Source organism: Sphingobacterium sp. UBA5789, from assembly GCF_002418355.1.
Taxonomy (GTDB): domain Bacteria; phylum Bacteroidota; class Bacteroidia; order Sphingobacteriales; family Sphingobacteriaceae; genus Sphingobacterium.
This window is the reverse complement of sequence record NZ_DIDX01000001.1, coordinates 1153429-1211099: the sequence shown is the minus strand read 5'-3', so window position 1 is coordinate 1211099 and position 57671 is coordinate 1153429. Positions and strand designations below refer to the sequence as shown.

The 57671-nt window shown below is 38.6% G+C and carries 55 protein-coding genes (2 of these 55 only partly in view); 27 read left to right on the top strand and 28 right to left on the bottom strand.

The genetic code is table 11. The features are described 5' to 3' along the window. Together B4B65_RS05220 and B4B65_RS05215 are read left to right on the top strand one after the other, a co-directional pair. A protein-coding gene (locus B4B65_RS05220) for a hypothetical protein (protein WP_293914011.1) crosses the window boundary here: on the top strand, nt 1–98 show its end. Its footprint begins 1876 nt before the window's first position; only the last 98 of its 1974 coding nucleotides appear in the window; its start codon lies beyond the left edge, outside the window; its stop codon occupies nt 96–98. Beyond that, nucleotides 98–2011: a DUF3857 domain-containing transglutaminase family protein gene (locus tag B4B65_RS05215; protein WP_293914009.1), complete on the top strand. Its 1914-nt coding sequence runs from the start codon at nt 98–100 to the stop codon at nt 2009–2011. The genes B4B65_RS05220 and B4B65_RS05215 overlap by 1 nt, the downstream gene beginning before the upstream one ends. Before the next feature lie 47 nt (nt 2012–2058). On the opposite strand, the gene B4B65_RS05210 is transcribed toward B4B65_RS05215, so the two are convergent. From B4B65_RS05210 to alaS, 3 genes are all read right to left on the bottom strand, one after another. Continuing rightward, nucleotides 2059–2751 carry a response regulator transcription factor gene (locus B4B65_RS05210; RefSeq protein WP_003012554.1) on the bottom strand — a complete coding sequence of 231 codons (693 nt, stop codon included), beginning with the start codon at nt 2749–2751 and terminating at the stop codon, nt 2059–2061. A gap of 101 nt (nt 2752–2852) precedes the next feature. Continuing rightward, complete coding sequence (locus B4B65_RS05205; RefSeq protein WP_293914006.1) at nt 2853–3947, bottom strand: TlpA disulfide reductase family protein; 1095 nt, start codon at nt 3945–3947, stop codon at nt 2853–2855. 16 nt (nt 3948–3963) lie between these two features. Then, nucleotides 3964–6579, bottom strand: a complete 2616-nt coding sequence (gene alaS / locus B4B65_RS05200; protein ID WP_293914004.1) for an alanine--tRNA ligase — start codon at nt 6577–6579, stop codon at nt 3964–3966. A gap of 363 nt (nt 6580–6942) precedes the next feature. On the opposite strand from alaS, the gene B4B65_RS05195 reads away from it, so the two are divergent. From B4B65_RS05195 to B4B65_RS05170, 6 genes are all read left to right on the top strand, one after another. Next, nucleotides 6943–7800: a universal stress protein gene (locus tag B4B65_RS05195; RefSeq protein WP_293914002.1), complete on the top strand. Its 858-nt coding sequence runs from the start codon at nt 6943–6945 to the stop codon at nt 7798–7800. Further along, on the top strand, nt 7797–8648 hold the full coding sequence (locus B4B65_RS05190; RefSeq protein WP_293914000.1) for a universal stress protein: 852 nt from the start codon (nt 7797–7799) through the stop codon (nt 8646–8648). Before B4B65_RS05195 ends, B4B65_RS05190 begins: the two co-directional genes overlap by 4 nt. A 252-nt stretch (nt 8649–8900) precedes the next feature. Then, nucleotides 8901–10223, top strand: a complete 1323-nt coding sequence (locus B4B65_RS05185) for an OmpA family protein (protein ID WP_201678140.1) — start codon at nt 8901–8903, stop codon at nt 10221–10223. A gap of 150 nt (nt 10224–10373) precedes the next feature. Beyond that, nucleotides 10374–11690, top strand: a complete 1317-nt coding sequence (locus tag B4B65_RS05180; protein WP_293913996.1) for an OmpA family protein — start codon at nt 10374–10376, stop codon at nt 11688–11690. A gap of 178 nt (nt 11691–11868) precedes the next feature. Next, entirely contained in the window at nt 11869–13680 is a 1812-nt protein-coding gene (locus tag B4B65_RS05175) for a DEAD/DEAH box helicase (protein WP_201678138.1), read from the top strand. 165 nt (nt 13681–13845) lie between these two features. Next, a complete protein-coding gene (locus tag B4B65_RS05170; RefSeq protein ID WP_293913994.1) occupies nt 13846–14547 on the top strand; it encodes a class I SAM-dependent methyltransferase in 702 nt (233 codons plus the stop codon). A gap of 40 nt (nt 14548–14587) precedes the next feature. Here B4B65_RS05170 and rlmB read toward each other — a convergent pair whose 3' ends face one another. The 4 genes from rlmB to B4B65_RS05150 form a co-directional block, all read right to left on the bottom strand. After that, the gene (gene rlmB / locus B4B65_RS05165; protein ID WP_293913992.1) at nt 14588–15367 is read right to left on the bottom strand and encodes a 23S rRNA (guanosine(2251)-2'-O)-methyltransferase RlmB; all 780 of its coding nucleotides are present in this window, start codon (nt 15365–15367) and stop codon (nt 14588–14590) included. A 46-nt stretch (nt 15368–15413) separates the two neighbouring features. Further along, a complete protein-coding gene (locus tag B4B65_RS05160) occupies nt 15414–17204 on the bottom strand; it encodes a DNA polymerase III subunit gamma/tau (RefSeq protein ID WP_293913990.1) in 1791 nt (596 codons plus the stop codon). Between the two features lie 103 nt (nt 17205–17307). Further along, nucleotides 17308–17754, bottom strand: a complete 447-nt coding sequence (locus B4B65_RS05155) for a lipocalin family protein (protein ID WP_293913988.1) — start codon at nt 17752–17754, stop codon at nt 17308–17310. A 115-nt stretch (nt 17755–17869) separates the two neighbouring features. After that, nucleotides 17870–18589, bottom strand: a complete 720-nt coding sequence (locus B4B65_RS05150) for an MIP family channel protein (RefSeq protein ID WP_201678134.1) — start codon at nt 18587–18589, stop codon at nt 17870–17872. Nucleotides 18590–18861: 272 nt separating this feature from the next. Between B4B65_RS05150 and B4B65_RS05145 the strand changes: the two genes are divergently transcribed. The 3 genes from B4B65_RS05145 to B4B65_RS05135 all read left to right on the top strand — a co-directional run bounded on the left by B4B65_RS05145 (nt 18862) and on the right by B4B65_RS05135 (nt 21315). After that, nucleotides 18862–19290, top strand: a complete 429-nt coding sequence (locus B4B65_RS05145; protein WP_293913986.1) for a hypothetical protein — start codon at nt 18862–18864, stop codon at nt 19288–19290. A 160-nt stretch (nt 19291–19450) separates the two neighbouring features. Continuing rightward, entirely contained in the window at nt 19451–19954 is a 504-nt protein-coding gene (locus B4B65_RS05140; protein WP_293913984.1) for a DinB family protein, read from the top strand. Between the two features lie 194 nt (nt 19955–20148). After that, the gene (locus tag B4B65_RS05135; protein ID WP_293913982.1) at nt 20149–21315 is read left to right on the top strand and encodes a hypothetical protein; all 1167 of its coding nucleotides are present in this window, start codon (nt 20149–20151) and stop codon (nt 21313–21315) included. A gap of 66 nt (nt 21316–21381) precedes the next feature. Here the strand turns inward: B4B65_RS05135 and B4B65_RS05130 are convergent, their stop codons facing one another. Beyond that, nucleotides 21382–22836: a hypothetical protein gene (locus B4B65_RS05130; protein ID WP_293913980.1), complete on the bottom strand. Its 1455-nt coding sequence runs from the start codon at nt 22834–22836 to the stop codon at nt 21382–21384. Between the two features lie 84 nt (nt 22837–22920). Further along, nucleotides 22921–25695, bottom strand: a complete 2775-nt coding sequence (locus B4B65_RS05125; RefSeq protein WP_293913978.1) for a TonB-dependent receptor — start codon at nt 25693–25695, stop codon at nt 22921–22923. Between the two features lie 291 nt (nt 25696–25986). Here B4B65_RS05125 and B4B65_RS05120 point away from each other — a divergent pair, with 291 nt between their 5' ends. Genes B4B65_RS05120 through B4B65_RS05110 form a run of 3 tightly spaced genes read left to right on the top strand, consistent with a single transcriptional unit; the run spans nt 25987 to nt 28477 of the window. Continuing rightward, the gene (locus B4B65_RS05120) at nt 25987–26625 is read left to right on the top strand and encodes an ABC transporter ATP-binding protein (RefSeq protein WP_293913976.1); all 639 of its coding nucleotides are present in this window, start codon (nt 25987–25989) and stop codon (nt 26623–26625) included. 48 nt (nt 26626–26673) lie between these two features. After that, nucleotides 26674–27996 (top strand): ABC transporter permease, encoded by a 1323-nt coding sequence (locus B4B65_RS05115; RefSeq protein WP_293913974.1) that lies wholly within the window; start codon nt 26674–26676, stop codon nt 27994–27996. Between the two features lies 1 nt (nt 27997). Then, the gene (locus tag B4B65_RS05110) at nt 27998–28477 is read left to right on the top strand and encodes a hypothetical protein (protein ID WP_293913972.1); all 480 of its coding nucleotides are present in this window, start codon (nt 27998–28000) and stop codon (nt 28475–28477) included. Nucleotides 28478–28482: 5 nt separating this feature from the next. On the opposite strand, the gene B4B65_RS05105 is transcribed toward B4B65_RS05110, so the two are convergent. The 6 genes from B4B65_RS05105 to B4B65_RS05080 form a co-directional block, all read right to left on the bottom strand. After that, the gene (locus tag B4B65_RS05105) at nt 28483–29196 is read right to left on the bottom strand and encodes a 16S rRNA (uracil(1498)-N(3))-methyltransferase (protein WP_293913970.1); all 714 of its coding nucleotides are present in this window, start codon (nt 29194–29196) and stop codon (nt 28483–28485) included. A gap of 20 nt (nt 29197–29216) precedes the next feature. Beyond that, nucleotides 29217–30530 carry a hemolysin family protein gene (locus B4B65_RS05100; RefSeq protein WP_201678126.1) on the bottom strand — a complete coding sequence of 438 codons (1314 nt, stop codon included), beginning with the start codon at nt 30528–30530 and terminating at the stop codon, nt 29217–29219. A gap of 8 nt (nt 30531–30538) precedes the next feature. Beyond that, a complete protein-coding gene (locus tag B4B65_RS05095; protein WP_003002176.1) occupies nt 30539–31081 on the bottom strand; it encodes an inorganic diphosphatase in 543 nt (180 codons plus the stop codon). Between the two features lie 7 nt (nt 31082–31088). Then, nucleotides 31089–31742 (bottom strand): DedA family protein, encoded by a 654-nt coding sequence (locus tag B4B65_RS05090; protein WP_201678125.1) that lies wholly within the window; start codon nt 31740–31742, stop codon nt 31089–31091. Nucleotides 31743–31877: 135 nt separating this feature from the next. Then, nucleotides 31878–32291 (bottom strand): HIT family protein, encoded by a 414-nt coding sequence (locus B4B65_RS05085; RefSeq protein WP_003012517.1) that lies wholly within the window; start codon nt 32289–32291, stop codon nt 31878–31880. Between the two features lie 167 nt (nt 32292–32458). After that, a complete protein-coding gene (locus B4B65_RS05080) occupies nt 32459–32779 on the bottom strand; it encodes a winged helix-turn-helix transcriptional regulator (RefSeq protein WP_293913964.1) in 321 nt (106 codons plus the stop codon). A 142-nt stretch (nt 32780–32921) separates the two neighbouring features. On the opposite strand from B4B65_RS05080, the gene B4B65_RS05075 reads away from it, so the two are divergent. Further along, nucleotides 32922–33977, top strand: coding sequence for a saccharopine dehydrogenase NADP-binding domain-containing protein (locus tag B4B65_RS05075; RefSeq protein ID WP_201678123.1), 1056 nt, complete (start codon nt 32922–32924; stop codon nt 33975–33977). A 92-nt stretch (nt 33978–34069) separates the two neighbouring features. Here B4B65_RS05075 and greA read toward each other — a convergent pair whose 3' ends face one another. The 4 genes from greA to B4B65_RS05055 form a co-directional block, all read right to left on the bottom strand. After that, complete coding sequence (greA, locus tag B4B65_RS05070; RefSeq protein ID WP_115388600.1) at nt 34070–34543, bottom strand: transcription elongation factor GreA; 474 nt, start codon at nt 34541–34543, stop codon at nt 34070–34072. 135 nt (nt 34544–34678) lie between these two features. Beyond that, the gene (locus B4B65_RS05065; RefSeq protein ID WP_172462532.1) at nt 34679–35374 is read right to left on the bottom strand and encodes a response regulator transcription factor; all 696 of its coding nucleotides are present in this window, start codon (nt 35372–35374) and stop codon (nt 34679–34681) included. A gap of 16 nt (nt 35375–35390) precedes the next feature. Next, nucleotides 35391–37052: a sensor histidine kinase gene (locus tag B4B65_RS05060; RefSeq protein WP_201678122.1), complete on the bottom strand. Its 1662-nt coding sequence runs from the start codon at nt 37050–37052 to the stop codon at nt 35391–35393. Between the two features lie 34 nt (nt 37053–37086). After that, nucleotides 37087–38976, bottom strand: coding sequence for a S9 family peptidase (locus B4B65_RS05055; RefSeq protein ID WP_293913953.1), 1890 nt, complete (start codon nt 38974–38976; stop codon nt 37087–37089). 124 nt (nt 38977–39100) lie between these two features. Here B4B65_RS05055 and B4B65_RS05050 point away from each other — a divergent pair, with 124 nt between their 5' ends. Next, nucleotides 39101–39385, top strand: a complete 285-nt coding sequence (locus tag B4B65_RS05050) for a DUF4286 family protein (RefSeq protein ID WP_293913951.1) — start codon at nt 39101–39103, stop codon at nt 39383–39385. Nucleotides 39386–39391: 6 nt separating this feature from the next. Here the strand turns inward: B4B65_RS05050 and B4B65_RS05045 are convergent, their stop codons facing one another. From B4B65_RS05045 to B4B65_RS05020, 6 genes are all read right to left on the bottom strand, one after another. Next, nucleotides 39392–39793: a DUF983 domain-containing protein gene (locus B4B65_RS05045; protein ID WP_293913949.1), complete on the bottom strand. Its 402-nt coding sequence runs from the start codon at nt 39791–39793 to the stop codon at nt 39392–39394. A 3-nt stretch (nt 39794–39796) separates the two neighbouring features. Continuing rightward, on the bottom strand, nt 39797–40057 hold the full coding sequence (locus B4B65_RS05040; RefSeq protein WP_293913947.1) for a hypothetical protein: 261 nt from the start codon (nt 40055–40057) through the stop codon (nt 39797–39799). 28 nt (nt 40058–40085) lie between these two features. After that, nucleotides 40086–40772 carry an RluA family pseudouridine synthase gene (locus B4B65_RS05035; RefSeq protein WP_293913945.1) on the bottom strand — a complete coding sequence of 229 codons (687 nt, stop codon included), beginning with the start codon at nt 40770–40772 and terminating at the stop codon, nt 40086–40088. 180 nt (nt 40773–40952) lie between these two features. Then, nucleotides 40953–41966, bottom strand: coding sequence for an MlaD family protein (locus tag B4B65_RS05030; protein ID WP_201678116.1), 1014 nt, complete (start codon nt 41964–41966; stop codon nt 40953–40955). Nucleotides 41967–41971: 5 nt separating this feature from the next. Next, a complete protein-coding gene (locus B4B65_RS05025) occupies nt 41972–42748 on the bottom strand; it encodes an ABC transporter ATP-binding protein (protein ID WP_201678115.1) in 777 nt (258 codons plus the stop codon). A 1-nt stretch (nt 42749) separates the two neighbouring features. Continuing rightward, nucleotides 42750–43508 (bottom strand): MlaE family ABC transporter permease, encoded by a 759-nt coding sequence (locus B4B65_RS05020; RefSeq protein ID WP_201678114.1) that lies wholly within the window; start codon nt 43506–43508, stop codon nt 42750–42752. A gap of 263 nt (nt 43509–43771) precedes the next feature. Here B4B65_RS05020 and B4B65_RS05015 point away from each other — a divergent pair, with 263 nt between their 5' ends. The 3 genes from B4B65_RS05015 (at nt 43772) to B4B65_RS05005 (ending at nt 47188) form a co-directional block, all read left to right on the top strand. Next, the gene (locus B4B65_RS05015; RefSeq protein ID WP_293913940.1) at nt 43772–45148 is read left to right on the top strand and encodes a DUF6600 domain-containing protein; all 1377 of its coding nucleotides are present in this window, start codon (nt 43772–43774) and stop codon (nt 45146–45148) included. A 163-nt stretch (nt 45149–45311) separates the two neighbouring features. Then, nucleotides 45312–46484: a nicotinate phosphoribosyltransferase gene (pncB, locus tag B4B65_RS05010; RefSeq protein ID WP_201678112.1), complete on the top strand. Its 1173-nt coding sequence runs from the start codon at nt 45312–45314 to the stop codon at nt 46482–46484. Then, complete coding sequence (locus tag B4B65_RS05005; RefSeq protein WP_293913938.1) at nt 46484–47188, top strand: class I SAM-dependent methyltransferase; 705 nt, start codon at nt 46484–46486, stop codon at nt 47186–47188. Before pncB ends, B4B65_RS05005 begins: the two co-directional genes overlap by 1 nt. A gap of 51 nt (nt 47189–47239) precedes the next feature. On the opposite strand, the gene serS is transcribed toward B4B65_RS05005, so the two are convergent. Further along, entirely contained in the window at nt 47240–48511 is a 1272-nt protein-coding gene (gene serS, locus B4B65_RS05000; protein ID WP_293913936.1) for a serine--tRNA ligase, read from the bottom strand. 177 nt (nt 48512–48688) lie between these two features. Between serS and rsmI the strand changes: the two genes are divergently transcribed. The 4 genes from rsmI to B4B65_RS04980 are packed head-to-tail and all read left to right on the top strand — an operon-like array spanning nt 48689 to nt 52893. Further along, a complete protein-coding gene (rsmI, locus tag B4B65_RS04995; RefSeq protein WP_293913934.1) occupies nt 48689–49354 on the top strand; it encodes a 16S rRNA (cytidine(1402)-2'-O)-methyltransferase in 666 nt (221 codons plus the stop codon). A 37-nt stretch (nt 49355–49391) separates the two neighbouring features. Then, entirely contained in the window at nt 49392–50102 is a 711-nt protein-coding gene (locus tag B4B65_RS04990) for a PH domain-containing protein (protein ID WP_293913932.1), read from the top strand. A 3-nt stretch (nt 50103–50105) separates the two neighbouring features. Continuing rightward, nucleotides 50106–51719 carry an apolipoprotein N-acyltransferase gene (lnt, locus tag B4B65_RS04985; protein WP_293913930.1) on the top strand — a complete coding sequence of 538 codons (1614 nt, stop codon included), beginning with the start codon at nt 50106–50108 and terminating at the stop codon, nt 51717–51719. A 31-nt stretch (nt 51720–51750) separates the two neighbouring features. Then, a complete protein-coding gene (locus B4B65_RS04980; protein ID WP_293913928.1) occupies nt 51751–52893 on the top strand; it encodes a cysteine desulfurase family protein in 1143 nt (380 codons plus the stop codon). 84 nt (nt 52894–52977) lie between these two features. Here B4B65_RS04980 and B4B65_RS04975 read toward each other — a convergent pair whose 3' ends face one another. Together B4B65_RS04975 and B4B65_RS04970 are read right to left on the bottom strand one after the other, a co-directional pair. Beyond that, nucleotides 52978–53421, bottom strand: a complete 444-nt coding sequence (locus B4B65_RS04975) for a copper resistance protein NlpE (RefSeq protein ID WP_201678105.1) — start codon at nt 53419–53421, stop codon at nt 52978–52980. 86 nt (nt 53422–53507) lie between these two features. Then, nucleotides 53508–53843, bottom strand: a complete 336-nt coding sequence (locus B4B65_RS04970) for a tetratricopeptide repeat protein (protein WP_293913925.1) — start codon at nt 53841–53843, stop codon at nt 53508–53510. Nucleotides 53844–54265: 422 nt separating this feature from the next. On the opposite strand from B4B65_RS04970, the gene B4B65_RS04965 reads away from it, so the two are divergent. The 4 genes from B4B65_RS04965 to B4B65_RS04950 form a co-directional block, all read left to right on the top strand. After that, a complete protein-coding gene (locus B4B65_RS04965) occupies nt 54266–55003 on the top strand; it encodes an electron transfer flavoprotein subunit beta/FixA family protein (protein WP_201678103.1) in 738 nt (245 codons plus the stop codon). A gap of 24 nt (nt 55004–55027) precedes the next feature. Then, complete coding sequence (locus tag B4B65_RS04960; protein ID WP_293913923.1) at nt 55028–56002, top strand: electron transfer flavoprotein subunit alpha/FixB family protein; 975 nt, start codon at nt 55028–55030, stop codon at nt 56000–56002. Nucleotides 56003–56107: 105 nt separating this feature from the next. Then, a complete protein-coding gene (locus B4B65_RS04955) occupies nt 56108–56737 on the top strand; it encodes a bifunctional nuclease family protein (RefSeq protein ID WP_003002238.1) in 630 nt (209 codons plus the stop codon). 26 nt (nt 56738–56763) lie between these two features. Further along, on the top strand, nt 56764–57671 hold the 5' portion of the coding sequence (locus B4B65_RS04950; RefSeq protein ID WP_293913920.1) for a nucleoside permease. The gene runs 469 nt beyond the window's last position; only the first 908 of its 1377 coding nucleotides appear in the window; its start codon is at nt 56764–56766; the stop codon falls past the right edge of the window.

Genomic DNA, 57671 nt, shown 5'->3' with positions numbered 1-57671 from the left:
AACCTGTATATAATGTAGAAGAATATTTTCACCTCAAGGAATTTATGTCACGCATTATTCAGCAACAAAAAATCGATTACAACTTCTCTAAAAACTAATGAAAAAATATATTCTGATATCCATATGTAGTGTGCTTTCCTCGCTTTCATTCGCGCAGAACTATGCAGTAGATCTTATTCCGGATGCACTCAAAAGCAGAGCTTCTGCCACTATCCGCGAGTATGAACTGAATGTAGAAATGAAAGCGGATAACAATGTTATTGTGAATGTTAATAAAGCCATAACTATATTTAACAAAGCGGGTGACGAATATGCACGCACTGTACTCTTTTATGACAAAAGTTCGGAAATCAAATCCATAAAAGGCAAAGTATATAATGCTTTTGGAATACCGGTTTCCGAATTTAACCAGAAAAATTTCGCAGATGAAAGCGCCAGTGACAACGTAAGCATGTATAACGATAGTCGTGTCAAGCATTACCTGCCTGCCGTACAAGATTATCCATATACAGTAGTTATATCTTATGAACTGAAAAACAAGCAGAACCTGGCTATTCCGACCTGGAATTACAACTATTCGGATGATGTTTCTGTGGAAAAAAGTAAGTTTACGTTCTCCTGTCCTGCAACAGAAAAGATAAGAATCAAAACGCAGCATTTCAATGGTAAATCCAATGAAGAGGAAATCAAAGGCATAAAAAAATGGACCTGGGAAGTTGCCGATATTGCTGCACGCAAAAAAGAAATCTACTCTCCACCAAAATATCTGATCACTTCGAATGTAAAGATAGTTCCCGAGAGATTCAATTATTATGACAAGAAAGGAACATTCACAAACTGGAAAGAATTCGGAGAATGGGTATCATCAGACCTACTGGCCGGGAAACAGCAGTTGAGCGAAGCCACAATCCAAAAGGTAAAAAGTATGACGGCAGATGCAAAAACGGATCAGGAAAAAGCCAGAATCCTCTATCAGTACATGCAAAACAAAACCCGTTATATCAGTATCCAGGTAGGTATAGGCGGACTGCAGCCCTTCTCTGCTCAGGAGGTGGATAAAACCGGATACGGCGATTGCAAAGCATTGGTCAACTACATGCAAAGCCTTTTGAATATTGTCAATATTCCCTCTTACTATTGTATAGTGGAAGCAGGCGACACCAAGAGCGATGTAGATATCGATTTTGCAAATGTATCTGACGGAAACCATATTATTCTGGCTCTGCCTTTTGCCAATGACACCACATGGCTGGAATGCACGAGTCAGAAAGTACCTTTCGGTTACTTAGGTGATTTTACAGATGACAGACTGGTACTCGCCGTCACACCGGAAGGAGGTAAAGTGCTACGTACCCCTAAATATCCTTATAATGATAATGTGCAGAAAAGAACGGCACAGCTTATTATAGATAAAGAAGGATCTATTACAGGTACAGTTTCAACCCAGTTTTCGGGCACGCAGTATTCCAATCACTTTGGAGCAATGTTTCTCGCCGGCAATGAGCAACTGAAAGAATTAAGTGAGTATTATGATATCGACAATATCTATTTTCAACAGATAAAGTACGATAAACTCGAACTCGACACCCCGGCTCTCAAGGAGAACCTAACCATCTTTGTAAAGAATTATGCAGTTCAATCAGGAGACAAGATGATACTGCATCCTAATATGTTTAATGTAAAAAATAATATTCCCGATTTAAAAAACAGAACCAATCCCCTGTATATAAACAGAGGTTATACAGATATCGACGAGATTACATTTGAACTACCGGAGGAATATAGTAGAAATCTGAAACCGGAAATTAAAAAGATAACCTGTGATATGGGGACTTTTGAATTTGAAACTTCCATTAAAGATGATAAACTTCACTTCTACAGAAAACTACAGCTCAGGGAGGGACTTTACCCGGCTGAGAAGTATACAGAATTCAGCAATTTTATCAAAGAAGTCAATCAGGCCGATAAAGGAAGATATACGATCTCTAAAAAATCTTTAGCAGCTAAATAGAGGCTAAAACAAAGAAACCATCTGAATCAGATGGTTTCTTTGTTTTGTTATGCAAGTTCGAATTTATAGCCTACTCCTTTGACGGTAGCTACATAATTCTCACCAATTTTTTCTCTTAACTTACGGATGTGAACATCAATAGTCCTGTTCGTTACAACTACTGAATCTTCCCAAATACTTTTAAGAATCTGCTCTCTTGTGAACACCTTATTAGGTTTAGATGCCAGGAGATACAACAATTCAAATTCTTTCTTAGCCAGTGTAATTTTATCTGTACCTCTGTAAGCAAGAAATGAATCTCGGTCAATCACAAGATCTGATACTTCTAGACGATTGCCTTCGTGAATTTCATCTTCCGCAGTATTTCTTCTCAGAATAGCATTGATTCTGCTCATCAAAGCGCGAGGTTTGATCGGTTTTGCGATATAATCATCTGCTCCGACATGAAATCCGGCAATTTCTGAATACTCTTCACTTCTTGCAGTCAGGAAAACCATAAAGGTATGCTTAAATTCAGGCATAGCCCGCATCAGACGACAAGCTTCTATACCATCCATCTGTGGCATCATAACATCCAGAATAATGAGATCCGGATTCACTTCCTTAGCCTGTGCGATAGCCTCTTTACCGTTTGAAGCTGTAAACACCTGATAGCCCTCCCGTTTAAGATTATATGCGATTAATTCGACAATGTCTTGTTCATCGTCCACCACCAGTATTTTTTGCTTTGCACTGCTCATACGTGTTTTTTTGCTAAATTATGTACTAAATGGCAATATAACGTTAATACAGTGTTATTAAATTGTTAAGTAACACAATATTAATTAACATAACACCAAATCTAATTTAATGTTTTCTTCAAAAAATCTTCAAGATCTTTGCCTCTCAGATTCTTAGCCGCAATGTTCCCTTCAGGATCGACAATATAAGAAGTAGGTATAGCTTTGATGCGATAGAGTCCTACAACCTCCGATCCCCAGGCCTGAAGATCAGAAATATTTGTCCATTCCAATTTGTCATCAGCAATAGCACGCATCCAGGGACCTGGATTATTATCCAGAGAAACACCTAATACATCGAATCCTTTACCTTTAAAGGCATGATATTGTTTCACAATATTCGGATTTTCCTGTCTGCACGGAGCACACCATGAAGCCCAGAAATCCACCAATGTATACTTACCTTTATAATCGCTTAATTTGACTAACTTATTTTGTGGAGTATAAGCTTCAAACAATGGAGCAGGCTGACCAATTGCCAGTACTTTTAGTTTTGCAGTTTCCTGTTTAAACTGTTCCACATAACCGTTGTCCTTAAACTCATCCTTAATCTCGTCGGCATAAGCAATAATCTCTCCTTCTGCAACCTCCGGATCCAGCGTACTCATCGCGTAGAAGCCTGCCAGATCCCGATGCTTATTCTTAAAAGCGATCGCCTGATCGTTATAATAATGTAATGCTGCCTTAAACTTGGTCATATATTCTCCGCGCAGACTTTCAATTTGCTCCGCATTGAGATTATCTGTACGTTTTGCAAATTCATTCTGCAGAGAGTCCTGAATTACATCCCTCCTGATTCTTACCGGTGCAAATTCCTTAATCGCAGCGGACAAATCAGAACCCGTTACTTCATATTCGTAAGGCTCCTTTTGAAGGTCAGCTTTAAGTATTACTTCTTCGCCGGGTTGAGCAATAATATAATAGCGTTTTTTACCAGCCTCCAGCGAAAGTAGTCTTGCCTGTGTAGACGGTCTTACAAAAGAGAACTTATGGTTCTCATTCAGATATACAGAATCCAGTTTCCGATCACCTTCATAAAGTGAAACAACCTTTACATTTCCGGGGTTTTCGATTTGTCCGGAAACAGTGTATTCTTCCTTATTAGAACATGCCATCATAATCAGGCTTATTACGGCTGCAAACAGTGATCTTTTCATGATATCTTATCTCTTATTATTGAATGTAATTTTTAGCTTTTGCGATTGCTGCAGGTAACCCTTCCGGATTTTTACCTCCTGCTGTAGCAAAAAACGGCTGACCGCCCCCGCCTCCATTAATCTCTTTAGCCAGTTCTCTGACAATTGTTCCGGCGTTCAATCCTCTTTCTTTTGCCAGCTGATCTGAAACGACAACAGTCAGATTAGGTTTCCCTTCAAAATCAGCACCTAACACCAGAAACAAATTATCCACTGCACCCTTCAGCGCATAAGCTAACGTTTTTAAAGCTTCCGCATTTGGTAATTCTACCTGTGTAGCCAGGAAATTTACGCCGTTAATCTGTTGAATCTTTTGTTCCAGATCTGATTTTAAGGCTAAAGATTTTTCAATAATACTTTTTTCAATCTCTTTCTTAAGCGCAGAATTCTCATCAATTACCTTAGAAAGTGTGGAGACAAAATCTTTAGGATTATGCAACAGCTCGCCCAATCTATGTACCAGATCAAAATGTTCACGGATTACAGCCGCACATTTAGTCCCTGTGATAGCTTCTATACGACGTACACCGGCAGCAACAGCCGATTCAGAAATAATTTTAAAAAATCCGATTTGCCCTGTTGCTTTCACGTGCGTACCTCCACACAATTCTTTTGAGAACTTATCGTCAAAAGTGATGACACGTACATAGTCTCCATACTTTTCTCCGAATAAAGCCGTAACACCAGAGTCCAGTGCCTGTTGGAATGGCACATGACGCTGTTCTTTCAATGGAATATTCTCCCGGATCTTAGCATTCACAATATCTTCCACCTGCTTCAGTTCCTCTTCTGTTACTTTCGCAAAATGAGAAATATCAAACCTGAGAATATCCGCATTTACCAGAGATCCCTTTTGATTTACATGCGTACCCAATACTTCTTTCAGCGCAGCGTGTAATAAGTGGGTGGCAGAATGGTTATTTTCAGTATCCAGTCTTTTCTGAACATCTACTTTCGCCTCAAAAGCACCTTCCATCTGTAAAGGAAGTGTATTTGTAAAATGAACGATCAGTCCATTTTCTTTTTTTGTATCTGTAATATAAATCTTTTCTCCTGTAGACTCGGAAACGAGCAGTCCTGAGTCACCGACCTGACCGCCACCTTCTGCATAAAATGGAGTCACGCTGAGTACAAGTTGATATTGCTCTTTCCCTTTAGCTGTGACTTTTCTGTACTTAACAATTTCAGTAGTAGCTTTCAGATTATCATACCCGACAAACTCAACCTGATCGTCTTCACTTACAGCAATCCAGTCTCCGGTATCTATTGCCGTAGCGGCCCGGGATCTGTCTTTCTGGATTTGAAGCGCTTCCTGAAAACCTGCCATATCAACTTCCAATCCCTTCTCTCTCGCAAGCAATTCAGTCAGATCTATCGGAAACCCATAAGTATCAAACAGTTCAAATGCAAACTCACCGCCTACTGCAGTATTGGATTCAGCATACGCTTCAAAACGTTGTACACCCGTTACCAAAGTCCTTAAAAAAGAAACCTCTTCTTCCAGAACAACTTTCTGAACAAAATCCTGCTGTTGGAAAAGCTCATCAAACACGCCCTCAAATTCTTTAGCTAACAATGGAACCAACTCGTTGATAAACGGGGTTTTGAAATTCAGGAAGGTGTAAGCATATCGTACAGCACGACGTAAAATCCGGCGGATAACATATCCCGCCTTATTATTAGATGGCAACTGTCCGTCTGCTATGGCAAAACTAACCGCACGTATGTGATCAGACAATACACGCATAGCGATATCTGTCTTTTCATCTGCACCGTATTGAATTCCTGCCTTTTGAGCAATAAAAGTGATCATAGGCTGAAAAACATCCGTATCATAATTTGATGATTTTCCCTGAATAGCTCTTACCAGACGCTCAAATCCCATCCCTGTATCCACATGTTTAGCAGGAAGAGATTCCAGATTACCGTTTTTCAGGCGGTTAAACTGCATAAATACTAAATTCCAGATTTCGATAACCTGTGGATGATCTGCATTCACCAGACTTTGCCCGGGAGTTGCTAAACGCTCCTCTTCTGTGCGCATATCATAATGGATCTCCGAACACGGACCGCAAGGGCCGGTCTCCCCCATTTCCCAGAAATTATCTTTTTTATTACCCAACAGAATACGGTCTTCAGATATCCATGATTTCCAGAAATCATAGGCTTCGGTATCTTTCACCAATCCCTCAGAATCATCTCCTTCAAAAATGGTAACATATAAACGATCCTTATCCAGTTTATAGACTACTGTCAGCAATTCCCAGGCCCATTCGATAGCTTCTTTTTTGAAATAATCACCAAAACTCCAGTTACCTAACATCTCGAATAAAGTATGGTGGTATGTATCTATCCCTACTTCTTCCAGATCATTATGCTTACCCGACACACGCAGACAACGTTGTGTATCTGCTATACGCGAATGTTTAGGTTGTGCTTCCCCCAGAAAAAAATCTTTAAACTGGTTCATTCCTGCATTTGTAAACATTAATGTAGGATCATTTTTAACTACAACAGGAGCTGAAGGGACAATCTGGTGATTTTTACTTTTGAAAAAATTCAAAAATGCTTCGCGAATTTCTCTATTAGTCATGGAAATTTCAATAATTATATCTGTAAATTTGGGTACAAAGTTACTCAAAATTGCTGCTTTATGCAATTGGAAGGCAAGATATTATCCGGTCATATTTTCGTCAAGTATAACAAATGTTATTGTTCGATCAAATGTAAATCAGCACCTTTAAAAACAAAGCTTTTGTGCTATAATCTTTAACTGAACGAAATAATGATGCTAATCATTTTGAGATACAGAAAACTTCATTATACTTACTTAAGTTTTCTGAAACGATTTGATCTGATATCTGTTATTAGTCCGTATAGTAAAAACTATATTACTGATTAAAAAGTAACCTCAGATAAAGATTAGCCTATCGAAAGAAATATTAAAAACTGTAAAATGAAAAAAACGCTTTTAGTTCCTACAGATTTCTCTAACAATTCCCTTTATGCCGCAAAATATGCGTCAAAGCTGGCTATTGAACGGGATTATTCTATACACCTTATTCATTATTATACAACAGCTTCATCATCTTTTCCAACAGAGGAATTGAGTAAAGAGTTTGAGAACAGTGCAATATTGAAAGCCGACATAACTATTCTGGAGTTTGAGAGAAAATTACAGGAAGAATTTCCTTCCGTGCATTATACTCACCGCACCTCCAGAGGATTACTGAAAGAAGATCTCCCGCTGGAAGCCAGAAAAGAAGGTTATGAAGCCATTGTAATGGGTACTAAAGGACTCGGAGACAATGATAGTGCGCTATGGGGTAGTAATACATCTGCTATCGCATCAAAATCACCAATTCCTTTGCTCGCAATTCCTGCTTATTATACTGTATTCAAAACAAATAGAATTGGATTGCTCACCAACTTTAAAGAAGATGAACTTCACACCCTGAATGAATTCACTGACACCTTTGGTGAAATTAACGCACTCGATCTTATCCATGTGTATCAGGAAAATGAACAGGAAACAACTGTCATACAAAAGATCGAAGCCTGGAAATCCAGGATTTTTCAGCAACTCGCTATAGAGAATATTAATTATTATATTGATAAAGAACAAAAAGATAAAGAGGATCTGGATACAGTGCCCGAAGTTATCCATAAACTGGTAGAACAACATGCTCCGGATATTGTACTGATCACCAAATCAAGAAAATCATTTTTCAAACGTCTGTTTTATCCATCAGTGTCTAAAGCAGTCGTTCTGGATATTAACAAACCCTCGTATTTCTCAAAATTATCATTATGAATAAACCACTTTTAGTTCCTGTAGATTTTTCAGAGAATGCACAGACAGCAGTTTCTTATGCAGCTCAGATAGCGGATATATCCAAACGTGATGTGCATGTGATACACATCATGACGGAACACACAAACAGATTTGCGAATGCCACATGGAACAAGGATCTTATGGAACCGCTTATCAAAGAAGCATTGGCACAGCTTGATACATTTTTACTACCTGTAAAAGACAACCATCCGGAAATTACATTTACAACAGCTATCCGAGACGGCGTGTTGACCGATCAGCTGCTGGATGAGGCCAAAGGAGAAAAATACGCTGCAATCGTAATGGGAACAAAAGGTTCCTCCGGATTAGATTCTGTATTTATAGGCAGTAATGCTTATGATGTGATCAAAACCACAGAAACACCAGTGTTAATTGTACCAAAGCATAGTGAAGCATTGCAACTCAATAATATTGCGTTGCTCTGTAATTTTAAAGACGGAGAGCTGGAAGTGTTAAAACAAGCAGTGAGTCTGTTTGGAAATAAGTTTCATCTGCAGCTTGTACACATTAATCGTACAGACGAAGATGTAGAGACCGTAGATCAGAAATTGAGAATGTGGATCGACAGAATTATTCAGGAAACAAAGATTGATGATATTTCTTATATTGTCAAATCACCGGCATATTTCTATCGGAATAAAGAAACTATTGCACACGCCATCCAGCAGATTCTTATTGACGAATCCGTAGATTTACTGTTAGTAACAAAAGGAAGAAAGAACTTTTTCCGTTATATTTTTTCTGAAAACATTACTAAAGAACTTGCTTTCCAGAGTAAAATCCCCAATCTTTTTGCCCGAATATAAGATTTTTATTTTCGAACAATCTGCTCAGAATTACAAAAAAATATACAGCCCAGCTGCTAAAATGTCCCGATTTCGGGACATTTTAAGTACAGGGATAACCTGTAGACATCTCTCTACAATTAAATACACAGAACACTGATAATAAATAAGTTAAAATAACAAAAGCGTATTATCTGATTATAGTTTGGCAAATGAATTGCACAATACATTCCAATAACAAACATTATTACAAATTCATTTAAAACGCACTATATGAAAATTAATTACAAAAAAGCAGCAATGTTCGCCGCAGCAGGATTATTAACAACTGCATCATTCGCTCAGGAACACAACACAAAAACTATTGAAGGTACTACCCCGTTTGGTTCTACTTCTCAATACCGTACGTGGTCAATTGGTGTGAATGCAGGTGTACTGAATCAAGGTAATATCTTTGGTTTCAACCGTAAAGGTTATGATGATTTAGATCATAATGTTGGATACAGTGCTTATATCAAGAAACAAATCTCTCCTTCTTTCGGTTTGAAAGCACAATATATGGGAGGTAAAGTTGGTGGTGCTTACAAAGATGGTACGCAGTCATTCGAAACAAAAACTCCTTGGTCAGCAGCTTTATCCGGAGAGTTCACATTAGCGAACACAAACTTCAGATTTTTCAACAGTATCATCAAACCTTACTTTGCGATTGGTTTAGGTGCATTGAATTTTGAACCAACTACTACAGTAGGAGGAACAGCAACTACTCAGGATTCACAAACTAAACTTTTTGTTCCTGCAGATTTCGGATTGAAATTCGCAATTGCTAAAGGAGTTAATCTGGATCTAGGTTACCAATTAAACTGGGCTAATCAGGATTTCGATGGCGGAACAGCAGGTACTTATAAAAACGATCTGTTCTCATATGCTCACGCAGGTTTGGAATTCTCATTGGGTAGTCCTTCAAAACCAGCATTAAGCAACAGTAACCCTGTAGCAACTCTGGTAAATGATTACACTGCTAAATACGATCAGCTGAAAGCAGAACGTGAAGCATTAGTAGCAGCTAACAATGCACTTAAATCTCAGGTAGATCAGTTAAATTCAGATCTTAAAGATGATGACGGTGACGGTGTAGCTAACAAATATGACAAATGTCCTAATACACCTTCAGGAACTAAAGTAGACGGATCAGGATGTCCTCTTCCAGTTGCTGAAACTAAAGTTGTAGAGAAAATTGTAGTTACAGAAGAAGATAGAAAAGTAGTAGACGAAGCTATTAAAAACCTTGAGTTTGATCTTGGTAAATCTACTATCCGCTCTACTTCATACCCAAGTCTTGATCGTGTAGCTGCTTTATTAATCGAGAAAAACTTCAGCCTGAAATTAGCTGGTCACACAGATAACACAGGTTCTATGAAAACAAATCTTAGATTATCTAAAGAACGTGCAGAAGCTGTAAAAGCATATTTATCAGGTAAAGGTGCTAATCCTTCCCGTATCGAAGCAACAGGTTATGGTCCAAACCAACCAATCGCTTCTAATGCTACAGCAGAAGGTCGTCAGCAAAACCGTCGTGTAGAATTTACATTATATTAGTAGATAAACTAATCTTTAAAAAAAGTTAAGGCTAGCGGAAATCCGCTAGCCTTTCTTTTTTAAATTTAAAATGTAAACAAAATACTACAACGTTGCAAGAAAAAATAAAGTTATTTTATTACATTTGCAGAAAATTTTAATACTCGTTTTATGAAATTAAATTTAAAATCAGCAGCAGTATTCACTATTGCCGGATTATTAACAAGTACTTCATTTGCACAGAGCGCAGCTACTGTTGAAGGAACAACACCATTCGGATCTACTTCTGAATACCGTACATGGTCTTTTGGTGTCAATGCAGGTGTATTAAACCTTAGCAATGTGTTTGGCGTAAATAGCAGAGGATACAATTCACTGGAAAACAACATCGGATACAGTGCTTATATCAAAAAACAAATTTCACCTTCATTTGGGTTAAAAGCACAGTATTTAGGCGGAAAAGTTGCCGGAAAAACGGAAGACGGATCACGCTCTTACGAAACGAAGACACCTTGGTCAGCAGCTTTATCAGGAGAATTCACACTTGCCAATACTAATTTCAGATTTTTAAACAGTATTATTAAACCTTATTTTGCTCTTGGTATCGGTGCCTTGAATTTTGAGCCAACTACAAAAGCTGGTAACACAGAAACGACACATGACTCCAAAACAAAATTATTTGTTCCTGCAGATTTCGGATTTAAATTCGCTATTTCTAAAGGTGTTAATCTGGATCTGGGATATCAGTTAAACTGGGCTAATCAGGACTTCGACGGAGCACGTGTAGGAACGATCAAACATGACCTGTTCTCATACGCACATGCAGGTGTTGAATTTGCATTAGGAAGTTCTTCAAAACCAGCATTGAGCAACAGCAATCCTGTAGCTACCTTAGTCAATGATTATACCGCTAAATACGATCAGTTAAAAGCTGAACGTGAAGCATTAGTAGCAGCTAACAATGCACTTAAATCTCAGGTAGATCAGTTAAATGCTGATTTGAAAGATGATGATGGTGATGGTGTAGCTAACAAATACGACAAATGTCCTAATACACCTTCAGGAACTAAAGTAGACGGAGCAGGATGTCCTCTTCCTGTTGCGGAAACTAAAGTGGTAGAAAAAATCGTTGTTACGGAAGCAGACAAAAAAGTAGTTGATGAAGCCATTAAAGATCTGGAATTCGATCTTGGTAAATCTACGATCCGTCCTACTTCTTACCCAAGTCTTGACCGCGTAGCTTCCTTATTAATCGAGAAAAACTTCAGCCTGAAATTAGCGGGTCACACCGACAATACAGGATCTATGCAAACGAATCTTAGATTATCTAAAGAACGTGCGGAAGCTGTAAAAGCATACTTAACAAGCAAAGGTGCTAATCCTTCCCGTATCGAGGCAACAGGTTATGGTCCAAACCAACCTATCGCTACTAACGCTACTGCAGAAGGTCGTCAGCAAAACCGTCGTGTAGAATTCACATTATATTAACAGACGATTTAAGTCTCAGGAATACCTATTACAGGCCCTATGCAGCAGCATAGGGCCTGTTTAGTTTTTAAGTACTTCATTTCAAAATAATTAACATTTAATAATAATTGTTTTTATCAATTATTATTTCTATCTTTGCACCGCCTTAGGCAATTGAGCCTATTGTATAAATTATTTCATGAACCCATTTTTAGAACTGGGAATCCGTCATGAAGTTGTTAATGCCATCTCTGAGTTAGGTTTCGAAAAACCTTCTCCTATTCAGGAAAAAGCCATTCCTGTTTTACTGACTGGTAACGACGATTTTGTCGGATTAGCCCAAACTGGCACAGGAAAGACCGCGGCATTTGGTCTTCCATTATTAGAACAATTAGACTTTTCTCAAAAACATCCTCAAGCGTTGGTATTATGTCCAACACGTGAACTTTGTTTGCAAATTGCGAAAGATTTAGAAAAATTTGCGAAATACATCGATGATGTACATGTAGTAGCGGTATACGGAGGTGCAAATATCTCTGACCAACTACGTCAGATCCGTCGTGGTGTACAAATCGTAGTAGCGACTCCTGGTCGTATGCTTGATATCATTGGCCGTAATGCCATTGATTTCTCCAATGTAAAATATGTTGTATTAGATGAAGCGGATGAAATGCTTAATATGGGCTTTCAGGAAGACATCAACAATATATTGTCAGAAACTCCGGAAGAGAAAAAAACCTGGTTATTTTCTGCAACAATGCCTAGAGAGGTACGTCGTATAGCTCAAAATTATATGACTGATCCTGTGGAATTGACTGTTGGTACCAAAAATACAGGTAATGCCAATATCGAGCACCACTATTACCTGATCAGAGCAAAAGATAAGTATGCAGCATTCAAACGTATCGTTGATTCCAATCCTGAAATCTTCGGTATTGTATTCTGCCGTACTAAGATCGAAACGCAAGAAATTGCTGAAGCGCTTATCAAAGATGGTTATAATGCAGATTCATTGCATGGTGACCTTTCACAACAACAACGTGATAAAGTTATGAAACGTTACCGTGACCGTAGCTTACAATTGTTGATCGCAACAGACGTAGCTGCCCGTGGTATTGACGTTAATGACGTAACACACGTTATCAACTTCTCCCTGCCGGATGAAGTAGAGAATTACACTCACCGTTCAGGCCGTACAGCCCGTGCAGGTAAAACAGGTATCTCTCTTTCATTGGTAAATGTGAAAGAATTAAGCAAAATTCGTCACATTGAGAAAATCATTGGTAAATCTTTCGAAAGAAAGCAAGTTCCTCAAGGAGCTGAAGTTTGTGAAAAACAATTATTCTCAATCGTAAGCAAAATTGAGAATGTAGAAGTCAATGATGATCAGATTACTCCATTCCTTCCTACTATCATGGAAAACCTGGAGGCTCTTTCAAAAGAAGACATCATCAAAAGATTTGCTTCATTAGAATTCAACAGATTCCTGGATTATTATAAAAATGCTCCGGATCTAAACATAGAAGCACGTGACAACGAACGCGGAGAACGTGGCGACAGACGTGATGATCGTTCACGTGGTGGTTCTAAAGGATATACACGCCTTTTCATGAACTTAGGTTCAGTAGACGAATTCACACGTGGAGATATGTTAGGATTTATCTGTAACAACGCTAAAATTTCCGGCAAATCGATCGGTAAAATCGATCTTAAAGGAGTGTTCACATTCTTTGAAGTACAGGATGAAGAAGTAGAGAAAGTATTCTCTGGATTCCAGAATGTAGATTTCAACGGACGTAATGTACGCATTGAAGTTTCAGGCGAAGGCAGAAGCGAAAGTCGTGGTGGCGGAAGAAGTCGTGGTGGAGACCGTGGCGGAAGACGTGAAGGCGGATATCGTGGTGGCGAGCGCAGAAGCGGTGGTGAAAGACGTGATCGTCGTGATGGAGGAAATGGCGGTGGCTTCCGTGATTTTTCCGGAAAACGCAAAGAATCCAAAAGTAAATATTAACTAGTATAGTTATTCCATTTTCTAAGGCTGAGTAAATTACTCAGCCTTTTTTATTTGCCTTCCACCCTCCCGGAAAATTATTTTACCGATCGAAAGAAAAAATATACTAAGCAGGTACTTTTTCAAGTTTATTTTATAAATTGAATTCGAATTAGAACCACAACCATGTATAGACTTGATGTAATCAACAAGATCATTCAAAAACATAATGCAAAGATATATTTAGAAATTGGCGTACAGACCGGAGCTGTTATCTCAAAGGTAAACTGTAACCGTAAAATAGGGGTTGACCCCGAGTTTTTATTTCGCCCTTCAATGAAAGCCAAACGCCTATTAGGCATTTATAAATTTGAAACATATGAAATGCCGAGTGATCAGTTCTTTGAGACAAAAGCCCAAAGTGTACTTAAACATGGTGTAGATGTTGTCCTTGTAGATGGACTTCATACTTATCAGCAGGCAAAAAAAGATGTAGAAAATAGTCTGAAGTACCTCAATGAAGGCGGAGTTATCATTATGCATGATTGTAACCCACTCAATGCTGCCGCAGGATATGCCATCCGTGAACACTTCAGTGAAGTAACAGATAAAGTCAAAAACTGGGACTTGCCTGGCTGGCAGGGACAATGGAATGGCGATGTATGGAAGACCGTAGCAGACCTGATCGTTACACGCCCTGATCTGAATGTATTCACTTTAGATATGGATTATGGACTCGGAGTAGTGACCAGAGGTAAACAGCAGATCTCGCATTCCTTTACAATAGCGGATATTGAGACTGGAGATTTTGATTTCTTTGACCACAACAGAGAACAACTGATCAATCTGAAGCACCCTAAATACTTTTTTGATTTTTTCAACCTGTAAATAAAAAACGGGGCCTTTTCAATAAAGACCCCGTTTTTATTTATTTTGTTATCTGTCGTTGACGAATGGCTTCATACAGAACCACTCCTGCAGATACAGACACATTCAATGACCCTATCTCGCCAAACATTGGAATCTTTGCCAAATGATCTGAAATACGTATCAGGTCATCTGAGACGCCTACATCTTCTGCTCCCATAATGATACAGGTCGGAGCAGTATAATCTACACTATAGATACTTTCTTCTGTTTTTTCGGTACTGACAACCAGCTGTATACCGGAGTCAATCAAAAATTTACCGACTTTTCCCAGGTTATCATGACGACATACCGGAATCTTATATAAAGCGCCTGCAGAAGTTTTAATAGCATCCGAATTGATTTCCGCAGATCCTTTTTTAGGTACAATAATCGCATGTACTCCTGAACATTCAGCTGTCCGCGCAATAGCACCCAGATTACGTACGTCCGTTACGCCATCCAGCATCAATATCAGTGGAGTTTCTCCTTTTTCATATATCTCAGGAATAAGATCTTCTATCTTCTGATAAGTGATTGGTGAAATAACAGCGATTACACCCTGATGATTTTTACGGGTAATACGGTTCAGTTTTTCGATAGGTACTTGTTGAAAACCAATCTCATGTTCCTTGATCAGGGATTTCAATTCTAAAAATAAACTTCCCCCCAACCCTCGCTGCACAAACAAAGACTCGATCTCTTTGCCGCTATCAATGGCTTCTATAACTGCACGAATACCGAAAACCATTTGATTGGTCTCCCGCTTTTCATTTCTGTCGTGTCTTTGAAAATTTTGCATATGATGAAGAATATTTCTGTTTTAAAATGTATGTAGATATTGCTACCTAACTCAATCCGAGATTAAACGTTTGGCGCAATGTTTCCAGATTTGGGTTCTTGGCGACCATAGCCTGATATTTTTCCTGTGATGTGTAAGGTTTGCGAGAAACCTGATGCTCAATCATGACTCCTTTAACATCAAGTGAGAAATTCTGAAGTTCCACACGTAAAAAGTTAAGCATATCAATTTTAGCTGAGGTCAGTACATCCATCTGAATTGCATTCTCCACCTCTACTTCGATCAGATTATTAGGCTGAAGCTTTGGAGGAGCTGATGTCATCAGCGTATACAGGTTGATTTTATTTTCAGCTTTCAAACGCTCCGCAAATTCATTCCATTTTTGTAAAAACTCATTAAGCGTAACCTCCCGGTATGCCTCGCCTTTGACCAGAGAAGGACCTTCATTTTCTTCGGCCGGCTTCTCTTCAAAGATAGTATTCAGATTAGGAATCGAGACCCCGACCTTAACAGCTCCCCAGCCTTTTTTACCGGAGTCTGCAAGCTTTGGAGGATGGTTTTCTACGGGTTTTGCAGGGGAAGGAGCAGCTTTTACTTCTGCAGGTGCGGGTACAGCTACAGGAGTAACAACGGGAGCAGGTGCACTTGCCGGTTCTGAAACCGGAGCAGCTACCGCTGAATCAAGTCGTTTTTTTTTTACTTCAGCAGATCCTGAAAGCGCACCGTTTTGGCTCATTTGAATAGCAGTCGCTATATGGCACATTTTGAGCAAGGCCAGCTCGACCTGTAAACGCTGGTTCTTACTGGTTTTATAATTTATCTCACACTGATTGGAGATATTTAATGCGGATAATAATAATCCTGAAGAAACTTTCTGCGACTGCTCAAGATATCTTTTTTTGATATTATCACTTACATCAAGCAGCTTTAATGTAGCCGGCTCTTTTGTGACCAGCAGATTACGCAGATGCGAGGAAAGTCCGCCAATAAAGTGGTTTCCGTCAAACCCTCTGTTAAGTACCTGATCAAAAATAAGCAAGGACTCAGCAGCTTCCTCCTGCAGGATAGCGTCCGTCAGTTTAAAATAATAATCGTAGTCTAATATATTCAGATTGTCGATGACAGATTGATAAGAAATCTGTTTGTTCGAAAAACTAACAATCTGATCAAACATCGAAAGTGCATCTCTAAGTCCTCCATCTGCCTTTTGAGCAATAATATGAAGACCATCCAGATCATATGTCACCGCTTCCTTCTCGGCAATACCTGCCAGATGCTGAGCCATATCTTCTACACGGATTCTGTTAAAATCAAAAATCTGACAACGTGATAAAATAGTGGGAAGAATCTTATGCTTCTCTGTAGTTGCAAGGATAAAAATTGCGTAAGAAGGTGGCTCTTCCAATGTTTTCAGAAAAGCATTGAATGCCTGCTGAGACAACATGTGCACCTCATCAATAATATAGATTTTATATTTTCCGGACTGTGGAGGAATCCGAACCTGATCAATCAGATTACGAATATCATCTACTGAATTATTAGAGGCAGCATCCAGTTCATGAATACTGAAAGAATTACCGTTCTGGAAAGATTTACAACTGTCACATACACCACAGGCTTCTACTTCACTGGTGATATGCTCACAATTTATTGTCTTTGCCAAAATACGCGCACAAGTCGTCTTTCCCACACCCCTGGGACCACAAAACAAAAATGCCTGCGCCAACTGATTGTTGTGAATAGCATTCTTTAAGGTACCTGTGATGTGTTGCTGACCGACTACCGAATCAAAGGTGACCGGGCGATATTTACGAGCAGAAACAATAAAATTATCCATTGCACGAAGATACGCATTTTGCAAGTTTGCCGCAATACAAAAAAGTAATCCGGATTTTGTATTCTACAATTCCGTTTTGGCGAATTCTCAAAACATCTCCCTCTTATTCTATACGTTTATAACGTTCTCCGCAGCCTTCAAAGCAGAGATAAGAAATAGTAAGTATGTCTCCTTTTATTTCAAAGGTCAATTCGCTGGGTGCATTTTCCATCACAGCGCATGAAAAGATCACCAGTCTGTTTTTATTTCCTGAGGTCTCCGATTTATCCAATATCTTATAAGTGGAGGTTGCGTTATTGTCCGAATTTATAGAGACCGTGCAAAGATCACCATTCTGCACTTCTACAGTACCGTTAGCTTTAAATGTAAGTTGCTTTTTACTGTCTACCGCTCCGTATTTTCCGGATCCGTCACCAGGATCAGCATACACTTCGACTAACTTCCAGCGTCCTGTGATGCCAATATTTTCAGAACCCTTGGATGAATCTTTTTTACAGGCCATTAATAGCAGAGCAATCGTGGCAAAAAAAGCAAATTTCACTGTTTTCATAATTTAGCAGATTATCTTAATACACAACGTTATAGATCAAAAAAAAGCTACAGAATATTCAAAAAAATAGCCCTATCTTACAGGACAGGGCTACTTATAAAGTAAAAATAATAGCTTACTTAGGTTCGCTGTATAAAGCTCTCCATACGACAGCAGCCACTATTGCTCCAACTACCGGTGCCAGAATAAACAACCATAGTTGCTGTAATGCTACTCCCCCGGCTAAAAGAGCGGGTCCAAAACTTCGTGCAGGATTCACTGATGTACCCGTGATCGGAATAGCTACCAAATGGATCAACACCAAAGTAAGACCTATAGCGAGTCCGGCCATGGTACTGTTTCCAACTTTAGAAGTTGTGGCCAGAATAACAAATAAGAATAAAAAGGTCAATACAGCTTCTGTTAAAAAAGCCGCTGTTGTTCCATATTCATTCTGATAGCCTTTTCCCCATCCGTTAGAGCCATAAGCCCACTCTCCTGCCGAAAATCCGGCCAACTGACCGCTTAAAATCTGCTGCAGAACAAAAGCTCCTAATAATGCTCCGATCAGCTGAGCAATTATATAGACTACCGCATCTTTTGCAGAAATCTTACCCGCGACTAAAACACCTATTGTGACTGCCGGATTAATATGACAGCCGCTTATCCCCCCAATTGCATATGCAAACACGACCACAGAAAGGCCAAATGCAAATGAAATACCCAAAAGTCCCAATCCTGACAATCCTGCTATGGTACTGGCACCTGCTACCGCTGCTGCGCCACATCCAAATAGTACTAAGCCAAATGTACCGATTAATTCAGCTACAAATTTTGTTGAGGTTTTAATTTCCATAAATATTAATATTGGTTAACACACTGGTTCACAGCAAAAATCACACCTAAACCTATTCATAATTTCAGATTTTTAACTGTTGTCATTTTTTATCTACAAGCACGATTCTGAACAGAGATAATTTATGTAAATCTTTCGCCGCTTTTCACCGACAAAACCACCTGTTTTACCGAGTTATTTACCACATTGATCTAATGTCTGTTTCACAAAACAGCAAAGGCACCTACCTTTGAATCAAACAATTAACAATGACAACTAAAAATATTAATCATATGAAAACAATTATCAAAACCTTCGCAACCGCATTACTTCTGATCACGTCATTCAGCTCTTTTGCTAACGTAAATCCGGATCCGTTAAAAAACATGAACTCCATGGCAATTATCAAGACATTTCTGGAAGCCTCTGCTCTGGGACAAGCAACACTGAATGAAGAGCTGCTAGCCAAAGACTTTCAGTATTATAATGCTTCCTCTCCGGATCTTACGTACAATAAAAAACAATACAGTGAATTTCTTAAATCCACAAAAGGACTAAAATACAATTGTAAAACATCCTATCAGATTCTGGATGAAAGCGGCAACCACTGTGTAGCAAAAGTTATTATGAAATTTGAAAATTTTACAAGGGTAGATTATATTACCTTAAACCACAGCACAGATAGCTGGAAAGTTAGCAAAGTGGTATCTACCTTTCCATAATTATAATACGACTACTTTTTAGATTTTTTACTATAGGGCCTGCGTGAATTGCGCAGGCTTTTTTGTGGCAGACAATTTTCCTGTATTATTTATTGTCTTATGGCAAGTAAAAATATTAAGGTTATTCCCGACCTTTAACAGGTATTAAAAACCATATGTTATGAATTTAAATGATCAGGTAACTAAAAGTATAGAGTATATTTTTGGACAATTCCATCAATCTTTGCAGACAACAGAAGAAACTCAACTAAACAGTATTCCTTTTGAAGACAGCTGGACTATCGGACAGACTGCAGATCATATTATTATATGTAGCAGTGGTATCCCGGATGAACATACTCAGGTATCGGAACGCTCCTTTGATCAGTATATAGCTGTGTTGAAAGGAATGTTTCTAAACATGGATCTCAAATTTAAAGCAGATCCTTCTCTCCTCCCCCGTAAAAAACTATATACTAAAAATGAGCTTCTAACAGAAATAGATGTCAATAGATCAAACTTATTAAAAAGTATTGAATCCACGGATCTTACTGTAATATGCACAGACATGGCATTTCCGCAAGTGGGTTATTTAACACGCTATGAATGGCTTAGCTTTATAGGTTATCACACACAAAGACATCTTATACAGATCGAAAACATAAAAGACAAGTTAAATAGCTAACCATTTATAATTCACTACTTGTCAGCCAGATGAGAATATGCTAATTTCAAAAAGAAGATTTACCTCTGATTTGTAATTATGACAAAAAAATCATCTTTATTTTAAAATTTAGTATTAAATTTATATTAACACATTGTTACCAAAGTGTTAATAGAATGAAGGGGAGTTTTATACATATCAGATTTTTGTTCAGCATGGCATTAAGCATCTATTTTGGTGTTCACACCGGTTATGCTCAAAATAAAAGTTTCGATTTTTATGAAAGTACTTTTAGTTACCATGCGGATCCTACAACTAATATTCCATTTACAGACAGTTTATCTGACACCTCAATTAAGGCCTTCTACGTCAGTTTATCTGCCGGTAGCTATCAGCCATTAATAAATGACTTATTAAAATACAAAGAACAATATGACCTCAATGATTGGTTATATTATCAGTTAATACGTAAGACCGCCCAGAGCCTGAGCGCCAAATCGGATAATTATGCCAGATATACGCTATATAAATGGTTTTTAATGACTAAATCCGGTTATGATGCCAGACTGGCCATTTACAAGGATCAGATTATATTTTATATCCGTAATGATGAGGATATTTCAGACATTCCGTTTTTTACGATAGATAAAAAGAAATATATGTGTCTCAACTATCATGACTATGGCAAGATGTTTAATGGTAACGGCGCGTATAAGCCTGTAGAGATTACGGTACCGGAGGGTAAAAAAGATTTCAGCTATAAAGTGACACGTATGCCGGATTTCAGACCGGAACGTTATGTAGAAAAACAATTAGCATTTAAATACAAGAGCAAAGCATACCACTTTAAAGTAAAGCTCAATACAGATGTCAGTGATATCTTTGCAAACTATCCTGGGGTGGATTTCGAAACATATTTCAACATTCCATTGAGCAAGGAAACTTATGAATCACTTATACCTGTTCTCAAAGAGAATCTAAAAGGCATGAATCAAAAAAAAGGAGTAGACTATCTGATGCAGTTTACCCGCTACGCATTTTTATATGAAAATGATGAAGAAAACTTTGGTAAAGAAAAAAGATTATCTCCTGAACAAACACTGTTAAATCAATACAGTGACTGTGATGACAGAGCTGCATTATTCTTCTATCTGGTCAAAGAAATATATGACCTGCCGATGATTACACTATTGTACCCTACCCATATTACAATGGCTGTACAATTTGACAAACCCATTGGAGAGGCGATTCTGTACAATGGCAAGTATTACTCTATCTGTGAGCCTACCCCTCAAAAACAGAATCTGGCAATAGGTCAACTGGCTGATAATTTAAAGAATCAACGATTTGAGATCGTTTACCACTATGATCCCAAGCGATAAACATACATAAAACAAGAAAGGGGATGCTAAAAACATCCCCTTTGCTATTGTATACTGTGATCTTAATTATTTTACTGCTCCCGGAGTAGTGTAAGGTAATGTCTGAGGATCATAATGTGCCCAACCTTTAGTCCAGTCTTCCGTTCCGAAAGCACCTTTGTAAGCCACTTTTTCAAAATAGCTACCCGAAACTTTAGCATGTGTAAATACTGCGCCTGTAGCAAGCACAGAACCTGTTGCCAGCGTAAAGTCAGGATTTGCAGGAGTCTTACCAAAATCAGTTCCGTAGTTATATGGTGCTTTGTACATCGCTGTAGTGGCAAAAATTGCATTATCAAATGTATTAGTACTTCTTAACAATGTGCTTAAAGCAGCGGAGTTTGTTGTAGAACTAATTTTCAAAGCATCAGTCTTCGATCCGATAAACAGATTGTTATTATATACTGCGGCTCCTGTAAGGAAATTATTAGATGTTGAATTTGCTGTAGTAACTTTTGTATCATCCACATATAATCCGATCGGGAAACCAGATACTACGGAGTTGAATAAGCTGATAGATGAATTTCTACGAACCTGATTTCCGTGCTGATAACTTGCATTTGCAGATCCGGAAGCTGTCTGAAGAGGCCCCAGAATAGTTACGTTAGAAAATACAGCTGATGTTTTTGGTGTAGCATCTGTACCGTCACCATTGTTGTCAGATTCAAAACCGTTAGATCCTGACTGATCCGCTACTGTAGCAACACGTTGTGCTAAAGCAAACTGAATATTTCCGGAATAACCAAAATCTGTATCGAAATCGTCATCCCATGTACCGATAGCCAATAAGTGCTTTGCGTTAACTGTACCTCCAAACCATTCGAAAGCATCATCTCCTGATCTGTAAACCTGAATATAATCCAGTGTAGTACCACTACCAACACCACCCATTGTCAATCCGTTGATCTCATTATCTACAGAATATGCAATACCGGCAAATTCAATACGTACATATTTAAGAACACCTGAATTATCTGCTGCATCTGTACCTCCGTAGAAGATGTAGTTTTTCTCATCTTTTCCTTTTGGAGCTTCCAGACCACCTTCGATCTTCACATCAGTTCCCATATTTACAGGAGCTTTACCCAACAAAATGATACCACCCCAGTCACCATGACTTCTGGCTCCGGAACCTAATGCTGAAGTAAATACAATAGGTTTATCAGCAGTCCCTGTTGCATTGATTTTACTTCCTCTCGTTACAGTTAAAGTTGCTTTAGTAGCTTTATCACCTTTAATAATAGTTCCCGGCTCGATAGTTAATGTTGCTCCGTTAGAAACAAACACAAAGCCTTTTAACAAATAAATCTTATCAGCAGTCCAGGTTGTATTTGAAGTGATCTCTCCTGAAATCTCAACTACATTACCCTTATTGGTTCCTGGGTTTTCAGTATCAGGACCATTGTCTGAAATTGTTGTTTTTTTACATGCTCCAGCCAATAGTAAAGCTGATAAGGAGAATAATAAGAATCTCTTTTTCATTATTTTGTTTGTTAATTTATGATTACTAAGTAATACTTTTAAAATAAAACTGTCATTAACAGCGTGTTAAAAAATTATTATGCTTTAGAAAGTATAATTGAATGACAGCGAATAGTTTGAACCCGGTTTGTATTTATAATTTATCTCATTAGGCGTACCCAATGCTTTATTATCATAGTATGCGTGAACCGAACTATTGATAATATCACTTGCATTGAACTTGATCTCAGCTTTGTTGTTAATGATCTTATAACCGATCTGTAAATCCAGCACATCACGAGGAGCTTCCCATGTACTTGCAAAACGAATTCCGCTTGCCTGTGCAATTCTCTTTCCGATACGGTTATACAGAATGTTAAAGTTTAGTTTATTATCCATTGTGGAGTGTTGCAAACCTGCATTGATCACATAAGGAGACTGTCCTACCATAGGGCGGGTTTTGTCAATGTAGTTTTGATCTGTAGGGTTTTCAACTTTTGAGTGTACATAAGAGAAGTTGATATAACCTGTTGTATTCTCAAAAAATCTTTGTTCACTGATAAAATTTAACTTCTTACGGGCTTCCACCTCAAATCCGTATAATTCAGCTTTAGGCGTATTGAAGAACGTGATATCAGGAGTAGAATTCACATCATAACGATAAGGCTCTATTGCATCTGTAAATTGCTTGTAAAAAACAGAGAAAGAGAAAATCTCTCCGGCAGTAGGATACATTTCAAAGCGCAGGTCGGCATTATTGATAGAACTGCGTTTTAAGTTTGTATTACCGGATATCATACCTAACTGCTCATAATCATAGAAGGAGAACGGAGCTAACTCACGAAATTCAGGACGTGCTACTGTACGGTAGTAAGAAGCACGAAGATTCGTTCTGTCGTCGATATTATAAGTAAAGTTAAGGGATGGCAAAAAGTCGATTTGTGTATCGTCAACTACTTTAGAAACTGTATTTAACTGTACATTATAGTTCTCTACACGAAGTCCGTATACAAAACGGAACTTATCCGCAAATTTCTGATCAAGCATTGCATATCCGAAAGCAGTCAGTGAATTTGCATCATACTTGTCACCGCTTCCTGAAATCTCACTGTATTTGAAGTAATTTTTGTTAATGAAATCTTCATTGAATATTTTGTCAGGAGACAACTGACGGATTTGATTCTGCAGCTCTACATCCATCTGATTTACATTCAACTCGAAACCTATAAAACGAGCGTCAAAATTACGTTTTCTGTATTGCGTTCCGGCACCAACTTTCAGTGTTGAAGGTGCATCCAGAAATTTCATCGGTCTGGAGTATCCTACTTCTCCGGAATAAATGTTTTCATTCAAATCAGAGAAAAGTCTTGTATTTTCTTTACCAATCGTAGTGATATTTGCCAGATAAGGAACTGTAGGATCATCCAGGTCATTCAGATTTTTACCGTAGTTGATCTTCATCTGATTAGGTTGCTGATTCAGAATATTACTCCAGGAAAGTGTCCACTTCAATTTGTCATTACGCTCTGTTAAAGCGTGTTCTCCTTCAAGTGTACTCTTGAACAAAGATTTTTGTAGAAGATCATAAGCGAAGAAACGATTGTCTGAAGAAGAACTGTTATTTATACCTGTTCTTTCGGTATAGATATTATCATAAGCTCTGTTGTAAAGATTCTTAAATGTAATTTTACTTCTTCCGAAGGAATAACCCAGATTTAATAAACCACCCAGATTGGAACTGAATCTGTACTGATTATCATTGTAATCATACTCATACCAGTCTCTCTTGATATCAGCAAATATATTCTGAGAGTTACGGTAACTTAAAGAGAATAAAGCTCCGAATCTATTGTTATTTTCAAATTGCTTTACTTTTCCTATACCAAACTGGTAGCTTTGAGAAGGCAGTGCAGATGTATTATTGATCGCAAAATCATTTGGCAAAGACTTCAACACGAGTCTGTTCCATTTCTCCGAAAGTCCTGCATTAACAGTTTCTCTTGATGGGAAATTAGTAGCCAGTTTACTGGAACCATCATCAAAACCCATGTAATTCGCAAAATTTCTTTTTGTTCCTAAGAAATCCTTAAATGTGGAAGCTGTATTGTATCCGTATCCAAGACCGAATGATATAAAATCCTTTGTAGGGATATCAATAGTAGCTACCTGAACTGCTCCTCCGGCAAAATCTGCAGGTAAGTCAGGAGTAGCTGTTTTTGAAATTGTAATCTTATCAATCAGGTTTGAAGGTATGATATCAAATGAAAAAGCTCTTCTGTTTGCTTCAGTACTGGGAAGAACAGAACCATCTAACATTGCGACGTTATAACGATCACTTAAACCGCGAATAACAACAAATTTGTTATCTTGTATAGTAGTACCACTCACGCGACGTAAGGCCTCAGACGTATTTTTATCCGGAGAACGTTTGATCTGTTCACTGGAAATACCATCCGATATAAGTGCGCTATTCTTTTGCTGTGCATATAAAGCACTAACAGATTCTTTTTTAAATGATCCGGTGATTACGACCTGATCTAATACTGTTCCCTCCGAATTGTCCATCAATACATCCAGATTAGTGACATCTTTATCTTTGATTTCTACTTCTGTAATTTGCTTAGTAGCATATCCGACATAAGAAAATTCTAATGTATACTTACCAACAGGAAGTGCCGGAATATTGTAGATACCGGATACATCAGAACTTCCACCTCTGGATGTCCCTAATACTTTGACAGTGACACCGACAATGGTTTCGCTTGTTTTACTGTTAATAACTTTTCCTGTTACTTTTCCACTTTGAGCAAAAGCGTTGGCTGTAAACATCAACAGAAGTAATGTAATGGTTAAGCCCTGGAGTTTTAATTGCGATTTCAATTCTTTGAGATTTTTGTTTCCGCAAAACTATTATGGTAGTATTAGCATTGTGTTAACAGCGGATTACTATTACATCAATTGAATGTTAAAAAATTATTAATACCCATACTGAAATCCAGATAATTCATTAAATCACATTATATTACCATATCATTTTAAGCATTATGTTAAGCATCATTCCGTTAACATATCCCCAACATAGAATGTAATAATATAATAAAGGATTCGCTTTATTAATGGATTTACGGTATTTTTATGCAATTAAATTGCATTATCAAATTTCTTAGCCCTATGGTTCACCACATTCTGACAGCTAAAGACTTATCTTTCCGGTATAAAAATGGCACTGCCTTAACATTTCCGGAGATAGAGATCAATAAAGGTCAACACACCTTATTATTGGGAGATTCCGGAAGCGGAAAGACAACCTTACTTCAGTTGTTAGGTGGACTCTCACTTCCATCTACCGGATCTGTCGTACTGAACGGACAATCATTATATGATCTTAAAGGGTCTAAACTGGATGCTTTCCGGGCTCAACATATAGGATTTATTTTTCAGGAGGCACATTTACTCCGGAACCTGACTTTGCTGGACAATATAAAAATAGCACAAAGTCTGGCCAAATTACCTGTAGATGAAAAAGCAATACTTACTATGCTTGAACAGTTGCAGCTTATTGACAAAACAAAATCTTACCCCAACCAGCTTAGCCGTGGACAACTTCAGCGGGCAGCGATAGCACGTGCGTTGATAAATACACCTTCTCTACTTATTGCAGACGAACCAACTGCAGCATTAGATGATACAAATACCGCCCGGGTAATGGAATTACTGTTAAGTATTGCCGATCAATACGGATCGACATTGCTGATCGCTACACATGACAAACGCATAAAAGACAGATTCCATCACACGTATAATCTTTAATGAGTTATACGATTGGTATTTGATTTATTAACTTTGACAACGACACCCATGAATATATTAAAAATCGTTTGGAAAAACATCAGTAAACAACTTGGTTCCACCATTTTGAGCATCATTCTGACTGCGTTCGGAGCAGCCATACTATGCGTACTTTATGTGACAGGAGATAGTTTCGAAAAACAACTGGACAGTAACAGCAAAAACATCGATCTGGTTGTAGGTGCAAAAGGAAGTCCGTTGCAACTTATACTCAGTGCAGTCTATCATGTGGATAACCCCACAGGTAATATCTCGCTGGCAGAAGCCAATCAGCTTAAGCAAAATCCTTTTGTTAAACTTGCTGTCCCGCTATCCCTTGGAGATAATTATAGAGGACACCGTATCGTCGGCACAAATGATGACTTTCTGAAGTTGTATGAGACGAAAGTTGCCGAAGGCAAATATTTTCACAAACCGTTTGAAGTTGTCGTCGGTCATGCTGTGGCCCAAAAACACCAGTTAAAAATAGGAAGTAAAATAAACAGTTCGCATGGACTCTCTGCCTCTGGTGACGATCACCATGACCACCCTTTTGTAGTGGTGGGTATATTAAAGAAAAATGACAATATCACCGACAACCTTATTCTATGCAGCCTTGAAAGTGTATGGGATGTACATGGTCTGGCACACGGACATGAATCGGACGATCATCATCATGCGGAAGAAGATCTGGAAGAACAGGTAGAAGCACATCTTCATCACCACGGTGAAGCGGAAGAAGAAGAATCTCACGACCATCCGCATGAAGAGTATGTTAAAAATATCGGCCAGGATCTGATCAAAGATCAAGGCGAGGAAATCACAGCTATGCTTATTCAGTATCAGTCACCCGCAGCTATCGCAATGCTGCCTAAACTGATCAATCAAAGTACAGCAATGCAGGCAGCATCACCTGCAATAGAAAGCGCCCGTTTATTTTCACTTTTGGGTGTAGGGATAGATTCGCTCACCATCCTGGCATACATCATTATGCTGATGGCAGGCCTCAGCGTATTCCTAAGCCTTTATAACGCTTTAAAACAACGTAAGTATGACCTGGCTGTTATGCGGACATTGGGTGCATCCAAAGTACGTTTGTTCAGTATGGTCTTATTAGAAGGACTTATCATTACATTGCTTGGAGGACTGGCAGGCTTGCTATTAGGACATGTCGCCTTATTCTATATCAGTACGCAGACAAGCCAGAGTGTTGACCTGATCGAAGTATTCAACATCAATCCGGATGAATGGTGGATTCTACTGATTGCCTGTGTGATTGGTGTTCTTTCCGCCCTTATACCGTCTGTCAAAGCTTATAATACAACAATTTCAAACACGTTATCAAATAATTAAAATGAGAAAACAGTTCTTATCCCTTATATTCTTACTGACTTTATCTACTTACACGCTTGCACAGATAGGAAACAGAGATCCTAATGTTCCGGATCATACACCTATGATGAACAGCACCTGGGAAGCAATAGACAAAATGATGTATAAAGTTACTTATGAAGGGAGTAAAAAAATCTATACACCGACCTATCCGCCTGCACTGAAAGCGCTAGAGAATAAGATTGTAACCTTACCTGGATATTTAGTCCCGCTGAATAGCGGTCGTAATCATAAAACGTTTATGTTATCGGTGTTACCTGTCATGCAGTGTCAGTTTTGCGGATCTAACGGAATTCCTCCTATGGTAGAAATTTTTATGAAAGGAGAATCTGTCAAATTCACAGATGAGCCTATCAAAATAAAAGGAAAAATGAAATTTAATCCGGAACCGCTAAAGGGTAATGCTGAAATTCAGATTATTGATGCTGTTTTGATTAAGTAACAGCTTTATCGGTTTAACAATGCCACTTCAACACAGGAGGTCAATGCAGCCGTTTCCGTACGTAATCGTGCCTCTCCAAGTGAGATAGGTGCAAAACCGGAAGAAATAGTCTTGCTGATCTCCTCTGTAGAAAAATCTCCTTCCGGACCGATCAGTATCACATAATCCTGCTGAGGTTTAAAAACCTGACCAAGATATTGCTTTTCGCTATCTACGCAATGTGCAATTGCCTTTTGCGCCGACACCTGCTCCTGTTGTTTCAGAAAATTAGTTAAAGTTATCGCTGGATTAAGCTTAGGCATATAAGCTTTGTATGACTGTTTCATTGCAGCTACGATCACTTTATTCAAACGATCTGGTTTAACCTCTTTTCTTTCTGAATGCTCACTGATAACAGGTGTGATTTCCTGCACGCCCACCTCTGTAGCCTTTTCCAGAAACCACTCAAAACGTTCTATATTTTTTGTTGGCGCTACAGCCATGTGCAGATGATAAGAAGGCTTTTGAAAGGCTTCCTGAATTTCTATTATCTGCAGGGTTGTACGTTTAGGGTGCGCATCTATAATCTCCGCCCGATAGAATCCTCCTCTTCCATCTATAAGATGCACCTGATCCCTGTTTACCAGTCTGAGTACCCGTATAGCATGTTTACTTTCCTCTTCGGTCAGTATAAAATTAGCGAAATGGGGTTCTATTTCCGGTGTATAAAACAGATGCATATTAACTAAAAAAGGGATATTTACTCTTCATCCTCATCGTGAGGTGTCTCGATCAGTTCCAGCTTAACAAATTCAATATTCTGCTGTGTCTTTTTCATTATGGTAAAGGTATATCCATACAATTCTTTGTACTCCCCTACTTCAGGAATTTTATCAAACAGATCACTTACCAAACCAGCCATAGTATCATAATCGGAACTTTCAGGCAGCTCCAAAGGCAAGTATTCATTTACATCATGAACACTTGCGCCGGCATCGATCATGTATTCCGTTTCCGAAATACGCTCTACAACCGGAGTTTCCTCATCATACTCATCCTGGATCTCACCGACCAGTTCTTCTACAATATCTTCCAGTGTAACCATACCTGCAGTACCTCCGAATTCATCCAGTACGATCGCAATCTGAATACGCTTCAGCTGAAATTCAGCCATCAGATCATTGATTTTTTTCGTTTCAGGAATGAAGTAAGGCTTACGCATGATGTTTTTCAATACCACTTCTTTCCCCTTCACGATGATAGGAAGAATATCTTTTGTGTGAACAATACCTACGATCTGATCAATATTATCATCATAAATCGGAATACGGGAGTATCCTTCTTCTGTGACTGTATTAATAAATTCGTCCGCAGTTGCATCCTTATCTATTGCGATGATCTTGGTACGCGGTACCATTATATTCTTTACAATACGTTCGTTAAAATCGAACACATTTTTGATAAGCTCATGTTCAGAAAAATCCAAAGCACCACTTTCCTTACCTTTGTCCAGTAAATACTGCAGTTCCTCAGAAGAGTGATGAGATTCACTTGAATGTGGCTGAATACCGATCAGTTTTAATAAGAAATTGGCAAATCCGTTCAATACCCATATAAAAGGGATGAACAGATAATAAAAAACACGAAGAGGAATGGCTAATCTCATCGTCGTGGCCACCGGTTTTTGAATGGCAATTGACTTGGGCGCCAATTCACCAAGGACCACATGGAGAATAGTTATAATGGCAAATGCTAGCACATGACCACCTGTCTTAGCCCAACCTGCAGAGATATCTACACCTACAAATTGGAAAAAGTTGCCCACAATGTCAGTCATTACACGTTCTCCAATCCAACCTAAGGCAAGAGAGGCAAGTGTAATACCTAGCTGTGTGGCAGCCAGGTATCCATCTAAATGCTCTGTAATATTTTTAGCAACTTTTGCTACTTTACTTCCGGATTTGGCTTGTAGTTCTATTTGAGAAGCCCGAACTTTTACAATGGCAAATTCGGCAGCCACAAAAAAACCATTAGCAAGTACTAACAAGAGTGTCCAAAAAACATCGAGAGCCATTATTTAAGTTATTTGTTAACAAATGTTTGCTTGTACAATTCAAGACTTTCCAACAAGATTTCCTGCGCTTTCTCACGACCTTGCACACCTTCTACCACTACTTGTTTATTTTCCAAAGCCTTGTATGTTTCAAAGAACTGTACAATTTCCTTCATCGTATGAGGAGGAAGTTCTTCAATATTATTAATGTAATTCATTACAGGATCATTTTTGGCAACAGCGATGATTTTGTCATCCTGTTCACCTCCATCGACCATATTCATTACACCGATTATCTTGGCTTCAACCAGACTCATTGGCATAATATCTACTGAACAGATGACCAGGATATCCAAAGGATCCTTATCATCACAATATGTCTGAGGAATAAAGCCGTAGTTAGCAGGATAGGTAACTGCAGAACTCATTACACGATCCAAAATTAGCAGACCACTTTCTTTATCAAGCTCATATTTTCCTTTTGATCCGTTAGAGATCTCAATAATTGCATTGACTGATTCCGGCATATTACTTCCAGGAGAGACCTGATGCCAAGGGTTTTGTGTACTCATTTAATTATTACTGTTTATCTGTTGTTTTATTTTTTCTGTTTTTGATTGCCCTTTTCAGGAGTGCAATCACAATAGGAAGGAAAGCAATAGCAATCATCCCTACGATAATGTACTCGACATAATTAATGATTCCCGGAAATTTGACACCCAGAAAGTATCCGGATAATGTCAATAAGGTAACCCATAAAAAGGCTCCAAATACATTATAAATAACAAATTTCTTAAAATCGAGCTTAACTACACCCGCAAATATGGGTGCAAATGTACGAATAATCGGAACAAACCTTCCTATAATTAAAGCGGTTCCACCATATTTTTGGTAAAACTCTTCCGCCATTATAATGTACTTACGCTTGAAAATCCACGAATCCTTTCGTTTAAAGAGCATAGGCCCCGTTCGGTAACCAAACCAATATCCGGCAAAATTACCGGCTATACCTGCCAGCAAAATTCCAAAATACATGGTTTCAATACTGACATCAACTTTATTCAAAGCACAGAAAAGACCGGCTAAAAACAATAAATAATCTCCCGGAAGGAAAAAACCAAAGAACAATCCTGTCTCGGCAAAAACGATCAATACAACTAAATAGAAACCTCCTGAACTCAGTAAATGTTCAGCGTCCATTAATTGTTGAAATGACAACAAAAACTCTTGCATATATCTAATTTAGTATACCGCTAACCGTTACCTGAAAAACAACTCAGGTAAGTACTGACATATTCAATATTTCCGAAAAACGAAAATGATGCCATGGTTATAAAATATACATGTTTGATGAAATAAAAACTACCGTTAGTTACTGTTTGTAACACTCGCAATTGCTTCTCTTATGTCCTCTGCTATTTTTGCCAGTTCCTCATCAGGCAGGCTTAGTTTTGGCTTTTCAAAATTCATATCATGAACGGCATTTAGCGGAATCAGATGAATGTGTGCGTGGTTTACTTCCAGACCAACAACAGCAATTCCAACTTTACGGCAAGGAAAAACTTTTTTTATACCCTGTGCAACAATCTTAGCAAAGATCCACAGGCCCATATACTCATCATCAGAAATATCAAAGATGTAATCGGTTTCGCGTTTTGGAATCACCAATACATGACCTCGGGTCAAAGGCTGAATATCCAAAAAAGCCAGGTAATCAATACTCTCCGCAACCTTGTGTGCAGGGATTTCACCTGCAACAATCTTCGAAAATAGAGTTGACATGTTCTAATTTATTAAAGTGCAACAGCAAATATATGAAAAACGGGCGCAAATGTATGGAGACCTCTCAAAAATATGTGATTGAAAAGACGCAACAGACCACTATGCAAGCTGTTTTTTTTCCACACATCCTCACTTCCCTTATCTATTCCAGATACAATACGATTTTGCTAAGCCTGTTCTGCAGTCCACGTGATAATTCCGTCAATTAATTTTCGTAAAGACTTTCCTTTTTCAGAAAGAGAATACAGTACAACCATAGGTGCTTTAACGACCAACACCTCTCGTCTAAGCAGTCCGTCCTCTTCAAGCTCTCGCAACTGTTCTGTCAATACCTTTTTACTGATGCCAGGCATGGCTTCCAGCAGCAGGCTAAATCTGTTTCTGTCCTGCTCGACAAGATAAAGGATCACAGCTTTCCACTTCCCTCCTATCATCCCGAAAAAACCTGTCATTATACATGAATTGGCATCGTATATCTTTTTCTCCATAATACTGCATGAGAAATTATTCCGGCACAAACTTACAAACTAATCTGTACAATACTTTCCCTGTTTTTTTCTTATAGTTCCCATTTGGTAACTACTTGTCGGATCTTTTTGTTTGAAATACATTTGTCCAAAACACAAGAAAATGATTGGAAAAATACTGATTATAGGAGGATATGGTGCCGTAGGCCGTATTATAAGTGAGCATCTGTCTGAACGATATCCCGAACAAGTCATCGTTGCCGGCAGGAGCTTTGCAAAAGCAGAGCGACTTTCTGTGGAATTACAGAATCGCGTTATTCCTTCTCAACTGGATCTGAAAACAGACTTTGACAGTAGTATATTAGAAGATATCGTGCTGGTCATCATGTGCATAGATCAGGCAGACAGCATAATCATAGAGGAGTGTCTGAAAAGAGATATTCATTATATAGACATCACGGCAGACCAAAAAATGATCCGGAAAGCAGAAGCTCTGCAAAATAAGATAAAGGATAGTAAATCAACCGTTATATTAAGTGTAGGTCTGGCTCCCGGTTTGACTAACCTGCTGGCACAACATACGCTAAACACACTGGGGCAGGTTCAGGAGACAGATATTTTTATTCTATTGGGTTTAGGTGAAAAACATGGGGACTCCGCGTACAAATGGACTTTTGACAATCTTAATAAAGCCTATCCTATTGTTGTCAACGGGGAGACCCGGATTATTAAAAGCTTTACGTCACCAAAAAAAACTTTACTAAAAGGGTTAAGAAACTTCTATCTGTTCAATTTCTCTGATCAGCATACTTTTCTTAACACCACTCCTGTCAGAAAAGTATTTACGCGCATGGCTTTCGACAGTAAGCTGTTTACAAAAATAATGGCATTGATGACTAGCCTGAGACTCACATCTATTTTTAGTTATTCCGGATTGCAACGTCTATTGATCAGACTCTTTCATAACCTGACCATCGGAAGTGATATTTTTGGGATAAAGGTTGTCAGCAGAACCCCTGATCAAACAGAAATGTGTTGTACTATATCCGGAAATGGAGAAGGAAAAATCACTGCATACATGGCGACAGAAGTTGCTCATATGGTTCTTAAGAAAGCACTTCCCGCAGGAATACAGCATAGTCATCAGGTAATAACAGACATCCCTGCTTTTATCAGCAGTCTGAAGAAATACAATAACTCTCTGGAAGTTAACCTATAAAAAAAGCGGTTACAATATCTGTAACCGCTTTTTTATATGTTTATTTGAGATTATTGCGGTTATGGCAAAACCGCCTATAACCTACAATATTATTATCTCGAAATTTCCATGATCTCGAATTCGATTTTACCAGCCGGAACTTCAATAGTTGCCGTATCTCCTTTTGATTTTCCAAGCAGACCTTGTGCAATTGGTGATTTAACCGATATTTTACCTGATTTAAGATCAGCTTCTGTTTCAGAAACAAGCTGATATGTCATTTCCGAACCGTTCTTTTTGTTTTTGATACGTACAATAGATAATGCTAATACCTTTGATGTATCTAATTTGGACTCATCAATAAGTCTTGCACTGGAAAGAACATCTTCCAGCTTAGCAATTTTTGCTTCATGTAAACCTTGAGCTTCCTTTGCCGCATCGTATTCAGCATTCTCTGACAAATCACCTTTGTCTCTAGCTTCAGCGATAGCCTTTGCGATGTTAGCTCTTCCCTCTGTCTTCAGTTGATGCAACTCTTCTTTGAGTTTATCTAATCCCTCCTGGTTGTAATAAGTTACTTCTGCCATAATTATTTAACTTTTTTAACTTTTCAAAACATAAAAAGACAAGACCATCCTGTCCTGTTCGGACAACATGGTCTTGCTATATTTACGAAGATAACAATTGTTTTGAAATAAACAAAAACTATCTTGTTATATATTTTACTCGTCTTCGTCAATAAATTTATACCCCAATCCTCTCACTGTCTGCAGATAATGTGGCTTATCCGGGTTCTTTTCGATCTTTTTACGAAGTCTCACCACATGCATATCCAACGTTCTTGTATTGACATTGGAGCTATATCCCCAAACGACTTCCATCAGCTCCTCACGGGTAATTTCTTTACCCACATTTTGAAGAAAATGCAACAAGATCCTGTTTTCCAGAATTGTCAACTCGATCTTCTTTCCATCTCTCACTAAAGAGTGTACATTGGGATGATGTTCTGTACTGCCAAAGTGATACACCTCCGCTCCGCTCTTAGGAACAAAGAATCTCACTTTATTCTCGATCATCGCAACTAAAACATCCATATTGAAGGGTTTAGTTATATAATCTGTCACTCCAAAACTATAGGCATCGATTTTATCTATATCCTGAGATTTGGCAGTCATCATAATAATAATGTTCTCAAACCCTGCTTTACGCACATCTTCACAAACGATGTTACCTTCCTTACCGGGAAGCATCCAATCTAATAAAACAATATCAGGTCTTTCATCTAAAATCATTTTTTCAGCATCCAGTCCATTTCCGGACTGAATTACTTTGTAATTCTCAGACTGTAACCGATGACTTACCAAGAAACGTAGATTCTCATCATCTTCTACTACAGCAATTGTAATATCCTTTTGCATATCTTTTATCATTATTTTAGACCGGGAACGTCAAAGTAAAGGTAGTCCCCTTACCAAGTTGGCTATCTACACGGATATCACCTCCCATAAATTCAGTAATCTCCTTGCAAAATGCCAACCCAAGACCTATACTTCCCTGTTGATTATATTGATTCTTTACTCTATAAAACTTCTTAAATATATTCTGGTATTCTTGTTTATTAATGCCTATTCCTTCATCCCTGAATATGATAACAAAATTTTTTTTATTTTGTTGTATATCAACATCTAAAACTTTGTTTGAAGGATTAGAATATTTATACGCATTATCAATCAGATTTTGAAAAACACTTGATAACAATACCGGATCAGTTATCATATCATTTTTGACTGTAATCCGGTAAGATAGTTTAAGGTCCGGATAGCTGATCTTAGTAGCTGAAAATATCGTTTCACATAATTCTTTTAAATCTACCCGTTCTCTTTTGAATTTTATGGATTTATTTTCAATTTGTGTAAATGACAATAATTTATTCATCAGGCTATTGAGCTTGTCGGCTTCCTGATCCAGAATCTTACCATACATAGTCCGCTCTTCATCACTGATCTTCTCCGCACTTTTTATGTTGTTACCGGCAATTTTGATAACACTTACGGGTGTTTTAAACTCATGTGTGAGGTTGTTAATAAAGTCATACTGTAAGCGGTACAGCCTGCTATTGATCATCACATTCCTATAGATAAGATATGCAATCAGTAGCAGAATAATATATAATAATGATATACCCAGTACAACAGGAGCAAAACGACGATTAGTCTCCTTTTTAATAAAGGATTCTGATGTACTGAAGGTAATCTTATAGTCTGAAAGGGCTCCCGGAAGCGAAACTTCTGTATACAGATACGGCTTCTCACCGGTCAGATTGACACTTACCAGGGGTACGATTTCTATATTTTCATATAAATTAGGATAGACATTGGTAATTCTGATCTTACGTGGATCTATATAGAAAACAAAAAGATCCTGATCATAACTGACAGGCTGTTTGATAGCTCCTCTTAACAATTCACGATAGGAAACCAGATCGCCGATACGTGGAATATTCATATATGCGATCTTTCCGGGCGTCATATCGTAAAAGATCTTAAAGATCAAATTATCAGTAAGCTTTGTGGAATCATTTACCCGGTCCAGAAAACTGACCAGCTTGACGGTCATATTATTAAAGTCGTCCGAATAATTTTTGAGATTGTTATCTTCCAGACGCTTTGATATCAGATGATGATTTTCATTTAGCGAATAAGAAAATACAGATCTGGACTGTATAAGCAGATTATTGTATTTGATCTCATATCCTTCTTCTTCATCATTTGTAATAGCGATATCATAAAACATTGTTTCTCTGACGAAAGGATATTTGCGCAGAATATTATCGATCATACCCTTCGCTTCATTTGTATCAAGAAACCCCTGATAATAGGAAATTTCAGGAATTCTGTTTTGGAAGAAGTCATTAAAAGGCACTAAAGATTTATCATACACCTCTACCTTGCGGTTCGCAAATTCGCTATCCACAAAATTGGAGATCATCGTTCGTGCAAAGAATACAGACACCACATAAAGTATGGTTACAAATACCACAAAGGCAATAAGTAAACCAATATTTTTACGGTATGTATACTTTGTTGAAGTACTCATATGATATAAGTCTCGTGCATATTAAGATTCAGGATTATTTTAAATATTTGTTCAGAAAGACTTCCATCTCCTGGTAATAAGAGACAATGTTCTCTTCATTTTTAAATCGTCTTCCTTCATCATCCTTAACAATATACTGCACAGGCACATTGTTATTTTTAAGACGTTGCACAAATTGATTTGCATCATTTACAGAACTGAACTTGTCACGTCCGCCCTGAACCATAAAAATAGGTATTTTTACTTTATCCGAATGAAAAACAGGTGAAATAGCTTTAAAGAGATCTGATTCGGTCTCCGGATTGCCAACAACCTGATAATAGAATTGGACATAAGGTTTGAAATAAGGAGGCACTTGTTTAAAATAGGTAAACAGATTAGTATAACCTGAATTTGAAATAGCACAAGCGTACAAAGAAGAGTTAAAACAGGCCGCATATAATGCCGAATAGCCTCCAAAGCCGTTCCCCATAATTGCGATCTTATTACGATCTGCAATACCCTCATGGATAAGCAGCATGACACCATCTGTAATATCATTCTGGATCTTTCCTCCCCACTCTTTGAAACCTGAAACCCAGAATTTCTTACCGTACCCTACAGAACCGCGGTAATTCATCTGAAATACAACATAACCCCGGCTCGCCAGAAATTGCACTTCAGGCTGAAATCCCCAATCGACACGTCCATTAGGACCATCGTGTGGAATGACTACGACAGGAAGATTCTTCCTGTCCTTATTTAACGGATAAGTGATATATCCCTGAATGGTCAGTCCGTCCCGTGTCTGATAAGTCATAGGTTCCATCGCTGACATCTGACGATTAGCAATCTTAGGGTTCAGATCTGCCAGTTTCATTAATTTATCCTCTGCGACATTATAGTAATAGATCGCTCCCGGATTTTGATCTGTGTAGCTTTTAAAAATAAAATGATTCAATGAAGAGTCACGGTCTATAAACTCAATCTCAGCCTGATCTACTTTCGCCCTTATCCGGTCATTTACCTGTTTGACCTTCTCGTTAAAAAACACACGTGTTTCTTTCTTAAGCGCAAATCCGGCGTATACCATCTCATTCAATTCATTGGAATAGCCGGTGGAATTGAGATCGACATCAGGATGACCAAATATTTCTTTTATTTCTGTTCCGCTTGAGGCGTCATATTCTACCAGAGTCAGCTTATCACGACCAACATTCGAAAGCGCATAAATCTTAGAGGAAGATCCCTTTACAAATCCTAATGGCAGAATATTAGTCTCAAAATCATTAGTTACAATCTCTTTAAAAGGAGTTTTCTGGTTCGGACGGTACAGAATAGATTCTTCTACACTATCGCTGGTCAACGCCAGACGAACTTCACCGTCAGGCGAACCATACCAGGAAATAACGTTACCAGGGTTTTTATCCAACAGCTGTTTAGGTCGGCCATCCAGAAACACCCTGTAAACATCAAAAACAGATGAATCACGCTCATTAATTACTGCCAGCAGACTGTTATCTTTTAACACAATGGGATTAACCCATCTGAGCTTTCTTTTTAAGGGTTTAAAAAGCGGGACAGATGCTTCCGTATGCACATCAATGGCAAATAACCTCAAACTGTCTTCAGGAGACTGTGTATTGGAATAAACGATTTTATCTTTATTTGCCCAGAAGAAATACTGAACATTCATATCAGCCTGATAAGTAAGCTGTTTTGATTTGGATTTATCCTCCAGATTAAGGATAAAAATATTTTTACAATGATTCTCCAACCCCAGATATGCAATCTGTTTTCCGTCTGGAGAGATTTTAAAGTTAGTTTTTTCGGGTATGGCAAAAAAATCCTGCACCGGGATTAATTTGCTGTCACTTTTGTTTGTGCAACCTATCCCGATCAACAATAACAGACCCGCAATTGCATTTAAAACTATTTTACCCATATATTAGAAGTCCCTGTTTCAAATATTCAAATTATTAACGACAACTCAAGGATATGCAACCTTATTTTTACATAAAAACGGATACAGAATCAGAGCTATCAACATTTGTTGGTACATTTGCATTATGTATTTATATAACATCTCCATCATCACAGAAGATTCAGTTCATGCCGAAATAATGGATTGGGTAAAAGCAGGAATTCTGAGTCAAAACGAATATCCGACCAAATTCTTAGCGCTATTGAATTCACCACATGAGGGCCAAACACATTGTATTCAACTGGTAGTAGAAAGTGAGCAGGATATTGAGACCTTTAATGCGAAATACCTGGCACCGTTTCAGCAACTCATCGCAACCTCCTACCACGGAAAAGCTTTTATATTCGACAGTGTTATGAAATACTTGTAGTACGTATTAATTTTCTATATTCGCCGCTTCTTCCTCATACCTTGGGTTGTACGTAATCTTGGGAGTCATATAATGTAACAATACTAATCTGGAATATCTGAAATTAAATGGGGCAAAAATCAGCGTAGTAAAGAACAGAACTCCCAAATACAACCAAGGAGATTCACTCTTGGTAATAATATAGGTCGCCACGGCCAGACTCACTATCTGAGCTACAGAAAATGCATAGCTGACATACATCGCTGCATAGAAATAACCCGGTTCTACCTCAAATTTGACTCCACAGACAGGACAAAAATCGTTCATCTTTTGTTTACGGAATCCGTAAGCCTTACCTTCAAAAACTTTACCTACGCGACAACGCGGACATTTAGAATGTGTAAGAGCAGAAAATCTGGATGTAGCCATTCGTTAAAAATAAACTTTCTCGTCATTCTGTTTACGGAACTTCTTGTACCACAGAAACCCCACTCCTGCAACAATGATAAGGGGTACACCCAACAGGAATAATACACCATCATTCAGTCCGTTACCTTGTGTATTACCATTTTTTGTACCGTTCTCCGCATTAAGAGAACACATTGCACATTGTGCCTGTGCTGTAGAATGTGGGGTTCCGATCCATAACAGCACACAAGAAATAAGAACAAAAAAGTGCTTAACTATTTTCATATCACAAAGTTAATTATTTTTAAACCGATTACAGTAATACATTAAATTTTTCCCAGAAACCATCTACCGGCAGGCCTGCTACAAGTTTCATGGGTTCATCTTTGACAGGATGAACAAAAGATAAACTTCGGGAATGTAAGCAGATACTTCTGCGCAGACTTCCCCGTGGATAGCCATATTTATTATCTCCGACAATAGGACATCCCATCGTTGACAACTGCACCCTGATCTGATGCGTACGCCCAGTTTTGGGTTTCACATGAAGCAGATAATATCCATCCAGTTCGCCGATAACCTCATAATCTAATTCAGCATAACTGCTTCCTTTTATTTCTCTGTTATACGCCTTTGTAATCATTTTCTTGCGGTCCCGGACTAACCAATTCTGTAGGTTGGCTGACATCTGCTCAGGTTTATTTCGTACCACTGCCAGATAAGATTTTTCTACATCGCGGTCATGAAACAACTTGTTCATACGATCCAGGCCTTTACTGGTCTTCGCAAAAACAATCAACCCGCTGACCGGTCTGTCCAGACGATGTATCACACCTATAAATGCATTTGGCTTTTCATATTTACGCTCCAGGTATTCTTTGACCATCATATCCAAAGATTTATCGCCCGAATCATCCACCTGCACTATATCACCGGCACGCTTATTAATTGCTATGAGGTGATTGTCCTCATAGATAACATCTTTATCCGTAATCTGCATAATAATATAAATCGAGTACAAAAATAGCTCAAATAAACCAAAAAGAGCATACGGAATAGATTTCTATATGCAAATAGGCTTTTCTTACCTCAAATAAAAATCCCGAAACTTGTCTGTTAATATAAAGACAGGTTTCGGGATTGACTTAGAATTTTTCTATTTTCTAACCTAAAGAAAGGCTTATTTTGAACTTCCTGATAAGGCTTTTAAACTATCGGCTTTGGCCTTTTCTTGTTCTTTCTGTTGTTTTTTAAAGAAACCTCTTAACAGAAAGTTACTCTGCATGGCTTCCATATTCTGATCCAGCTTGGCGGTACTCAGATTCAGATTACGTAGAATCTGTTTAATTTCTGCTGCACCTTCAGGATCATTTGTCAAGGCTCCAACTACATTGTTTTTATCATTCAGACGTGCAGATGTAGCGTTAAGATTGCTCATTAGCGCACTTGCGGTCTGTGTTACCCCCTGCAATTGTGCAGCTGATTCTCTCAGACTGGCAAATACAGCTGTATCTGTAGAAAGCTGATGAATTAGTCCCTGATTACTGTTTAGTTTATTTGTTACAGCAACCAGATTATTTGAAGCCTGATTAGCATTCGTCATCAGCTTATTCAGATTATCCAACGATTTGCTTAAGGAGACCACCATAGTAGAGTCTGTCAACATCGCACCGACCATTCCTTTGCCATCCACCAGATTCTGGGATAACACTGCAAAATTACGCGTAATCTCTACAAGATTATCATTATTAACAGATAGTGTGGCCATCATGGCTTCCATATCGGTCCCTTTTGCTGAGTGGAGAATATCTCCGTCCTCAATGGGCTGAGCGGTCTGCGAACCTCCTACGAGTGTAATAATAGAATTACCGATAAGACCGTCAGATCCTAATTTAGCAACCGCATCTTTACGAATAAATTCGCTGGATTTAGCTTCGATACTCATCACCACTTTTACATATTTAATGCTTTCAAAAGAGATGTCTTTTACTATACCGACCTTTACACCCGAAAACCAGACGTTATTACCAATTTTCAACCCTTTTACATCCTCAAATTCTGTTGTAACAGTCAATGTCTTTGTAAACTTCTTCTGTTGTCCTCCCAATGTCAAAATACCGGCTACGAGGATAATCAAGCCGATAAGAACAAATAGACCTACTACTAATGTGCGTTTATTGTCTGCTGCGCTCATATTTTTTAAACTATAAAATTGTAATCATAAAACGCTTTCACACGTTTATCATCTGTGTCAAATATTTCATTAAAACTTCCCTGTCTTTCAAATCTGCCATCCAGTAGCATCACAATACGGTCACCTACAGTTTTGGCACAAGCCAGATCATGGGTGATAATAATAGAGGAAGTTTTATATTTTTCCTGTACCTCATTTATAAGACTGTTAATCTCAAGACAAGTGATAGGATCTAATCCCGCCGTAGGCTCATCATACATCATAATATCAGGTCTCAATATCAGAGTCCGGGCAATACCGATACGTTTACGCTGACCTCCTGACAATTCAGAAGGCATCTGATTGATCGCCTGAGATAGCCCTACACCTTCCAGCACATCTTCCACTTCTGCATCGATCTCTGCGCGTGTCAGGTTTCTTTTATTTCGTACTAATGGAAATTCCAGATTCTCCCGTACCGTCATACTATCATACAGGGCACTGTTCTGAAAAGAAAAACCTATTTTCAGACGGAGTTGTTGTAATTCTTTCACACCCAGCTCAGTAACAGATTCACCCATCACCTGAATACTTCCCTGATCTGGTTCCAATAACCCAGAAATCAGCTTAATCAGAACTGACTTACCTGTACCCGAGCGTCCCAAAACCACCAGATTCTCTCCATTGAAAAGCTGCAGGTTTACATCACGCAGGACGTCAAGTGTTCCGAATGACTTACTGACATTCTTAACATCAATAACCACGTCATTGTAATCAATATTATAATCGTGCTTCTTTTCCATATTACGTAAAAGCAGCTAAAATTTGAACAATCAATATTTCTTCAATAAACACAATAAACATCGAAGCAACTACAGCACTGTTGGCTGCTTTCCCGACACCTTCGGTTCCTTTTGATGAAAAATATCCACAATAACTACTGACAGCACCAATCGTAAATCCAAATACAACGGCTCTAAATACCATCGCAAAAATATCTTTATAAGCGATCGCTTCAAATACCTGTGTAAAAAAGCTTAGAAAACTGACATCATCTTTACTCGCTATACTTAAATAACCTCCCAGAAGGCCTATACCTGCAGTGTAGAAACAAAGAATAGGAATACCAATAGTAGTAGCCCAGATACGGCTCACAATCAGAAATTTGAACGGATTTGTACCGGATACTTCCATCGCATCTATCTGTTCAGTAACATTCATTGAACTTAACTCAGCACCAATCTGTGAACCAACCTTACCGGAAGCAATCAACGCTGTCACCAGAGGAGCCAGTGCCCGGATAATGGCAATGGAAATTAATGACGGCAACCAAGATGTTGCTCCGAACTCTTCCAATGAAGGTCTGGATTGTTTTGTAAATACAAAACCAACAATAAAACCGGTAACACTGATCAAGGGTAAAGAACGCCAGCCTATTTCGTAGCATTGACGGATAATCTCTTTTATCTCAAACGGAGGACTTACTACTTCCTTCAAAAACCGCATCAAAAAACGGTGGATGTTAGCAAACTCTATAAGTAAATTTCTTACTTTATTTTTCATTTACGCAACAAATTGCTTGTACTATTCAATGTATACTCTCTTTAAACAGGGTGTAAAGGTACTAATTTCTACTTTTCATTCTAATCAAAAAAGACCAAAAACACCTTTACTTTTCAATTAACATATTTCAATGACAAAATGCCGGCCAATTTGTTTGATCAGGCAGAAATAAAAATTAAAGAGTCTCCATTTTAAACCTATTCAGATGTGCGCAGTCCTACAGATAAAATTAACAAAAGGATTCATCTTTTAAATTGAAGAATATGAAAGGGCTAAAAAAATCAACATTATTTATAATGACCATATTTGGTCTTGTAAGCCTTTTTTCGATATCTGCAGCCAGTGCTCAGGTAAGAGGGGGGGTATCACTGGATCTGTTCTATGATGAGTTATCTCCTTATGGTAACTGGGATGATGATCCTACATACGGTGAAGTATGGTATCCTGATGCAGGACGCGATTTCAGACCCTACTCCAGTAATGGATACTGGGCAATGACAGAATATGGAAATACATGGGTGTCGGATTATGCATGGGGCTGGGCGCCTTTTCATTACGGTCGTTGGGTATATTCCAATTACCGCGGATGGGGATGGATTCCAGGATACGAATGGGGACCAGCCTGGGTAGACTGGCGTTCGGGTAACGGATATTACGGTTGGGCACCAATGATGCCTTCTGTAAATGTAAACATCAATATTGGCATTGGTAACTTATGGGTATTCCTTCCTTCCCGTTATATCTTTGACCGTCATTTTCATAATCATTATGTACATGATTACGGACGTGTATATAACAGAACAACCATCGTTCATAATACTTATGTTGTCAATAATAACCACTATTATGGCGGACCATCCCGCAGGGACATAGAACGCTCTAGCGGACGTAGTGTCACAGTACGAAATATGAGAACAAGTGATCGTCCGGGAAGATCCAGTGTAGATAGCCGTTCGGTATCTATCTATCGTCCGGACAGAGGTGACAGCCGTAGCAGTGATCGTCAGGCAAGCAGAGGAGACCGCGAGTCTACCAGAGCTAATACAGGTGTTGACAGAAGCAGAAATGCAGTTGACCGAAGCAGCCGCAGTACAGATATCTCCTCCAATCGTACAGAACGAGGCAGCCGGACGCTCTATATTGACAAAGAAGGAAATGCGACATTGCAAAATGGAAGCAACTCCAGACCAAGAAGCAATGACAACAACGGAAATACAAACCGTACGGAAAGAAACAGAGAAGTACAACGTAACAGTGACATCCAAACTTCCCGTCCTTCCGAACGTCAGGCCGGAAACAGACAGGATCGCTCCAGTCAACGTGAAGCCTCAACTGTAGAACAAAATCGTGTAGAAAGACGAAATCAATCTATGGAAAGGCAACCAAGATCGTCACGCGGACAGTCAAATGAAAATATACAAAGAAGAGAATCTGCTCCGCAAAACCGTCCTTCCATTGACAGAGGAAATTCACAACCTCAAATGGAGAACAGAGGACGCAGCAGATCTGCAGAAAGAGCTCCTCAATACCAACAGGCAAGTAGCAGAGGAAGCGAACAAAGAACAGCTAGTCCTGCGCCGAATCGTACTGAAAGAGGAACAGTATCCTCAGGAAGCAGCAGAAGCAACAGAGGTCGTTAGAAAAAGAATATTTAATTGAAATAAATTTGTGAGAAAGAGGTATTGCATTTATGCAATGCCTTTTTTGCTGGTATTTAATTACGTTCAAAAAACAATACTTTGTGATAACTTTTTGTACTTTTAATCTCTTTTAACACAAAATATAGTATTGCAAGCATACAGAATGGCGAAATTAACATCTATACTTGATAACGATTTCTACAAGTTTACCATGCAATTTGCAGTGGTCAAATTGTTTCCAAAGGCGAGAGCACGTTATCAGTTTATCAACAGAGGTCAGCATAAGTTTCCTCCCGGTTTTGACAAGTTACTTACTGAGGCTATTCATGAGATGGCTAAACTGAAACTCACAAAATCGGAAAAGTCGTTTTTTGCTGAAAACTGCCCTTATATTGATCCTACATATTTTGATTTTCTGGAGGGGTACCGCTATGATCCGGATGAGGTAACGGTATTGCAGGATGGCACAGATATTTCAGTTACGATTGAAGGGTATTGGTACCGTACTATTCTTTGGGAAGTGCCTATTATGTCACTTATATGTGAATTGTTTTATGAAGCTACCGGAGCCCAAAGGCTGGAGGATAGCGAAGTCATTTCTATTGCTAAAGACAAGATCCTGAAATACGATAAACTGGGAATTACGATTGCGGACTTCGGCACACGCAGACGTCACTCCTATTATGTACACAATCTGATCGTAGAAACTTTAAAAAAATATGGTCAGGGTACTTTTATCGGTTCCAGCAATGTACATCTTGCTCAACTGCATAAAATAAAACCTATCGGCACACATGCACATGAATGGTTTATGTTCCATGCCGCCAAATATGGTTACAAGATGGCTAATCACTTAGGATTAGAACACTGGTCTGATGTCTATCGTGGAGATCTGGGAATAGCACTTGCCGACACCTATACCACGGATGTTTTTTTCAAACAGTTTGACAAAAAACTAACCAAGTTATTTGATGGTGTAAGACATGACAGCGGTGATCCCTTAGTGTTTGCAGACAAAACGATAGCCCATTATGTTAGAAACGGCATTAATCCGCTTTCAAAGACGATCACTTTTTCAGATGGTCTGGATTATGACAAAGTAGAAAAAATATCAGCATACTGTAAAGGCAAGATCGGCTATTCTTTTGGCATAGGTACCAACTTTACTAATGATGCGGGTCTTCCGGCAATGAATATTGTACTCAAGATGACAGAAGCTTATCCGGAAGAAGGAGAATGGACTCCGGTCATCAAATTATCCGATGAACCCAAGAAACACACAGGAGATCCGGAATCCATCTATCTGGCGAAAAAAATATTAATGATAGAAGACTGATGAATAGAGATGTATACGGAGAGGCTCTTCAGGAATATTTTGCAACAGGCGAGACAACATCTCCCCTTCTTTTGCATAGCAGCTATGGGGATATAGAAGAAATGCCTGTAGATATATTCTTCCGGGAAGAAGAAGATTTTACCGAGTTAGAATTTATAGCACTTTCATTGTGTGATGGTAAAGTACTGGATGTCGGAGCCGGCACAGGTGTACACGCTTTATACCTTCAGCAAAAAGGGTTTGAGGTAGAAGCTCTGGAAATATCAGAGACGGCATCTCATATTATGAAGCAAAGAGGTGTAGATACGATTATAAACGATGATATCTTTAATCTGAAGGATCAGAAATTTAATACCTTATTATTTCTGATGAATGGTATAGGACTGGCAGGTGATCTGGAAGGATTCAGGAAATTACTCAGACACGCCAAATCGCTATTGGCCGATCGTGGTCAGCTCTTGTTCGATTCCTCAGACATTTCATATTTGTATGAGGAATATCACATCAAAAAGCCTGATTATTATTTTGGTGAGATCAATTATCAGTATGAATACAGGGGAGTAAAAGGAGCTCCGTTTAAATGGCTTTACCTGGATCAGCAAACGCTGATCAAAGTGGCACGTGAAGAAAACTGGGTTGTTCAGATCCTGTTTGAAGATGATCAGGATCAGTATCTGATACGAATGGAGCCTCGGCAGAATTAAGACACTGAATTAAAGAAAAATGGTGGGATAAAATTATCCCACCATTTTTCTTTAGTCGATATACTCAAATCCTGTATACGGTACCAGAGCTGCCGGAACTTTAATTCCTTTGCCTGTCTGATTATTTTCAAGTAAGGAAGCCACTATACGTGGAAGTGCAAGTGCAGATCCGTTTAATGTATGGGCTAATTGCATTTTACCTTCTTCATTTTTGAAGCGTACTTTCAGACGGTTTGCCTGATAAGTTTCAAAATTAGAAACAGAAGAAACTTCCAGCCATCTTTTTTGTGCTGTGCTGTATACTTCAAGATCGTATGTCAATGAAGCTGTAAAGCTCATGTCGCCACCGCAAAGACGCAGTACACGGTATGGCAGTTCCAGTTTTTCCAATAGTCCTTGTACATATTTACACATCTCTTCTATGACTTCATAAGATTGGTCAGGATGCACAATCTGTACCGCCTCCACTTTATCAAATTGATGCAGTCTGTTCAGTCCGCGTACGTGTGCTCCATAAGAACCTGCTTCTCTGCGGAAACACGGCGTATAAGCACAATGACGGATCGGAAAATCTTCTGCTTTTACAATAACGTCTCTGTACATATTCGTCACTGGCACCTCTGCTGTCGGGATCAGATAAAGATCATCCTGTCCTACATGATACATCTGCCCCTCTTTGTCAGGAAGCTGCCCTGTTCCGAAACCGGAAGCTTCGTTCACTACGATAGGGACCTGCACTTCTTTATATCCCACTTCTGCGGCCTGATCCAGAAAGAAATTAATCAACGCACGTTGTAACCTCGCTCCTTTTCCCTTATACACCGGAAATCCTGCTCCAGCGACCTTTGTGCCCAATTCGAAATCAATAATATCATATTTTGCAGCCAGCTCCCAATGCGGTAAAGCATCTTCATCCAGACTAGGTACATCACCTGCTGTATAAATCACTTCATTATCTTCCGCAGCTACTCCTACAGGAACTGAACTATGTGGCAGGTTAGGTAATTGTACAATTTTATTGTGCAGTTCCTGTTCTACTTCACTCAGCTTTTCAGTCAGTTGTTTTACTTGTTCTTTATATCCGGACGATTGAGATTTTACAGTTTCAGCTTCTTCTTTTTTACCTTGACGCATCAAATCTCCTATTTGTTTTGCGGCAGCATTGGCTTCTGCTGAAAGGGAATCTGACTCCGACTGGGTCTTGCGACGTAGCTCATCCAAAGCGATGATTTCGTCAACCAAACCTAATTCTTTGAAGTTTTTCACCCCTAATCTTTCGATTACCTTATCCCTGTTTTCACGGATATAATTTAATTGCAACATACTGTTTATGTATTTAATAATGACCAAAGATAAGAAGAGCTAAGAATATACAGAAAATGAATTCATAAAAGGTTAAAATTGAGTCCTTATTACTTACCCGTCAGGCTGTATTTGCCCAAATAAAAAGTCCCTTAACTGCAACATACGTCTTTTCACAAAAAACCTTTACCTTTGACTATGTTATATTTAGTTCCCACGCCAATTGGCAATCTTGAGGATATGACTTTCCGTGCTATTCGTGTGTTGAAAGAAGCTGATCTGATTCTCGCAGAAGATACGCGGACCTCTGCACCCTTACTCAAACACTTTGGAATTGATAAAAAGGTTTTTGCTCATCATCAGCATAATGAACATAAAGCCGTAACGGAGATTATCAGGTTTCTTAAAGAAGGACAGCAGATTGCACTGATTTCTGACGCTGGTACTCCTGCGATTTCTGATCCGGGTTTTTTATTAGTCAGAGCTGCCCTGAAAGAGGGTCTTGAAGTACAGTGTCTGCCGGGGGCTACAGCATTTGTACCTGCACTGGTGAATTCAGGCTTGCCAAATGACAGGTTTTGCTTTGAGGGTTTCCTTCCCGTCAAAAAAGGAAGACAAACCAGATTAAAAAATCTTGCCGATGAAAAACGCACTATGATTTTTTATGAGTCGCCACATCGTCTGCTCAAATCTATCGATGAATTTATTGCCATTTTTGGTGAAGAAAGGCAAGGTTCTGTTTCCCGTGAGCTGAGCAAAATATATGAAGAAAATGTTAGGGGAACATTAGCATCTTTAAAATTACATTTCGAAAACAATCCAATTAAGGGAGAATTTGTAATTTGTATTGCAGGATTAGAATAGTTATCATATTTTGTTATTCATTCAAATAATTTAGAAAATGATTATTGATAAATATATACAAGACGGACAAGACGTCAAGGTAGTAGAGAAATTAGTAGACAAGTTAAAGGATATGCTCACGTCAGGTGAACAGATTGATTACATCGCCTTGCAGAAAAAACCTGCGGTGACCATATTACCGGATAGTATTGCAGTGAGCAGTAAGCGTATCTTTCTGTGTGAGTTCACTAAACTTGGTCTGGCGACCAATTTTGAGATTTTCAGCTGGAAAGATATCAAGGATATTGCATTTAAAGAGGAAATCTTCGGATCTAAAGTAACTGTAATTCCCTTTACAGGTGAAAATCTGAGTATTGATTATATTCCAAAAATTCAGGCACGTAAGCTTTATCAGCTTATAAAGGGAGCTTTGGAAAACAGCAAAAAGGAAGAATTACAATCAGAAAAAGAAAAGATTGTAATCTCAACACCTGTTGCCCCCGTTATAGAAGTAAAAAAAGAAGAAACACCTGCTCCTGTTGAACCCAAATCTTTTAATGAAGAAGTTCCTGCAGAGCCGGCTGCACCTGTAGTAAACAGCTATGTAGCGCCTTCTTATACTCCTCCCGCACCAGAGCCGCCTGCACCGGTAGAAGAAGAGGATGAAATCACGCAAAAACTAAAGAAACTCAAATCGTTGTTTGATAAACAGCTTATAACACAAGCGGAGTACGAAAACAAAAAGAATGAATTATTGTCTCAACTGTAATAAGTGAAAAATAACTATTTACTGGCACTTTTAAGTGCCTTTTTACTTTGGGTGGCATGGCCTCCCATACCTTATACAGGGCCCTTGCTATTAATTGCTTTTGTACCCTTACTACTTGCGGTAGAAAATGTAATCCGAAGCAATGAAGTAAAAAAGGGGCGAAAAATAGCAGGACTTGCTTTCATGACAGGTTTTCTGTGGAATACAGCAAGTATCTACTGGGTATATAATGCCATGAGTGCAGGGCTTCCGGCCTATGCAGCATTACCGATTTCCCTTATTCCTTTCGGACTTGCACCATTGTTAATGACTATAGTTTTCGGACTATACTACAGACTCCGGAAAAAACAGTCTCTTGCACGCTCATTGGTTGGGCTTACGGCCTTTTGGATATGCTATGAATATCTGCACCAATGGTGGGATCTCGCTTTTCCGTGGATGACACTGGGAAATGGCTTTGCAGCCACACATCCCCTTATCCAATGGTACGAGTGGACAGGTGTATACGGAGGATCTGTCTGGATATGGGCAGTCAATATCCTTGTCTTTCTGTTTGTATTGCATAAACGTAATATACAAACGCTCACTAAACCAAAATGGACTAATATTGCACTGATAGCTACACTCATCATCCCAATCGGAGGATCTTTAATACGATACTTTACCTATGAAGAGCATCTTAACCCCTCACAGGTGGTGGTGGTACAGCCTAATATAGATCCTTATCAAAAATTTGGAAGTATTTCTCCTGAAGAACAGTTGAAAACCCTGATCACACTTTCGGAATCAGTAGCTAAACCTAACACGGAATTCTTTGTCTGGCCCGAAACCGCAATTTCAGCAAGAGGCTGGATAGATGAAGATAATTTCCGGCAATATCCGGCTTATGAAGTCATATCGTCTTTCCTGGACAAATATAAAAACGGTGCTGTATTATCAGGAATAGAGAGTTATCGTATGTATACGGATCAGCGTACAGCTACTGCACGTCCGTACGGCACTCAATTTGTAGATAATTTTAATGCAGCAGTATTTATTGATAACTCGTCCAAATTACAATTTTATCATAAATCCAAACTGGTTCCCGGCGTAGAGCAGATGCCTTTCGGATCTGCATTAAGCTTCTTAAAGCCTTTATTTGCCCAATTTGGCGGAACAACGGGAGGATATGGAAAGCAGGATGAACCCAGTGTTTTTTATGCTGGCAGCGGAATTGGTGCAGCCCCAGTAATATGTTATGAATCGATATGGGGTGACTATGTAGGGCAGTACGTCAAACAGGGTGCTCAGTTCATAACAATTGTTACTAACGACGGTTGGTGGAAAAATACTTCCGGTAAAGATCAACATCTGGATTATGCTAAATTAAGGGCTATTGAAAACCGCAGATGGATCGCCCGTGCCGCTAATACCGGAATCTCAGCTTTCATAAATCAGAGAGGAGATATTGTCCAGCAGACAGCATGGTGGGTGCCGGCTGCGCTTACTCAGGAAATTAATCTCAATGAGAATATTACATTTTATACCGGTAATGGCGACATCTTAATCATCCTCGCGCTGCTATTAAGTTTAGTTGACATAGTCTTATTGATTATCCCTGGAAAAAAGCGTCTTTAAAAATTTAATTCTTATTTCTAACTTTGTTCTTATGCAAATTTATTTTGATAACGCTGCTACCACTCCACTGGACCCTGAGGTCATTAAAGTGATGGTAGAGACCATGCAGGAAAACTTTGGAAATCCATCTTCTATTCATGCACATGGTCGCCAAGTAAAGACGATAGTTGAAAAAGCCAGAAAAACTGTGGCTAATCTACTCCATACCTCTCCTTCCGAAATATTTTTTACTTCCGGAGGTACGGAAGCGGATAACATGGCTATCGTGAGATCCGTAATTGATCTCGGGATAACACATGCTATTACTTCTCCATTGGAACACCATGCTGTACTCCATACACTGGAAGAATTACAGAAAGAAGGGAAGATACAGTTGGATATGCTTAATGTAGATGAAAAAGGTAATGTTGATCTTGAACAGCTAGACCAACTTCTGGCTTCAAATCCACGGACTTTTGTATCATTGATGCATGCCAATAATGAATTGGGAAATCTGACGGACATACAAAAAGTCGCTGAAATATGTCATCAGTATAATGCCGTGTACCATGCGGATACGGTCCAGACCATGGGACATTACAGACATGATCTCAGTCAATTGAAAATTGATTTTATCACCGGAGCGGCGCATAAATTTCATGGACCGAAAGGTGTAGGTTTTCTCTACATCAATGGAAAGAATAAGATCAAACCTATGATTTATGGTGGCGCTCAGGAGCGCAACATGCGTGGAGGTACAGAAAATGTATACGGAATAGTGGGATTGGCAAAAGCATTGGAATTGTGCTATGATGAAATGGAAATACATCAGGCGTATATACAAGGTCTTAAATCGTATATGAAAGAGGAACTGATCAAGGCTATTCCTGATGTCAGTTTTAACGGAGAAACAGATCCTGAAAAATCTCTTTATACGGTATTGAATGTATCTTTCCCATGTACGAATATGGCTGACATGCTCTTATTCAGTCTCGATATCGAAGGTATCTCCTGTTCAGGAGGCAGTGCATGCAGCTCAGGGTCAGACATTGGTTCACATGTTTTATCCGCTATCAATGCAAGCAGTACGAGACCATCTGTAAGATTTTCATTTTCAAAAAATAACACAAAAGAAGAAGTCGATATTGTGGTAAGTAAACTTAAAGAACTGTGCAATCAGGACATTTTGGTGTAGCATCCATACGCTCTAACAAGAAATGCCGTTTATCAGAGACTGATAAACGGCATTTTATTTTTAACAACAGTATTTTATATATCTTTATTCTTCAAACTTTGCAAGACGGTACTGATCTGCCAGATCTCCTTTGATATCTTCTCCGGAAAGATCCAATTGCGATAACTGATCTTCTAGAATTCTGAATTTGTAATCTATCCCTTCCAGAGTCAATGTATTCGCATGCATTTTCCAACGTCCGCTTTTCACAAAATTTTCATCACTTTTCCCCAGATATTTTGTACTAAGCTGATAAGATTTATCGGCATTAATATGTAAAATGGTTTCAATTCCGTCACAATCTGCACAAGGTAATATTCCTTTATACTCACCTGTAAACTGATCTGATTTCTGTTCAATGGTACCATCAGGAGAAATACTATACGCTGCATCAGTTGACCGCTCAGTTTTATTCTGACGGTTGTTGATACAACTGCCCAGAATAATAAAGAGTAGTAATGTTGCAAGTATATAGACTCTGGTTTTCATTTGTGTGCATAAAAAAACTTAATTACATGCAAACAAAATTGATACCATAATTAGAAGGTCTGCTAATTTTTTAGCATATTTTAACATTAGTAGTCATCTTCATCATCTTCACCAATAGCCATGAGATAGGCTCCCTTAAGCTCATTAAGTGCATGTATATTTCGTTTTGCTTTGGCAATTTCCATTCCTTTTTGATAATACAGCAGTGCATCATCCTTTCGGTCGAGTTTTTCTAATAACTTGCCCAAATGATAATATGTACCTACGTAATCCGGAAACTGCTCTGTAAGCTTTATAAACCTGCTCAAAGCCTCAAAGTCCTCTCCTGTTTTGAGATATTCATTTGCGAGAGCATAATGCAGAAACGGATCCGAGGGACTTTCTTTTAAATATGCCTGAAGTTGTTCAAATTTAGAAGACATGATGATTGAGATTTATGTAATAATATAATCAAAGTTAATCATTGCCCGCAATATTCTAATCACTCCGCAAGAATAAGACATAAAGAAAATTCCGGATGAAAACAGATAGGTAACCTAATCCCGATTTTGACACTTATTCATTCTTAAAAGCAAAGAAAATTTTGATAGATCAAAAAACGAAAATACTATGCTAGCATATAAAATGACATTTCACTGACGATTAAATCAGGAAGGGGAACTTCAAAATAGAAATAAAACTAAATAACTAACTACAAGCGTTTTAAAAAAAATAAATTATTCAAAAAGGTCAATTATTTTATTAAAAAAGGCAGAAGAAATAGTTTTGTAAAAGGGAATTTTCTACTTCAAACACTTTACTTTTATTACAAAAAATATTAGGTTTGTGTAAAACGCATACAATTATGAGAATATTAGTTTGTATAAGTAATGTCCCGGATACGACATCAAAAATAACATTTGCGAATGATGGAACTGCCTTCAATACAGCAGGTGTTCAATTTATTGTAAATCCTTATGATGAGATTGCACTTTCAAAGGCGATCGATCTGGCTGAAGGAGGAAAAGGCACGGTAACGGTAATTAATGTTGGCGAAGCGTCGACAGAAGCTACTATCCGCAAAGCATTGGCTACAGGAGCAGATGATGCAGTACGTGTAGACAGTGTTCCACGTGATGCGTGGTTTGTCGCACACCAGATTGCTGATTATGTAAAAAGCAATCCTTTTGATCTGATTCTTACCGGACGAGAGTCTATTGACTATAATGGAGCACAGGTAGGAGCTATTGTAGCTGAACTATTGAATATACCTTCTATTTCCATCGCCAAAAAAATTGATATTGATGGTTCCAACGCAACTGTTGAACGTGAGATCGAAGGAGGAAAGGAAATTTTAACAACTTCGTTGCCAATGGTTGTGGGTACTGCTGAAGGTGTCGCCGAGCCCAAAATCCCGAATATGCGGGGAATCATGAGTGCACGCACCAAACCTTTACAGGTGATCCCTGCGGTAGAAGTACCCCAATTGTCTCATATTACCAAATATGAATCCCCTGCTCCTCGTGGTACTGTAAAAATGGTAGATGCCGGAGAAGTAGAAAAATTAGTGGGTCTTTTGCACGATGAGGCAAAGGTTATTTAATTCATTTTATTAAAACTGAAAATTATGTCTGTATTAGTTTATATAGAAAATATTGAAGGTCAATTTAAGAAATCTGCATTTGAAGCTGTTTCTTATGCAAAAGCCATTGCAGACCAGACAGGAAGTACTGTTACGGCTATATCAATCGGTGATGTCAGCAATTCTGAACTGGAAAAACTTGGTCAGTTTGGAGCTTCAAAAGTTTTGAATGTACAAAATGGAGATTTAAAAAACTTTGTCAACCAAGCATATGCCTCCGTTATTGCGGAAGCAGCTCAGAAAGAAGGATCCAAAATCGTAGTTCTGTCCAATTCATTCAGCGGAAAAGGTCTGGCACCACGTATTGCAACCAAACTGCAGGCTGGTCTTGCAGATGGAGCAATCGAATTGCCTCAGATCAGCGGAGATAGCTTATCTGTTAAGAAAACTGCTTTTTCTAACAAAGCATTTGCAACAGTAGAATTAAGCTCTTCTATAAAAGTAATTTCCGTAAATCCGAACGCTTACGAAGCTAAGGCTGTCGGCGGGTCCGCTTCAATCGAAGCTTTTGCACCTCAATTACAAGCTACGGACCTCAGCACTATTGTAAAAGAAATAGTTCGGGCGACTGATAAGGTTTCACTTCCGGAAGCAGAGATTGTCGTTTCTGCAGGACGTGGCCTAAAAGGTCCTGAGAACTGGGCAATAATTGAGGAACTTGCAGATGTGTTAGGTGCTGCAACAGCATGCTCCAAACCGGTATCAGATGCAGGTTGGAGACCGCACTCTGAGCACGTAGGACAAACAGGTATTGTCGTAAGTCCGAATCTGTATATTGCTATCGGTATATCAGGCGCCATTCAACATCTGGCAGGAGTCAGTTCTTCGAAAACAATTGTTGTTATCAACAAAGATCCGGAGGCTCCGTTTTTCAAAGTTGCAGATTATGGAATTGTAGGCGATGCCTTTGATATTGTACCCAAATTGACGGCTGCATTGAAAGCATATAAAAATAATTGATCATAAATTCGTTACCCCATAAAGGCGGCTATTTCAAATTATTGTAGTAGCCGCTTTTATTTTGCTTTTAATATTCACATCTTTGTACTATCGTAAGAGGGAAGAATGAAGAAAATCAATTTAGATATCGTAGGACTTTCATATAGTCAGACGCAATCAGGTGCCTATGCGCTTGTGCTGGGAGAAGTTGGTGGCAATAGAAGACTGCCTATTATCATTGGAGGTTTTGAAGCACAGGCTATAGCTGTAGAAATTGAAAAAATGACCCCCAGTCGTCCTCTGACACATGATCTTTTCAAAGCATTTGCCGATGCCTACGCAATTACTTTGCAGGAAGTAATTATCTATAATCTTATTGACGGTATTTTTTTTGCCAAACTGATCTGTAGTGATGGCGAAAAAATCTCTGAAATTGATGCCCGTACGTCTGATGCAATTGCCTTAGCGGTACGTTTTGATGCACCAATCTTTACCTATGAATTTATTATGGCTTCTGCCGGTATAGTGATTGAAAGTAATGATTTTGCATTTTTGGAAAATATTGAAAGTGTAGAAGCCGCCAAAGCTCCTCAGGAACCCCGTAAAGAGATTCCAACTCCTCAAAAAAAATCACCTTACAGTTCACTTTCTGACGAACAGTTAGAAGCAGCTTTAGAAAAAGCAATTGCAGACGAACAATACGAGACCGCAGCTGCAATCCGTGACGAAATCACCTATAGAAAATCTTCATCTTAGATTTAAAATTAACGAAACAAACATACATGTCTATTAAATTTAGATTGACCATTATGAACTTCATACAATTCTTTGTGTGGGGAGCATGGTTAATAACAATAGCAAACTTTTGGTTTGGCACTAAACAGTGGGATGGTACACAGTTCGGAGCCATATTTGCGACGATGGGAATCGCTTCTTTATTTATGCCTACACTGATTGGAATCATAGCAGACCGATGGGTGAATGCAGAGCGACTTTACTGTATACTTCACATTTTATATGGAGCTATCTTATTCTATCTTCCTCAGGTAGATAATCCGGGCTCCTTTTTTTATGTCATGTTAGCAGCAATGTGTTGCTATATGCCTACACTGGCACTTTCCAATTCTATAGCCTATACTGCTTTAATCAAGAACAACTATGATCTTGTCAAAAGCTTCCCTCCTATCCGTGTCTGGGGAACAGTTGGATTTATAGCAGCTATGTGGATCGTCAACCTGTCAGGTAATAAAGCCACTGCCATCCAGTTTTATATTGCAGGCACTGCGGCTATAGCACTTGGACTATATGCACTGACATTGCCTAAAAACACACCTCAGAAGCTTATCAAAGAAAATGCGACCTGGATGCAGACTTTTGGACTGGAAGCATTCAAGCTATTCGGAAATTACAAAATGGCTTTATTCTTTATTTTCTCGATGTTTCTGGGCGGTGCTTTGCAACTAACCAATGCCTATGGAGATGTGTATATCGATGAATTCAAGTTTTTCCCTAAATATGCTGAATTACTGGTCGTAAAATACTCTACGATTATTATGTCTATCTCACAGATTTCGGAGACTTTATTTATTCTGGCCATTCCATTCTTCTTAAAACGATTCGGAATCAAAAAGGTCATGTTGATTTCTATGGTAGCATGGGTACTGCGTTTCGGCCTTTTTGCCTACGGAAA

Excerpts from the sequence above, each read along its gene's own strand:
- B4B65_RS05215 (WP_293914009.1), top strand. The coding sequence starts at position 98 with ATGAAAAAATATATTCTGATATCCATATGTAGTGTGCTTTCCTCGCTT.
- B4B65_RS05210 (WP_003012554.1), bottom strand. The coding sequence starts at position 2,751 with ATGAGCAGTGCAAAGCAAAAAATACTGGTGGTGGACGATGAACAAGAC.
- B4B65_RS05205 (WP_293914006.1), bottom strand. The coding sequence starts at position 3,947 with ATGAAAAGATCACTGTTTGCAGCCGTAATAAGCCTGATTATGATGGCA.
- alaS (WP_293914004.1), bottom strand. The coding sequence starts at position 6,579 with ATGACTAATAGAGAAATTCGCGAAGCATTTTTGAATTTTTTCAAAAGT.
- B4B65_RS05195 (WP_293914002.1), top strand. The coding sequence starts at position 6,943 with ATGAAAAAAACGCTTTTAGTTCCTACAGATTTCTCTAACAATTCCCTT.
- B4B65_RS05190 (WP_293914000.1), top strand. The coding sequence starts at position 7,797 with ATGAATAAACCACTTTTAGTTCCTGTAGATTTTTCAGAGAATGCACAG.
- B4B65_RS05185 (WP_201678140.1), top strand. The coding sequence starts at position 8,901 with ATGAAAATTAATTACAAAAAAGCAGCAATGTTCGCCGCAGCAGGATTA.
- B4B65_RS05180 (WP_293913996.1), top strand. The coding sequence starts at position 10,374 with ATGAAATTAAATTTAAAATCAGCAGCAGTATTCACTATTGCCGGATTA.
- B4B65_RS05175 (WP_201678138.1), top strand. The coding sequence starts at position 11,869 with ATGAACCCATTTTTAGAACTGGGAATCCGTCATGAAGTTGTTAATGCC.
- B4B65_RS05170 (WP_293913994.1), top strand. The coding sequence starts at position 13,846 with ATGTATAGACTTGATGTAATCAACAAGATCATTCAAAAACATAATGCA.
- rlmB (WP_293913992.1), bottom strand. The coding sequence starts at position 15,367 with ATGCAAAATTTTCAAAGACACGACAGAAATGAAAAGCGGGAGACCAAT.
- B4B65_RS05160 (WP_293913990.1), bottom strand. The coding sequence starts at position 17,204 with ATGGATAATTTTATTGTTTCTGCTCGTAAATATCGCCCGGTCACCTTT.
- B4B65_RS05155 (WP_293913988.1), bottom strand. The coding sequence starts at position 17,754 with ATGAAAACAGTGAAATTTGCTTTTTTTGCCACGATTGCTCTGCTATTA.
- B4B65_RS05150 (WP_201678134.1), bottom strand. The coding sequence starts at position 18,589 with ATGGAAATTAAAACCTCAACAAAATTTGTAGCTGAATTAATCGGTACA.
- B4B65_RS05145 (WP_293913986.1), top strand. The coding sequence starts at position 18,862 with ATGAAAACAATTATCAAAACCTTCGCAACCGCATTACTTCTGATCACG.
- B4B65_RS05140 (WP_293913984.1), top strand. The coding sequence starts at position 19,451 with ATGAATTTAAATGATCAGGTAACTAAAAGTATAGAGTATATTTTTGGA.
- B4B65_RS05135 (WP_293913982.1), top strand. The coding sequence starts at position 20,149 with ATGGCATTAAGCATCTATTTTGGTGTTCACACCGGTTATGCTCAAAAT.
- B4B65_RS05130 (WP_293913980.1), bottom strand. The coding sequence starts at position 22,836 with ATGAAAAAGAGATTCTTATTATTCTCCTTATCAGCTTTACTATTGGCT.
- B4B65_RS05120 (WP_293913976.1), top strand. The coding sequence starts at position 25,987 with ATGGTTCACCACATTCTGACAGCTAAAGACTTATCTTTCCGGTATAAA.
- B4B65_RS05115 (WP_293913974.1), top strand. The coding sequence starts at position 26,674 with ATGAATATATTAAAAATCGTTTGGAAAAACATCAGTAAACAACTTGGT.
- B4B65_RS05110 (WP_293913972.1), top strand. The coding sequence starts at position 27,998 with ATGAGAAAACAGTTCTTATCCCTTATATTCTTACTGACTTTATCTACT.
- B4B65_RS05105 (WP_293913970.1), bottom strand. The coding sequence starts at position 29,196 with ATGCATCTGTTTTATACACCGGAAATAGAACCCCATTTCGCTAATTTT.
- B4B65_RS05100 (WP_201678126.1), bottom strand. The coding sequence starts at position 30,530 with ATGGCTCTCGATGTTTTTTGGACACTCTTGTTAGTACTTGCTAATGGT.
- B4B65_RS05095 (WP_003002176.1), bottom strand. The coding sequence starts at position 31,081 with ATGAGTACACAAAACCCTTGGCATCAGGTCTCTCCTGGAAGTAATATG.
- B4B65_RS05090 (WP_201678125.1), bottom strand. The coding sequence starts at position 31,742 with ATGCAAGAGTTTTTGTTGTCATTTCAACAATTAATGGACGCTGAACAT.
- B4B65_RS05085 (WP_003012517.1), bottom strand. The coding sequence starts at position 32,291 with ATGTCAACTCTATTTTCGAAGATTGTTGCAGGTGAAATCCCTGCACAC.
- B4B65_RS05080 (WP_293913964.1), bottom strand. The coding sequence starts at position 32,779 with ATGGAGAAAAAGATATACGATGCCAATTCATGTATAATGACAGGTTTT.
- B4B65_RS05075 (WP_201678123.1), top strand. The coding sequence starts at position 32,922 with ATGATTGGAAAAATACTGATTATAGGAGGATATGGTGCCGTAGGCCGT.
- greA (WP_115388600.1), bottom strand. The coding sequence starts at position 34,543 with ATGGCAGAAGTAACTTATTACAACCAGGAGGGATTAGATAAACTCAAA.
- B4B65_RS05065 (WP_172462532.1), bottom strand. The coding sequence starts at position 35,374 with ATGCAAAAGGATATTACAATTGCTGTAGTAGAAGATGATGAGAATCTA.
- B4B65_RS05060 (WP_201678122.1), bottom strand. The coding sequence starts at position 37,052 with ATGAGTACTTCAACAAAGTATACATACCGTAAAAATATTGGTTTACTT.
- B4B65_RS05055 (WP_293913953.1), bottom strand. The coding sequence starts at position 38,976 with ATGGGTAAAATAGTTTTAAATGCAATTGCGGGTCTGTTATTGTTGATC.
- B4B65_RS05050 (WP_293913951.1), top strand. The coding sequence starts at position 39,101 with ATGTATTTATATAACATCTCCATCATCACAGAAGATTCAGTTCATGCC.
- B4B65_RS05045 (WP_293913949.1), bottom strand. The coding sequence starts at position 39,793 with ATGGCTACATCCAGATTTTCTGCTCTTACACATTCTAAATGTCCGCGT.
- B4B65_RS05040 (WP_293913947.1), bottom strand. The coding sequence starts at position 40,057 with ATGAAAATAGTTAAGCACTTTTTTGTTCTTATTTCTTGTGTGCTGTTA.
- B4B65_RS05035 (WP_293913945.1), bottom strand. The coding sequence starts at position 40,772 with ATGCAGATTACGGATAAAGATGTTATCTATGAGGACAATCACCTCATA.
- B4B65_RS05030 (WP_201678116.1), bottom strand. The coding sequence starts at position 41,966 with ATGAGCGCAGCAGACAATAAACGCACATTAGTAGTAGGTCTATTTGTT.
- B4B65_RS05025 (WP_201678115.1), bottom strand. The coding sequence starts at position 42,748 with ATGGAAAAGAAGCACGATTATAATATTGATTACAATGACGTGGTTATT.
- B4B65_RS05020 (WP_201678114.1), bottom strand. The coding sequence starts at position 43,508 with ATGAAAAATAAAGTAAGAAATTTACTTATAGAGTTTGCTAACATCCAC.
- B4B65_RS05015 (WP_293913940.1), top strand. The coding sequence starts at position 43,772 with ATGAAAGGGCTAAAAAAATCAACATTATTTATAATGACCATATTTGGT.
- pncB (WP_201678112.1), top strand. The coding sequence starts at position 45,312 with ATGGCGAAATTAACATCTATACTTGATAACGATTTCTACAAGTTTACC.
- B4B65_RS05005 (WP_293913938.1), top strand. The coding sequence starts at position 46,484 with ATGAATAGAGATGTATACGGAGAGGCTCTTCAGGAATATTTTGCAACA.
- serS (WP_293913936.1), bottom strand. The coding sequence starts at position 48,511 with ATGTTGCAATTAAATTATATCCGTGAAAACAGGGATAAGGTAATCGAA.
- rsmI (WP_293913934.1), top strand. The coding sequence starts at position 48,689 with ATGTTATATTTAGTTCCCACGCCAATTGGCAATCTTGAGGATATGACT.
- B4B65_RS04990 (WP_293913932.1), top strand. The coding sequence starts at position 49,392 with ATGATTATTGATAAATATATACAAGACGGACAAGACGTCAAGGTAGTA.
- B4B65_RS04980 (WP_293913928.1), top strand. The coding sequence starts at position 51,751 with ATGCAAATTTATTTTGATAACGCTGCTACCACTCCACTGGACCCTGAG.
- B4B65_RS04975 (WP_201678105.1), bottom strand. The coding sequence starts at position 53,421 with ATGAAAACCAGAGTCTATATACTTGCAACATTACTACTCTTTATTATT.
- B4B65_RS04970 (WP_293913925.1), bottom strand. The coding sequence starts at position 53,843 with ATGTCTTCTAAATTTGAACAACTTCAGGCATATTTAAAAGAAAGTCCC.
- B4B65_RS04965 (WP_201678103.1), top strand. The coding sequence starts at position 54,266 with ATGAGAATATTAGTTTGTATAAGTAATGTCCCGGATACGACATCAAAA.
- B4B65_RS04960 (WP_293913923.1), top strand. The coding sequence starts at position 55,028 with ATGTCTGTATTAGTTTATATAGAAAATATTGAAGGTCAATTTAAGAAA.
- B4B65_RS04955 (WP_003002238.1), top strand. The coding sequence starts at position 56,108 with ATGAAGAAAATCAATTTAGATATCGTAGGACTTTCATATAGTCAGACG.